The organism is Shewanella schlegeliana (assembly GCF_016765635.1).
GTDB lineage: Bacteria > Pseudomonadota > Gammaproteobacteria > Enterobacterales > Shewanellaceae > Shewanella > Shewanella schlegeliana.
The window spans coordinates 634,385-680,211 of the sequence record NZ_JAESVD010000001.1 but is presented as its reverse complement, the minus strand read 5'-3'; the positions used below and the strand labels follow the sequence as shown (position 1 = coordinate 680,211).

At 43.7% G+C, this 45,827-nt stretch carries 36 protein-coding genes, 5 tRNA genes and 1 riboswitch (1 of these 42 cut by a window edge); of the genes, 8 read left to right on the top strand and 33 right to left on the bottom strand.

The annotated features are described in order from the left end of the window. Positions 1-777: 777 nt before the first annotated feature. The 8 genes from tsgA to JMA39_RS03010 all read right to left on the bottom strand — a co-directional run bounded on the left by tsgA (position 778) and on the right by JMA39_RS03010 (position 11,089). Positions 778-1,959, bottom strand: a complete 1,182-nt coding sequence (gene tsgA, locus JMA39_RS03045) for an MFS transporter TsgA (protein ID WP_202720336.1) — start codon at positions 1,957-1,959, stop codon at positions 778-780. 447 nt (positions 1,960-2,406) lie between these two features. Continuing rightward, entirely contained in the window at positions 2,407-2,949 is a 543-nt protein-coding gene (locus tag JMA39_RS03040; protein ID WP_202720335.1) for a histidine phosphatase family protein, read from the bottom strand. Beyond that, entirely contained in the window at positions 2,949-4,112 is a 1,164-nt protein-coding gene (gene cobD / locus JMA39_RS03035) for a threonine-phosphate decarboxylase CobD (RefSeq protein WP_202720334.1), read from the bottom strand. Before cobD ends, JMA39_RS03040 begins: the two co-directional genes overlap by 1 nt. Positions 4,113-4,123: 11 nt before the next feature. Continuing rightward, positions 4,124-5,029, bottom strand: coding sequence for an adenosylcobinamide-phosphate synthase CbiB (gene cbiB, locus JMA39_RS03030; protein ID WP_202720333.1), 906 nt, complete (start codon positions 5,027-5,029; stop codon positions 4,124-4,126). Positions 5,030-5,226: 197 nt separating this feature from the next. Further along, positions 5,227-5,394: riboswitch (cobalamin riboswitch) on the bottom strand. Positions 5,395-6,001: 607 nt separating this feature from the next. Further along, positions 6,002-8,008, bottom strand: coding sequence for an MtrB/PioB family decaheme-associated outer membrane protein (locus tag JMA39_RS03025; RefSeq protein ID WP_202720332.1), 2,007 nt, complete (start codon positions 8,006-8,008; stop codon positions 6,002-6,004). Between the two features lie 11 nt (positions 8,009-8,019). After that, positions 8,020-8,934: a DmsE family decaheme c-type cytochrome gene (locus tag JMA39_RS03020; protein ID WP_202720331.1), complete on the bottom strand. Its 915-nt coding sequence runs from the start codon at positions 8,932-8,934 to the stop codon at positions 8,020-8,022. Between the two features lie 290 nt (positions 8,935-9,224). Then, a complete protein-coding gene (locus JMA39_RS03015) occupies positions 9,225-10,208 on the bottom strand; it encodes an ABC transporter permease (RefSeq protein WP_202720330.1) in 984 nt (327 codons plus the stop codon). Next, complete coding sequence (locus JMA39_RS03010; protein WP_202720329.1) at positions 10,205-11,089, bottom strand: ABC transporter ATP-binding protein; 885 nt, start codon at positions 11,087-11,089, stop codon at positions 10,205-10,207. Before JMA39_RS03010 ends, JMA39_RS03015 begins: the two co-directional genes overlap by 4 nt. A gap of 166 nt (positions 11,090-11,255) precedes the next feature. On the opposite strand from JMA39_RS03010, the gene JMA39_RS03005 reads away from it, so the two are divergent. After that, a complete protein-coding gene (locus JMA39_RS03005; protein ID WP_202720328.1) occupies positions 11,256-12,179 on the top strand; it encodes an ABC transporter substrate-binding protein in 924 nt (307 codons plus the stop codon). A 545-nt stretch (positions 12,180-12,724) separates the two neighbouring features. Here the strand turns inward: JMA39_RS03005 and JMA39_RS03000 are convergent. The 8 genes from JMA39_RS03000 to JMA39_RS02965 all read right to left on the bottom strand — a co-directional run bounded on the left by JMA39_RS03000 (position 12,725) and on the right by JMA39_RS02965 (position 15,719). Then, positions 12,725-12,801: transfer RNA gene (locus JMA39_RS03000), tRNA-Met, on the bottom strand. A gap of 45 nt (positions 12,802-12,846) precedes the next feature. Further along, a tRNA-Val gene (locus JMA39_RS02995) sits at positions 12,847-12,923 on the bottom strand. A 2-nt stretch (positions 12,924-12,925) separates the two neighbouring features. Continuing rightward, positions 12,926-13,002: transfer RNA gene (locus JMA39_RS02990), tRNA-Met, on the bottom strand. Positions 13,003-13,047: 45 nt separating this feature from the next. Next, a tRNA-Val gene (locus tag JMA39_RS02985) sits at positions 13,048-13,124 on the bottom strand. 13 nt (positions 13,125-13,137) lie between these two features. Then, positions 13,138-13,214, bottom strand: a tRNA-Met gene (locus tag JMA39_RS02980). Positions 13,215-13,588: 374 nt separating this feature from the next. Further along, positions 13,589-14,800, bottom strand: coding sequence for an MFS transporter (locus tag JMA39_RS02975; protein ID WP_202720327.1), 1,212 nt, complete (start codon positions 14,798-14,800; stop codon positions 13,589-13,591). Then, the gene (locus tag JMA39_RS02970; protein ID WP_202720326.1) at positions 14,797-14,985 is read right to left on the bottom strand and encodes a hypothetical protein; all 189 of its coding nucleotides are present in this window, start codon (positions 14,983-14,985) and stop codon (positions 14,797-14,799) included. The genes JMA39_RS02975 and JMA39_RS02970 overlap by 4 nt, the downstream gene beginning before the upstream one ends. A 236-nt stretch (positions 14,986-15,221) precedes the next feature. Continuing rightward, positions 15,222-15,719, bottom strand: a complete 498-nt coding sequence (locus JMA39_RS02965; protein WP_202720325.1) for a VF530 family DNA-binding protein — start codon at positions 15,717-15,719, stop codon at positions 15,222-15,224. Positions 15,720-16,110: 391 nt separating this feature from the next. Here JMA39_RS02965 and JMA39_RS02960 point away from each other — a divergent pair, with 391 nt between their 5' ends. Beyond that, positions 16,111-16,635 (top strand): D-lyxose/D-mannose family sugar isomerase, encoded by a 525-nt coding sequence (locus JMA39_RS02960; RefSeq protein WP_202720324.1) that lies wholly within the window; start codon positions 16,111-16,113, stop codon positions 16,633-16,635. A 38-nt stretch (positions 16,636-16,673) separates the two neighbouring features. Here JMA39_RS02960 and JMA39_RS02955 read toward each other — a convergent pair whose 3' ends face one another. The 5 genes from JMA39_RS02955 to JMA39_RS02935 all read right to left on the bottom strand — a co-directional run bounded on the left by JMA39_RS02955 (position 16,674) and on the right by JMA39_RS02935 (position 22,850). Further along, the gene (locus JMA39_RS02955) at positions 16,674-17,684 is read right to left on the bottom strand and encodes a substrate-binding domain-containing protein (RefSeq protein WP_237732546.1); all 1,011 of its coding nucleotides are present in this window, start codon (positions 17,682-17,684) and stop codon (positions 16,674-16,676) included. 86 nt (positions 17,685-17,770) lie between these two features. After that, positions 17,771-18,808, bottom strand: a complete 1,038-nt coding sequence (locus JMA39_RS02950; RefSeq protein WP_202720323.1) for an ABC transporter permease — start codon at positions 18,806-18,808, stop codon at positions 17,771-17,773. A 9-nt stretch (positions 18,809-18,817) separates the two neighbouring features. Next, a complete protein-coding gene (locus tag JMA39_RS02945; RefSeq protein ID WP_202720322.1) occupies positions 18,818-20,302 on the bottom strand; it encodes a sugar ABC transporter ATP-binding protein in 1,485 nt (494 codons plus the stop codon). Then, entirely contained in the window at positions 20,295-21,812 is a 1,518-nt protein-coding gene (gene xylB / locus JMA39_RS02940; protein ID WP_202720321.1) for a xylulokinase, read from the bottom strand. The genes JMA39_RS02945 and xylB overlap by 8 nt, the downstream gene beginning before the upstream one ends. 3 nt (positions 21,813-21,815) lie before the next feature. Further along, positions 21,816-22,850, bottom strand: a complete 1,035-nt coding sequence (locus tag JMA39_RS02935; protein ID WP_202720320.1) for an NAD(P)-dependent alcohol dehydrogenase — start codon at positions 22,848-22,850, stop codon at positions 21,816-21,818. Between the two features lie 335 nt (positions 22,851-23,185). Between JMA39_RS02935 and JMA39_RS02930 the strand changes: the two genes are divergently transcribed. Further along, positions 23,186-24,175 carry a LacI family DNA-binding transcriptional regulator gene (locus JMA39_RS02930; protein ID WP_202720319.1) on the top strand — a complete coding sequence of 330 codons (990 nt, stop codon included), beginning with the start codon at positions 23,186-23,188 and terminating at the stop codon, positions 24,173-24,175. A 261-nt stretch (positions 24,176-24,436) separates the two neighbouring features. Continuing rightward, the gene (locus tag JMA39_RS02925) at positions 24,437-26,047 is read left to right on the top strand and encodes an ABC-F family ATPase (RefSeq protein ID WP_202720318.1); all 1,611 of its coding nucleotides are present in this window, start codon (positions 24,437-24,439) and stop codon (positions 26,045-26,047) included. An 81-nt stretch (positions 26,048-26,128) separates the two neighbouring features. On the opposite strand, the gene JMA39_RS02920 is transcribed toward JMA39_RS02925, so the two are convergent. Further along, on the bottom strand, positions 26,129-26,779 hold the full coding sequence (locus JMA39_RS02920; RefSeq protein ID WP_202720317.1) for a CatB-related O-acetyltransferase: 651 nt from the start codon (positions 26,777-26,779) through the stop codon (positions 26,129-26,131). Positions 26,780-26,929: 150 nt separating this feature from the next. On the opposite strand from JMA39_RS02920, the gene JMA39_RS02915 reads away from it, so the two are divergent. Continuing rightward, a complete protein-coding gene (locus JMA39_RS02915) occupies positions 26,930-27,091 on the top strand; it encodes a hypothetical protein (protein ID WP_202720316.1) in 162 nt (53 codons plus the stop codon). A gap of 30 nt (positions 27,092-27,121) precedes the next feature. Here the strand turns inward: JMA39_RS02915 and JMA39_RS02910 are convergent, their stop codons facing one another. The 3 genes from JMA39_RS02910 to JMA39_RS02900 form a co-directional block, all read right to left on the bottom strand. Further along, positions 27,122-27,967: a phospholipase A gene (locus JMA39_RS02910; protein WP_202720315.1), complete on the bottom strand. Its 846-nt coding sequence runs from the start codon at positions 27,965-27,967 to the stop codon at positions 27,122-27,124. Between the two features lie 194 nt (positions 27,968-28,161). Beyond that, a complete protein-coding gene (gene uvrB, locus JMA39_RS02905; protein ID WP_202720314.1) occupies positions 28,162-30,156 on the bottom strand; it encodes an excinuclease ABC subunit UvrB in 1,995 nt (664 codons plus the stop codon). A gap of 316 nt (positions 30,157-30,472) precedes the next feature. After that, positions 30,473-33,529: a UvrD-helicase domain-containing protein gene (locus JMA39_RS02900; RefSeq protein ID WP_202720313.1), complete on the bottom strand. Its 3,057-nt coding sequence runs from the start codon at positions 33,527-33,529 to the stop codon at positions 30,473-30,475. A gap of 374 nt (positions 33,530-33,903) precedes the next feature. On the opposite strand from JMA39_RS02900, the gene JMA39_RS02895 reads away from it, so the two are divergent. After that, entirely contained in the window at positions 33,904-34,245 is a 342-nt protein-coding gene (locus JMA39_RS02895; RefSeq protein WP_202720312.1) for a hypothetical protein, read from the top strand. A 134-nt stretch (positions 34,246-34,379) separates the two neighbouring features. On the opposite strand, the gene ftsZ is transcribed toward JMA39_RS02895, so the two are convergent. Both ftsZ and JMA39_RS02885 read right to left on the bottom strand, forming a co-directional pair. Further along, a complete protein-coding gene (ftsZ, locus tag JMA39_RS02890) occupies positions 34,380-35,564 on the bottom strand; it encodes a cell division protein FtsZ (protein ID WP_202720311.1) in 1,185 nt (394 codons plus the stop codon). A 42-nt stretch (positions 35,565-35,606) separates the two neighbouring features. Next, positions 35,607-36,635 (bottom strand): helix-turn-helix transcriptional regulator, encoded by a 1,029-nt coding sequence (locus JMA39_RS02885; protein ID WP_202720310.1) that lies wholly within the window; start codon positions 36,633-36,635, stop codon positions 35,607-35,609. A 326-nt stretch (positions 36,636-36,961) separates the two neighbouring features. On the opposite strand from JMA39_RS02885, the gene JMA39_RS02880 reads away from it, so the two are divergent. Further along, positions 36,962-38,044 carry an AI-2E family transporter gene (locus JMA39_RS02880; protein WP_202720309.1) on the top strand — a complete coding sequence of 361 codons (1,083 nt, stop codon included), beginning with the start codon at positions 36,962-36,964 and terminating at the stop codon, positions 38,042-38,044. Between the two features lie 107 nt (positions 38,045-38,151). On the opposite strand, the gene JMA39_RS02875 is transcribed toward JMA39_RS02880, so the two are convergent. Beyond that, complete coding sequence (locus tag JMA39_RS02875; RefSeq protein ID WP_202720308.1) at positions 38,152-38,577, bottom strand: DUF1090 family protein; 426 nt, start codon at positions 38,575-38,577, stop codon at positions 38,152-38,154. A gap of 583 nt (positions 38,578-39,160) precedes the next feature. Between JMA39_RS02875 and JMA39_RS02870 the strand changes: the two genes are divergently transcribed. Continuing rightward, positions 39,161-40,648, top strand: coding sequence for a glutathione synthase (locus tag JMA39_RS02870; RefSeq protein WP_202720307.1), 1,488 nt, complete (start codon positions 39,161-39,163; stop codon positions 40,646-40,648). Between the two features lie 288 nt (positions 40,649-40,936). Here JMA39_RS02870 and JMA39_RS02865 read toward each other — a convergent pair whose 3' ends face one another. From JMA39_RS02865 to JMA39_RS02845, 5 genes are all read right to left on the bottom strand, one after another. Beyond that, positions 40,937-41,935, bottom strand: a complete 999-nt coding sequence (locus JMA39_RS02865; protein WP_202720306.1) for an FUSC family protein — start codon at positions 41,933-41,935, stop codon at positions 40,937-40,939. Positions 41,936-42,365: 430 nt separating this feature from the next. Continuing rightward, complete coding sequence (locus tag JMA39_RS02860) at positions 42,366-42,662, bottom strand: HdeA/HdeB family chaperone (protein WP_237732577.1); 297 nt, start codon at positions 42,660-42,662, stop codon at positions 42,366-42,368. Positions 42,663-43,653: 991 nt separating this feature from the next. Beyond that, a complete protein-coding gene (locus JMA39_RS02855; protein WP_202720305.1) occupies positions 43,654-43,815 on the bottom strand; it encodes a hypothetical protein in 162 nt (53 codons plus the stop codon). Between the two features lie 79 nt (positions 43,816-43,894). Beyond that, positions 43,895-44,128 carry a hypothetical protein gene (locus JMA39_RS02850; protein ID WP_202720304.1) on the bottom strand — a complete coding sequence of 78 codons (234 nt, stop codon included), beginning with the start codon at positions 44,126-44,128 and terminating at the stop codon, positions 43,895-43,897. Positions 44,129-44,340: 212 nt separating this feature from the next. Next, positions 44,341-45,827, bottom strand: partial view of a peptidase domain-containing ABC transporter gene (locus JMA39_RS02845; protein WP_202720303.1) — the 3' portion only. Its footprint extends 673 nt past the window's final position; only the last 1,487 of its 2,160 coding nucleotides appear in the window; the start codon falls outside the window, past its right edge — the gene reads right to left on this strand; the stop codon is at positions 44,341-44,343.

Below are 45,827 nucleotides of genomic sequence, written 5' to 3'. Positions count from 1 at the left end.
TTTCGCTAGATCGACTCCAACAACTGAAATGTTATTCATAATCTTCTCCACTTACGTAAAATCATTTAGACAACGTAAAAGGGAGGAGCGTCCATCTCATTATTTGTATAGTGCGCATGCGCGTTTATTTGGCAAAACGCGCATGCACATTTAATAAACCTATTATTTAATTTTTACTGAAGAAAAGCTATTGATTTATAAGCACTCTATCAAAGTCATGCTGGATAAACGCGCACAAAAATGAGCAAAGTGAGCATTGGTATTGATGTTGAATCGAAAGTAATTCGTGACTATTACTTATCGATTCGTAAAAGTAGGCCAACAGGCTCTTCACAGTTCTTTCCTGTTTATTGCCTGTAACTCATAAAGGGCATTTCCACGTTATACATCAAACAACACCAACCTAAATGTGTACACCAATTATTCGGTGTAGATACGGCTGAAGCCGTCGAAAACAGGGATGTACTTGCAACGATATCCCTATCTAATAGCCAGTTCAGCATCCATGCTTCTCGTTCGTAGCACAAAGCTCCGCTTTACTCACCGTGCTTCAGCAGTGTCTGCACATCCGCCTGCCGGAGGCGATTGATAGTCATGAAGCTAAAACATGGAACTCACTTCCCCGTAGCCACAGCTTAGAGATAAATGTAATCAAACCTTCATTCGAAAGTAACCAGATTTTGGGGTAAAAAATACTTGGATTTATGGAACAAAAAAGCCCCATCAAAAGAGGAGGCTTAATCACTTATCTACACTTCTCTACACTCGTCGAATTGCTTAATGGCTTGATGAATGGCCGTGAATACGATGTTTGGTTACGAAGCTAACTAATAAACACATAATAAAGACCACCGCATATAAACCATTACCGGTGAGCATTGCAGCATGTGCACCATAACTCTTCACAATTGGACTGGTAACAACGAAAGTCAACATGGTGCCTATACTGCCACAGAATAAAATGAAATTGACAATGCGAGGCGATGCTTCTTTTGTCTGCTGAGACGCCAATGTAATGATGGTCGTATAAATAGCACTACTGAAGAAACCTAATACTGTGATGATAATAAGTAAATGTTCTGTATTGGTATCCATATTGAACCAGAACATTAATCCTGTGGCTAAAGCAGAAAGCACTAATACAAAATATTGAATATCAAATCGTTTCATTATCATGCTAAAGCCCCACATACCAAGCATATATGCGCCCCAGAAGTAACTCAGTAACTGACTTGCACCACTTAAATCCATGCCCAACGACTTAGTTGCGTATTCAGGTATCCATGAAATAAAAGCCATTTGCCCCAAAATATAACAAAGTGCTGCAATCGCTAAAAATAGAATACCTAAACCCCACTTCTCTTTTACCGCTTGTTGTTGCTCCTCAGACTTAACCAGTACAGGGAACTCGCAAATAAGTGCCAGAATAAAGATAGCAAGGTAAATCATGCCAATGGCTGCATATACCCAATACCAAGCAATACTGTGTGCAAGTAATGCAGCCGAAATTAGCGGGAAAATCATACCTGCCATACTGAAAAATGAATCGGTAAACAGCAATCGTGATCCACGTTGTTTACCATGATAGAGGCGAGTAATTAAATAAGTACCAATTGACATGGTAATACCACTCACCACACCAAGAACAAACATGCTAGCAGAGAAGATTGCAAGGTTATGACCAAACATTAATCCTAGAACCGCCAGTACCATCAGAATAAAGCCAAAAATCAGCTGCTTTTTAAGTGAAATGATCTCCATTAACCATACATTTAAGAAAATAGAAATTAATACGCCTGTATTCAAGAATGTAAAAGTGTTACTCATGCTAGAGATAGGTAAATTGAAAAACTTAGCAATATCCCCCATCACAATTCCGGTGACAATAATCAGAGATCCTGTTAATGCATAGGATAAAAAGCTTATCCATGTGAGTAGGATGCGATTGCGGTCGGTCATAACAAGTCCTGTATCGGTAAAATTTGGATAAAAAAAATCGACCTGTAAAAAGTCGATTTAAAACCAAATCATTTTAACACGATACAATTTGATACATTAATAGAAATTATAAAAAGAACCCAAATAAATTAGCCAGCGCTAATTTAATTTACGTTCTAGATACTCACCAATAAACATCAAAAACAATACAGATAACGAGGCAAACATATAGCCAACACTAACAACATATTCGCAATGAGATTGAAGCTGTAAATATCGCAATTGCCATAGTCAATCACCCCAATCAATTGCATAAAAAAGGCGCAATCTATGCTCATAGTCATTAATGATATTGTTCGCAAGAACGATATTATTACACCCTATCCAGTATCCGATGAAGGTAATGAGTAACCTAGAGCTGTAACACACAAACACCTTCTGTTGCTTCAACAGCCACCGCTTAAACAACTAAAGCATGAACTCAAAATACTCACAATTTCCCGGTACAGGCCGTTGATTCGACCAAGGCGCGAGGCCATTAGCCACATTTTGCAGGACTCGTAGCCACTCACCATGACCAATCACCACCAAGGTATTCACATTTAAAGACTCAATGCAGGCAAAAAACTTCTCTATTCTGCCCAATACTGCCGTGGCTGACTCGGCATTATGAATATCGATATGATTAGTATCGAAGCGCTGATCATAAGCGTGCCACCTATCATCGCCCTCCTCTCTTAACAGACCTTGTAACTCCCCAAAGCAGCGTTCACGTAGTAACGAAGATGACAGAGTGGATAGTTTCAAGCCTTCATTGACTAACACTGCTGTAGACTGTGCACGACCAAGATCGCTAGAGATAATAAGTTCAGGCTGATAACGCAATAAATGCTGCCCGAGCAGTCTTGCTTGCTCTACACCTTCTTGGCTCAGCTCACTATCAAGATGGCCCTGTAACTTGCCTAGCTTGTTCCACTGTGTCTCACCGTGACGACAAAATAATATTCTCATTAGTCATGACTCCTATCATCCTGATCTCGCGATTCACCCGCCATATTTGAAAAGATTAGCGTCTGTAGCGCATGGGTTAATTTTTCCCACTGCAACTCATTAGCAGGAAGACCGAAGCGCAAGGCATCTTGCTCATCGGTTAACCGAGTTAAAATGTGGTGGCGGCACAGGCGCTCATACCATACTGGCGCGTTAGCTAAGTAAATGGTCTGAAATAGAGCGCTACCCACAATCGCGCCGGGTAATGTAGAGAGCAACCTCTTTAGACGCTGGCTAGCTGTATGAAGTCGCGTAAGCTGCGCCTGCTGCCAGTCCATATCAGCAAGAGCTAGCTTACAGATTTGTCGAGCAGGACCGTTAAGGCACCATGGGCCTAGCTGAGTTTGTAAGCTTTCTCGTATATCCTTTGGTGCATAAACAAACCCAGCCCGAATTCCAGCTAAGCCGAAAAACTTGCCGATGGAGCGCAGCACAATAAGGTTATTTTCGGTTATCGGCAACAGGCTCTGATCAGGAGTCATGTCCATAAAGGCTTCGTCAACCACTAACACAGACCCCTTTGCAGACAACTCAACTAACCAAGCATGTAGAGTGGCTCGCGGGATAAGATGCGCGGCTGGATTATTGGGGTTGATAACCAACAGCACATCACAACGTGCAAGCTGCTGCGTAGAAGGTTGCTGAAAATTATCTTTTTTATAAACACCTTTCTTATAAACATCTGCCTCATAAACATTCGCCATAGAAGCAGCTGAGTTATGCTCATCTCCAATACTGTCTGTACCGTAGTATTCTATCTGCCAGCCCTGCATGCACCATGCACGTTCATGCTCTTTGTAACCCACTCTAGGCAGAAGCACCACTCCCGCACTGCCACGCCTTTTGGCCAGCACGTTTGGCAAACATTGAATTGCGGCTTGAGAACCCGCTACAGGTAAGGCATTGTGTCCGCCGTAATAACCATCGGCTGCAGGGATTAAGCCATCGTCCTCTTCGGGTAACCGGTTCCAACATGATGTAGGTAATTCTGGTACCGGGAAATGCCATGGACTCACACCCGTTGATAAATCTAACCAATCATTTTCATTACCGCCAAACTGACTTATTGCAATTCGTAGTCGACCACCATGGTGTAATAACGCCATCTTCTCAATACCACTCATACCATAATCTCTCAAAAAATAGTCACCAATAATGACAGCATTAGTAATGTCACAACCCAGTAGATAGCGCTAAGCCTGACAAGGTTACAGGCTCTATTAATATCAGATGCCTGCGCGGCTCTGCCTTCGCCAAGCATGGGTTTATCGCAAATATAGCCATCGTATTCAGCGGCGCCGCCCATGGTGATATGTAAACTACCGGCACCCGCTGCCATCACAGGTCCACCATTTGGGCTAGCACATTTGGGTGCTTGAACGCGCCAGCACTTAAGTGCAATAGAAGTGTTGCCTCCTAGTGCATAAGCTAAGGCGCATAGGCGCGCGGGAATATAATTGAGTAGATCATCAAGTTTGGCGGCGCACCAACCAAATTGCAGGTAGGTTTGGTTTTTATAGCCCCACATGGCGTCTAAGGTGTTGCTTAATCGATAAAGAACTGCGCCAACAGGGCCCGCAACCGTAAACCAAAACAGCGCGCCAAATACTGCATCGTTGCCATTTTCAAGTACTGACTCAAGTGTGGCATTCACCACTTGTTGCTCGGTAAGCTTCGCGGTTTTACGACTAACTATCATGCCGACTCTTTGCCTAGCTAAAACTAAATCTCCCTGTTTAAGCGCCTCACCAACGGCATTACCGTGCTCACAAAGGCTGCGACCACCGATTACAAAGTAAAGGATCACCACATCGATCCACCAGATCGAAGGGAGAGATAACAGAGGTAAAACAGGTAGCAGGAGTATAAATACAGCTAACAATCCACGACGCTTTGTTGGTCGCCAAAGGCGCTGCTTCACCCAGCTTGCAAGCAGACCAAATCCAACTAGCGGGTGAAACCTAGGGAGTTCACCAAAGAGTCGGTCCAGCAGTAGTGCTAATGTGACTACACCTGCGCAGTAAAAGGGATCAAACCACATAGTGCAGCGTCTCCCGTCTCAATATTTTCTTGAGCGGCGCAATCGTCATTGCCACTAAAGTCTCGAGATAAGTGGAAAGATAAAAACGGCTTGAAATGTGATGCATCTTCAATAGTCCCAAAGGAGAAAAGATGCTGAAAACCAGGCAGGTAAACACACGAGTGAATTTACAAAACCGAGAGCGCCCGCCCAGTTTTACAGCGTTAACGATCAAGGTGGGTACTCTGACTTCTGAAGACGATTTGCAATCCTGCTTTGGCGATGGCCAGCAGAAGAGTTGCTCCAGTTACAGTTGCGGGTACAGTTCAGAATTTTCATCCGATTCCCCCATAAGCCTTAACGGCTCCTTGAACACTAATACCAATCAATATAAGAAGTTGATCTACTCAGAGCGTTTTTTGGCAAACTAATTCAAGGCGAAGAGCTGAAGGGATGGTTATTCCCTTGTGAAGCTTTCCAACGCTGAAGTAGGCAGCCAAAAACGCTCCAGAATGGCGAGTTTTAGCGGCTCTGATACTGCGTTAACAAGCTTAACCGTAGAATAACTATGCTCTTCACTCGTTGCCTTGTCTCAGTGCCGCTAAACTCTCGCTGAGCGACCAAATCTTTATACTGATTGGTATTAAGATTTTACAATAAAAACCATTAGTTAATCACTGTTACTTTCAACAGTAAAATTCATAGCAAACAACAAAATTAACGCTATAGCTCCTCTTTCGGTTAATGAATCGATAAAATTGAGGCATAAAAAAACCGAGAATAGATGCCTCTATTCTCGGTAAAAATGGGAGCAAGTTTTTTAAGAACTTACTTTTTGTTAAGGCTCTGCTCTCATTAAAACGCTGTTAATAAACAGCATTCACATGTTCACCTTACCTTTTTATGATCATATTTTTGCATCAAGCGACCACAAGCCTATTATGCCTTGCAGGGTCGACAACAGACCTGCGGCGCTTGATACTGATCACTGCATCAAAAACGATATTGCAAGGTCGCCATGACTAAATGGGCCTTATAATCATGATCTAACAAACCAAGAGTCGTTAAGCCTGTAGGTCCGGTGCCTGGATAATAATCAACGGGCAGTTGAGTATCATCACTGTCTTCATAACCTTCAAACTCGTAGCGTAAGCCCACTATAACTTGCTGACTAACTGCGTAATTTACATATAAATTGGCGTGATGACTGCTTGACTCATACATACCAAACACATCATTTCCATCCACATAGCTGTCGCTAAACGAGATAGCAAAACTATAGTCGCCGCCAATAGTGATCCCTGAGTCGCTTAAGCCGCTGTAGGTAAAGCCTGCCCCAACAAATCCAAACTCTTCGTTGGTGTCAGCTTCCCAATAACCAATATAGTTACTCCTAGCGCTTGTTTGCTCGTTATCTAGCCACTGGTAACCACCATCACTGCTGAGTAGTAAATCAGCGGTCACCTGCCAGCTTAGGCCTAAGTCAAAGCCGTAACTGTTAGACTCAATCAAGCCGATACTGGAATTGCTATAATCATCTAACGAGTAGTATCCGTGAGCACTGATAGCAATGCTGTCAGTTGGGGTATGCGTTACAAACACCTCAGCCTTGCTACTCTTCTTATCGGCTAGGTAATATTTGCGCATTAGCTGATCTTCAGCAGCATTCACCGCATCGTCATACAAGAACTGTGAACCTCCTTTATCGGCGTAGCTACCTTTAACACGTAGATCCCACATATCGAAGCCTGTTGCACGCCACTGTGCCCAGAAGATATTGTCATCAGTCTGCTCACGATCTTGATGGCTACGCTCAGTTTCGATGCGATCAAAACCCACTTCAATACGTTGCCCTGCCATTAGCTGGTAATTGGCGCTAACTTTATAAGCACTGCGAGTGGTATCGTAAGGTGTGTTTTGTACTAACTCCCCAGTCACACCATCTATACTGACTTGCTCGTAATCATGCACATCGGTAGTGTTATCACGGTCTGAGTAATCCACAGAGGCATTGATCCTAAGTCCCTTCATAACACGGGTAGAGAACTTAACGTTGGCATCTAATGTCTCAACCTCGGCGTTTGCGCCATGGTTGCCAGCAGCAACACCCGATAAAGTGATAAAGTCACCCTCTTGGCTCATGTTACCGCTAGCAATGCGACCGGAGATATAACTACGGTCAAAGATGTAATTCCCCATTAAACTGATAAAGTGCGCCTGATTATCTACCGCTTGGGCAGCATCGGCATAACCTGGTTGTTCGATTGATAGTTTGTCGATGTTGTTATCAAACCAGCTACCGTTATAGCCAAGCTCAGCAAACCAGTTATCCCCCTTAAGGTTAACCCCTGCGCGTAGGTTTTGTGTGGTGTAGTCTACCGGCGCTGCGATATTAATAGCATCGAGATTGCCATTTGACATGCTGCCGCGCAGCTTACCGCTTTTGTCTTCGCTGCTCATGGCGACATAAGTGCCAAAGCGATTGTGACTAAAGTCAGCCCCTAGAGTAAACTTTTGACGCTCTAAGGCTAGCTCTTGGGTCTTTAAGCCGTCTTGTTTAATGAGTACCCCATCTTTTGCCTGCCAGCGGCTTTGGGCATTGTCGGCATCGTACTGGTGACTCGTCTGATAGCCAGCCTCCATACTCCACTGACCTAAACGGCCAGTTTTGATCTTGGCTAAAGCCTGCTCACTACCTAAGCCATCAGAGTAGAGCTGAGTGCGATAACCTTTATCCATAATCACTGTGTCTGCATCAAGGCCTACGGCAAAGCCATCGGTATAACGTAAACTGTTAGCCGAATGAGCATCTTTACTATCTTGCATGCCTGCTTCTAGGGTTACACTGCCTAACACTTGCTGATTACTGATGCACTTAGTGCATTTCCAACTGGTATTTTGTGCCTTAGCCTGACTCGCAGTAACACCAAAATCGAAAGCTGCGGCACCAGTACTGACAGTCGCTAAAGCCAAGGCGACAATATTGAGTTTAAATTTCATGACTTATCTCCTTAGAATTGAAACGCTTTGCCAGATGGATTATTTGAACCATGGATTTGGCTATGACAATTTAGACAGCCTTGACCAGCGGTTTGGATGCTTTGATTATCTCCAGGTGCCGTCGATGCGTGGATATCACCAGCGTGACACTGCTTACACAACATAGGAACACGTGATTTAAGCAAGTCGCTATTAACACTACCGTGGGCATCGTGACAGTTAGCGCAATTTTCCATTACCGGTACGTGCTCCCATAGGAAGGGGCCGCGTTTTTCTGCATGACACTCATAGCAGGTTTGGTTGGTATCAAAGCCTTTAAGCTCATGATCGCTCATGCTGCCGTGCGGGTTGTGGCAATCTGAGCACACCATAGTGCCCCACTTAAGCGGATGTGAGCTGCGTTTGTTCATGTCAGCCTTAGCTTTGGTGTGGCAGCTCACGCAAGTTTCTACTTGTAGGCTCGGGTTCATTACAGGGTCTTGTACAACATGGATCTCGTGACAACTCACGCAGCTAACATCCTGCTCAGCATGTAAAGAAGTATGCCATGCCATCTGCGAGGCATCGTTATGGCAAGCGGTACAAACTGAGTCCTGCATCTGCGCCGTTAAAGGTGAATTCTCGCCAAAGCTCACCATAGGTTCGTTCTTACCTTTGTGCTTACCTTGTGGGCCATGGCAAGCTTCACATTGCAGACCTGCCATAGGACCATTGCTACCCGCTTGGCCATGGACACTATCAAAAATGTCCATCACCATATCGGAGCGTTTATGGCACATAATGCATGTATCAGCGCCCTTCTTTGAGTATTTTCCCTCTTCAAACTTTTTCATTAGTGTATCGAGGGGATCGGCGGTGGCCCCCATAGATACTCCTGATAAAAGCACCAGCGCAATACTCATCACATTAAATATTTTCATCGTCATCTGCCGTAATGTTTTTTAATTATTAAAATATAACTAACTGAAATTTGGTTATTTCAGCCTAAGGCTAGAGGATAAAAGTGAAAAATACTCTATGATTTATGACAGCATTCCCCAAAGTGTTAACTATACTGTTAAAATTTTTCACAGGTCTTAGTCTATAAACAACGTTGGATTTGACATACCGCAGCAAATAGCAAACATGGTGCGGTATAGCTTTATAAGTCAGAGGTTAATCACTTCCCCTATACATTCAGGATTCAGAAAGCCGTAAAACTCCTGAAACACTCGAATTAATCCCAGCGAAAACTGCGACTCGCTACTCCCAAACAGATCAGGATAATCGCAACGAGAAATAACAGGTGATCGCCAATATCCAACAAACCAGCGCCGTCGATAATCACCGCTCGATTAGCGTCATTCATATGGGTTAAAGGTAAACAGTCAGCAAAAAAGCGCACCCAAGGCTTGCTACCTTCAAGAGAAAACCAGATCCCCGATAGAAACATCATTGGCCAAGAAATAACGTTTAACAGGCCATTACACAGTTCATCAGAGCGCGTACGACTCGCCACCAACAGTCCGATACTTATCATGGCTGCACTGCCTAACAGTGTGTTAAGCACTAAAAGCAGCACATTACCTTGAGGACGAATATCAAACATCAGTGCAATCACCACAAATACAATGGCAGCAGATAAGACCGTTGCACCAAGGCGTGAGAACAACTGTGATGCCAAAAACAGCCACGGTGCCAACGGCGTGACTTGCAGTCGCTTTAATACGCCAGTTCGGCGATATCTAACCACTACATATCCCACACCATAAAGCGCGGAGAACATCATATTCATGCCGATAATGCCAGGTAGAAGCCACTCGACATGACGTACAGCCTTTCCGCTAATAGCCCTCTTTTTAAGCTCGGGTAACTTAGCTGAGATCACCTGTTCAAGAATGTAGCCTTGGGCACTGTCTGGATTGACCCAGTAGCTATCGCCACTGAGTAAGCCATCAATAAGATGGCGAGACACTTTATGTTTGGCCTGCTCTAGATCTTCGTAATAAATAATTTCTATGTGTTTTAGAGCCTTAACTTGCTCAAGTTGGTGCACTTCACCATAAACACCCACTTGATAAAGGCTTGGGTTATCGTCATCGAACACCAATACCAGAGCGACAATGATGATAATTGGAAATAGAAGCGACCAGCCTAATGCAGACTTATCTCGGACAAACTCCAGATTGCGCGCGCTGATCAGGGCAAACAGTGCATTCATATTCGAAGCTCATTACCGGTTAATTTTAAAAAGAGATCTTCAAGATTTGGCTTACGCACCGACATGCCATTTAGTGAGGGGGCAGCCTTTTTAAAGGCGGTCATCAGTTCATTGAAAGAGTGACACTCCACCCGAGTACGCCCTGCACACTTACTTAAGCGAATGGGCAAAGCGCCAAAGTCTTGTTGAGAATAAATTCCTTCGAGTTCGACGATTTGCGGTAAGAAATTATCGCTAAGTAGATCAGCAGGCGTGCCCTCTGCAATAAACTGCCCTCTGTCCATAATGGCAATCCGATCACAAAGCTGCTCTGCTTCCTCCATATAATGGGTCGTCAGAATAATGGTTTTACCCTGCTGCTTTATCTCTCTTACAAGCTGCCAGAAATGTAGCCTTGCTTGAGGATCCAGGCCTGTAGTCGGCTCATCTAGAAAGAGTAAACTGGGGTCATTAATCAGGCTCAGCGCCAATAATAAACGCTGCTTTTGTCCCCCTGACAGGTTGTAATGCAACTTGTCTGCTATTTCACTCAGCTGACACTGCTTGATCAAATGTGCGATTGGCGTGTGACTTTGGTAAAAACTGGCAAATAGCTTTAAACAATCATATACCGTCAGGTAATCTGGCAAGGTGGTCGACTGAAACTGTATGCCCACCTCTTGCTTGAAGGTTTTATCGATTGCTCGACCGCGATACAAAACTTCTCCCTGAGTCGGCTTAAGCAAGCCCTCAAGGATCTCCAGTGTTGTCGATTTACCAGCACCATTAGGGCCGAGTAAGCCATAACACTCACCAGGTTGAATATCTAAGCTTATGTTATTGACCGCTACAAACTCACCATAGCGATGAGTCAGATCACGCACACTCAGTAGTACAGACAATACAACCTCGAAATAGGTAAAAAGGAGTGTATTGTCTGCAGTGCAATAAAAAAAAACACTGGGGTTTTTAACAGACTTTCATTCTGCTATTCATATTTGTGTACTGGTACGCAATCCGCTTTTGACATGCTTGTCTTTGCTAAAGAACTGCCCATGATGCGCATAAATGAGTCATTTAGAGATTAACAATTATATGTATGCGCGCGTTCTCAAGATAATATTCTTACTATCACTGCTGCTCGGTCCTCAAGTTGCTTTCAGCCAAGACGGTCAATCACTTAGAATCGTTTCTCTCGCGCCGAACTGGAGCCATACCGTTGCAGAGATTGGCGCAATTGATGATCTTGTCGGCGTGACTCGCTACGCACGTTTTCCTGCAGAGGTACCAAACCGTGTTAAGCAAAAACGTTTAGCTGTAGTCGGCGGATTCACCGATATCACCGTTGACAATGTCATTAAGCTAAAACCTGATCTTGTACTGACGGCCACCAGCTTGCAGCTTGGATTAAAAGCTAAACTTGAGGCTCTTGGTTACTCTGTGATTCACATGGAGGAGTCGAGTCTTGATGAGGTATACAGCAAAATAAACTTATTAGGAGAAACCATCGGCCATCAAGCGCAAGCCGACAAACTGGTGACATCGATACGGAGCGAGTTAACCGAAATTGGCAAACAGTATCAAGCTCATCCATCGCCTAAGGTCTATTACGAGATCAACTACTTCTATAAATGCGTTCCGGGTAAACACTCTTACATGACTGAGCTTATGGAGCTTGTTGGTGCTACGCCAATCTTCGCCGAGCGTGATGGCATCGCTCCGATGGTGACCTGGACCGAGGTGGTCAGCGCTAACCCTGATGTTATTTTACTGCCAATGTGGCCTGATGCCACAGGCCCTGTATTTGAGGGGCCACAAGCTGGCAGCGGCACCACCACAATAAGTGAAGTTAACAGCCGTGAAGATGCCAACAAGGTTAATGCAGTTAATCATGATGCAGTAAGATTTATCGACTCAGCCGTCACCAAACAAGCGGGGCCAAGTATTCCTCAAGCGGCGAGACTGCTGGCTGAAGCGATTTATGGGAAGTAGAAGTGAAATGATAAGTTAGATACATTGCAATAAGATTGCTGTTAGCTATAGAAACTACAATAGATGACTCGTATGAGTCATCTATTAATCAAAACAGTCACTGGTTGCGGGAGCTGGATAGTTTTTTATACAAGAAGTGGCAACGACCTTCGCCTGCCTTTCATAAAGAGCTGAGGCCGACGAACTAGCAAACTGCTCATACTATCCCGACTTTAATCATCAATTGATTCTTAAAAAGATCCAATACGCCAAAATTTAGGCACAAAAAAACCAGCTTTCGCTGGCCTACATGTAACTTGATTCTTTTATAAAGAATTGGTTGCGGGAGCTAGATTACTTTAAATATATGAATGGCAACGACCTTCGCCAGCCTTTCATAAAGAGCTGAGGCCGACGAGCTACCAAACTGCTCCATCCCTATCTTTACATTATCACCGAGGTAACTGTTACAGCTGAGTTTTAAATATGGCAAAGACACTGAATTTCAGGTACAAAAAAACCAGCTTTCGCTGGCCTACATGTAACTTGATTCTTTTATAAAGAATTGGTTGCGGGAGCTGGATTTGAACCAACGACCTTCGGGTTATGAGCCCGACGAGCTACCAAACTGCTCCATCCCGCGTCCGATTTAACGCTAATAACTATTTTAATTCTGTTATAAAAGAATTGGTACAACCGAGTGGATTCGAACCACCGACCCCTACCATGTCAAGGTAGTGCTCTAACCAACTGAGCTACGGTTGTATTGGTTGCGGGAGCTGGATTTGAACCAACGACCTTCGGGTTATGAGCCCGACGAGCTACCAAACTGCTCCATCCCGCGTCCGCTTTGACGCTAATAACTGTTTTAATTCTGTTAAAAAAGAATTGGTACAACCGAGTGGATTCGAACCACCGACCCCTACCATGTCAAGGTAGTGCTCTAACCAACTGAGCTACGGTTGTATTGTTCAAGAATTGGTTGCGGGAGCTGGATTTGAACCAACGACCTTCGGGTTATGAGCCCGACGAGCTACCAAACTGCTCCATCCCGCGACTGTGTTCTTGCTGTTCGTTTGGCTGTTGCCTTGGAACGAGCGCTATAGTATGGCGATACCGCCTTCGTTGCAAGCAAAAAAACGCAATTAGTTGTTAAGCGGTGATTTGCCGACCAACTTGAATGGTGTTTAAGCGATTTTGGCAATTTTCAAGTAAAACAATTACAAAGCGGGATGTTTTTAGCCAGTTTTTCCTCCAGTTAAATTCCCTTTAAAGGCGCTTTAAGCCACTTTCATCGATAACACCCTATTGAGTTTCAGCTTATAACGCGTATTTAGAGGTAATTTAATAATCGTTAGCTCACCAGTACTCTGCAGAAAGTAAAAGAGCCACTTAATTAGAGGCTCTTTTTGATAAGTTGCAAATACTTATCAGCTCAATACTGGAACAATCTTTATCATCACAGGTCTGTCATCAATCGGGAGATGAAGCAAAGCCGCTATAAAGGCTAAGACAACGGTACTCCACCATATAGGTTCATAACTACCATAATAGTCATAAATACGGCCGCCAACCCATGCTCCGAGAAAACTGCCAATCTGGTGAGTAAAGAATACCAAGCCGTAAAGGGTAGATAGATAACGGGCACCAAATATCTGTCTCACTAAGCCCGAGGTCAAGGGTACAGTCCCAAGCCAACAAAAACCAATCGCTGCACCAAAAATAGCAGCGGTATTATCGGTAACAGGTAGCGTCACAAATGCTGCAATCACCACTGTTCTCACCAGATAAAGACTGCTCATGACATAACGTTTGTTAAATCTGTCACCCATTACGCCCCAAAAGTAAGAGCCAAAGATATTAAAGATCCCAACGTAAGCCAAAGCCAGTGCAGCAGTTGAGGCGCCTAAATGCTTGTCAGCTAGATAACTCGGCAGATGAGTGGCAATAAACATCACATGAAAGCCACATACAAAGAAGCCCATATGGATCAGCCAGTAGTTTCGATTTGTACAGGCCTGCTTTAATGCTTGTGATAAGGTTTGCTCATCGACCTGATCGCCAATATTGGTTTCGACTTTGGCTGTCTTCATAAATGAAGCAAATGCCAGCATGATGCAACATAGAAGTGCAAACACCTGCAGCGCTGTTTGCCAATCAAAATGAGTAAGCAAGCTTTGTGCACCAGGAATAACAGCAAACATGCCAAAAGATCCTGCTGCCGTCGTTAAACCAAAGGCTTTGGCCGTATGCTCTGCCGGTACCACTTTAGCGACTGCGCCGAGAACAACAACATAGCTAGTTGCACTTAAGCCCAAGCCCACCAGCATACTTATTGATATATAGAACGCCTCGGTCGTGCTAGATAAAGAGGTAAGCAACAAGCCCAAGCCATAGGCTATGGCGCCAAGCATAATGACCTTCTTTGAGCCAAATCGGTCTGCAGCCATGCCCACAAACGGCTGAAATACCCCAAACAAAAGATTTTGTAAGGCTATTGCGAAGCTGAAAAATTCGCGGCCCACATCAAAGCTCATTGAGATAGGCATCATAAAGATCCCAAATGACTGACGGACCCCAAGGCTGATGATGAGAATGCCGATCCCTAACCAGACCAGCATCGGAAAACGGAAAATACTCATAGTTGCTTTCCGTAATCAGCTTTAACGGGGTCTTGTACCGTCTTAGGCATTTGATGACAGCCACCATCTGTTGCATTTAAGGCAAATGCATTCAGTAAGGGTTTACAGTAGTGGACTAAAATGAGCATTAAAATAAGTAGAGATGTCATGCGCAGAAGCTGCGCCAATAGAGTTTGAGAACGCATTGGATTTCAGGCTAGAAAAAGAAGACGCGCATCCTACAGTGAGGTAAAACATGAAACAAATGAATAATCAGAAACAACACTATGCACGGCATGCATAGTAGTGAAGAGAAATGCCAATCAGTATAACTTCATCGGTTCGACAAAAAGTAAAGGGGGAGCCTTTTAAGGCTCCCCCTTTATTTAGTTAAGCCTTTTACGGGCTAAACTAATTCATGCTAAATCAAACCAACTTAAGCTTACTTACCCCAAGGGTTAGTAGGATCTTGCGATGCTGCAGGTCGCTTACCGCCGCTACGACGATTTTGCGCATAGCCGTCTTGGGCTCTTGGCTTGTCTTTACCATAGCGAGGACGCGGGCCATTTTTCTTCATCGCCTTGTAGTTAGCTTCAGCCTTAGCGCGCATCTCTTCAACAAGCTCAACCGTTAACTTTTCAGCTTTACGTGGTACGATGCCATCAGCATAAGCGCGCTCACGTGGCTTTAGCTCCATCTGCGCTTCGCTGCCTTTTGGCATGCGCTTAAAGCGATAAAGGTAAAAGGCTTCAACACGCTCCCTCGCCCACTCGGTTTTCTTCAAAAACTTAATGCAACCTTCCATGTTTGGATTTAGGTTAAAACATTCCAGTTTTAGGGCGGCGTAAAGCACTTTATAGTCATAAAACTTCACTAGCTCTGTCAGCATTGTTTCTAAATTTAAGCCGTGAAGTGGGTTATTCTGTTGGTGTTCAATCATGGGGCGTCCAAATATCGCAGAACATGTGAAAAACATGTTTCTATAGAAAATATTCTCTAAATGAATACTTAGCCTGCTCGTTGAGCAGGTCAAAACAATGAGCTAATAATAACAAGAAATTGCCGATTTCACCCATGTAAATCGTTCGAGAACGTCATTTATTTACAAAACACAGAATCAGGAACCTATAAAGCGCCATATTTAATGAGGGCTCATCTGTGCTCGGTAAGCCTATCCATATAGAAAATGCCTCTCATTTTTGAGTCAATTGCGAGCTGTTCACCACTTAGGTGTGACCCAGTCTTCATTGTTATAAACGCTTCATTTAAATTAGATTGCCACCATATTATCTTAGCGCAGAATTGGCTTCATCAAGTAAAGAGAGCTAACTATGGTTAACATCCATGACAAGATCACAGAGCTATTAACGTTATCTGGGATTTTTCTAACGAAAAACGAAATTGAGAGACTTGAGTTAACTGACTTTGGTCTGAATGACTTTGGCAATACGGGCCTGATTATTCATACCTATATCAACACCGAGCGCTGCTGTGCCAAAGAACTGATTATGTTACCTCATCAGGTTTGCCCGGAGCATACCCACCCGTCAACAGCTACACGCCAAGGTAAAGAGGAAACCTTTCGCTGCCGATTCGGCAAAGTGAGTGTATTTATCGAAGGTAATATAACGACACAGCCTGCAGTAGAGCTTCCTAAGGATCTTGCTAATTACACCGTATTTCACGAGGTTGTGCTAAATAAAGGCGAACAGTTGACCTTAAGCCCCAATGCAAAACATTGGTTTAAGGCACATGCTGAAGGGGCTATCGTTTCGGAGTTTTCAACGATGTCGAACGATGATACCGACGTTTTTACTAATCAAGAAATTAATCGGGCTAGTCGACTCAGTGTATAAGTGAGCGCAGGGTTTCTACGCTCACCTCATTCAACTCATTACTTGCGCATTTCTAGCAACTGGTCAACGTTTTGCTTATTAACAACGGTCCAAGGAATGTCATAACGCTTAGACAAGCCATTATTCCAGTTCAATTGATCCGCATATTGCTGCCACACCCCAGATGCTGGCTTATACTGCTCACCAATAATATGACGTAAAGCTACATCGATAGAGCCTTGCATTTGGCCATTGGCATCTTGCAAAATCGATGTCATTTTATCACCCTTAACGGCGTGCAAAGCATCTGTCACACCGTCGATACCGGCAATCACATAGTTATCAACGGTATCACCCGTACCTTCAATGGCCTCAATAGCGCCCAGTGCCATCTCATCGTTTTGACCAATCACACCGCTAATTTTACCTTGATGCTTCATTAGCCAGTTTTCCATCAGCGTCATACCCTCTGCGCGAGACCAGTTTGCAGTTTTACGCTCAAGTACCTTAACTGCACCTTCTGGACATTCTGCGATTGCCTTTTCATTACCTTGGCCACGTTGAATTTCACCAGAACCACCTTTCGGTCCTTCAAGAATAACCACATTACCCTTACAGCCAATTTGCTCCATGATGTACTTAGCTTCTAAGTAACCACCTTCAACGTCATCTGACACGACTTCAGCCGTCATTTGGTCAGTATTTAAGCGAGCATTAGTGACGATAACTGGAATACCAGCTTCATTAGCCATATCTACCACATCAATATTGGCATCGAAATCCATTGGGTTGATGATGATTGCGTCATGATTGGTACGGATCGCTGTCTCAGCCTGGTTGTTTTGCACAAGTGCATCATAACGGCCATCATACATGGTGATCTTAACCTCACCCGATTTAACCAACGGGTGGTTATATGCAGCTTGTTGCATAAGCTGAACAAACTCTGCCTTCATGCCATACATTAATACGGCAATTTTAATATCATCTTTAGCAAAAGCAGCGCCTGAAGATAAGGCTAAAGTTGTGCCTAATAATGTAGAGATAATGGTTTTTTTCATTTTAGTCATACCTTTTTTCTTTTATTTTTAACGCACTCTTTTTTAGTAAAGAGTTTCAAGTGACTCTTTAAACAAGACTCTATAGATGAGAATGTTTAACGTGATTGCTTTCTAGATGGATCCAGCATCACCGCCGCAACGATGAGTAGGCCCTTAATAATTTGTTGGTAATACGACTGCACACCGAGCAGATCTAAACCGTTATTCATGACCCCGATAATGAGTACACCAAACAAAGTTCCTGTTAGCGTACCTAGCCCACCAGCCATAGAGGTACCACCAATCACCACAGCAGCAATAGCGTCTAGCTCATAGCCAAAGCCTGCACTCGTTTGCGCCGAGCCTGTACGAGCAGTAAGGATTAAGCCTGCAATAGCAGCCATCACACCACACAAGGTATAAACCGCGACCTTGACCTTATGTACGTCGATACCAGAGGTTTGAGCCGATTTTTCATTTCCACCTACCGCAAATACATAACGGCCAAAAACGGTTTTATTTAGCAAAAACCAAGCTGCAATAAAGATAACCGCAAAGATAACCACTGGGGTTGGGATCCCAAACGTGTAGCTATTACCTAGTGCACGAAAACCGCGATCGAGGGAGGAAACAGGGTTACCGTCAGTGGTTAACATCGTCATACCACGAGCAACTGAGAGCATACCCATGGTCACGATAAACGCTTGCAGACGGAACTTTGAAATAATGTAGCCATTTAAAAAGCCACAGATGGCGCCGATACAGATAGCAACCATTAACGGAAGAAGAATTGGCGAGTCAAAGCCACCAATCAGCATATCTGTCGAGTTAGTGACAAAACGCGCCGCGACAATCCCTGCTAGCGCGAGTACCGACCCCACAGAAAGGTCAACCCCGGCGACAATAATAACGAAGGTCATACCCACAGCTAAGATGCCATTAATAGACACCTGACGTAGAACGGAAAGTAAATTTCCTTGAGTCAGGAAATAGTTACTGTCCCACATCCCTTTCTGGATACAGATCTCACCGAGCACCGCAATACTGGCGCACAAAAACAGAAAGGCAAACACAATACCGTATTTATGTAGCACTGGTTTTAGTCGAGTAATTGGTAATCTCAGACTCTTATCTGTAGCAACAGATGTATTCATATATTTTTCCTAAGAAGCAAGACTTAATAAAAGTTGTTGGCTGGCATCTGACTGGGTAACTTCGCTGATCAGCTCGCCATTTTTAAAGACGATAATCCGGTCACTCATGCCTATAATTTCTGGAAGCTCGGAGGAAACCATGATGATCCCCTTACCTTGCAATGCCTGTTCAGACATATATCTGTAGATCTCTTTCTTAGCACCTACATCGATACCTCTGGTTGGCTCGTCGAGCATGAGTAATTCAGGGTTAGTTAACGACCAGCGCCCAAGCACCACCTTCTGTTGATTACCACCAGAAAGGTTGCCAACGATCTGATCTTTATTGGGTGTTTTAACCCTAAATAGCTCAATCATGGCCTCAATACGTTCGTTCTCACGCTTTTCATTCACAACAAATGCATTGGAGCATTGTTCTAATGACGAGATTGAAATGTTGTCACCAACAGAGCTGCTAAGCACTAGACCAGAAGACTTTCTATCTTCCGTTACATAAGCCATACCAGCGTTAATCGCCTGTTTGGGTTTGATTTTTTTAAACTCTGAGTCATTAAGGCAGATAGAGCCAGTATCGAATTCATCAACACCAAAAATCGCATTTAGCACTTCAGAACGGCCTGAACCGACTAAGCCATAGATGCCGAGGATCTCGCCTTTATTGACTTTGAATGAGATATCATTGAATTTTTTTGAAGTTAAATTTTTGACTTCTAATAGCAACTGTTCCGTTGGCTGATTGAACTTAGAAAACTCTTCGTTTATTTGCCCACCAATAATCTGTTCAATCAGTTGATCCCGATTGATATCACTGATCAAGCCTTCGCTAATGTAGGTGCCATCGCGAAATACGGTGTAGTGACTGCAGATCTCAAATATTTCAGACAAGCGGTGAGAGACATAAACAATGCCTTTGCCTTTTGCCGCTAATGACTTGATGGCATTGAATAGCTTCTTAGAGTCTTCTTCACCAATTGCCGAGGTTGGCTCGTCTAAGAAAATAATATTGGCATTGGAATGAGACAGTGCCTTGGCAATTTCAACCAATTGCTGGTGCGCAACACTCAAGGTATGCAGCATGGCATTGACAGGAATATCAAACTCCAGCTCATCCATTAGGGTTTGCGCCCTTTGATTGAGTGTTTTGAAGTCCACCACCCCAAAGCGATTACGCGGCTCTTGGCCTAAATAGATGTTTTCAGCAACGGTTAAATTGGGGATCATGCTCAGCTCTTGCTGAACGATGGTGATCCCTGCTTGTAACGCTTCTTTGGCGTTGGCAAAGACTTTGCTCTCGCCATTAACCATGATGCTACCTTCATCCGGCTGCAAGAAGCCCATTACAATGCTTAAGAAAGTACTCTTTCCCGCACCATTGCCGCCACATAGCGCATGAATTTCGCCGGCATTAAGGGTGAAGTTAATGTGCTTAAGAGCCTTAACTTCACCAAAAGACTTTTTAATCGACTTAACAGAGAGTAAAGGAGTGTTAGTCATTATTGGCCTCAGTGAGTCGTCGAGTATTCAATTGCGGGTATTGGCAATAAAGCGTATCGATATAGCGCTGATACGCCACTTCATACAAGCCAACGTTGCCGGAAATAGGCAATGTGCGACTGTCTTCATTGAGAACAATTACCTGCTCGATAAGATCATTACTTAACTCACCGTCAAGCGCCCAAGCAGCTTGAATTGCAGCCCCAAGTGCAGCCGCCTCCTCTACCTCTGGACAGATCACTTCACAGTTCATCGTATCTGCAATCATTTGTCGCCATTGAAAAGACTTAGCTCCACCGCCGATCAAACGGATCTGATCGATCTGGATCCCGGCGTCACGCAGGAGCTCTAGGCCATATTTAAGGCCATAAGTCGCACCTTCAACCACCGAGCGAACTAAATTGTCGCGGGTAAAATTCGCTGCATCTAAGCCATGAATCGATGCTTTACCATCGGGAAGTGCAGGAACCCGCTCACCATTAAAGAATTGCAGGAATGAAATGTTACCGGCACCGATCTTTGTCGCTTCGATAGAATAATTAAATTCAGTCAGGTTCATGTTAAGCACCTCTTGCACTAGACTCGTTGCAGAGGTCACATTCATAGTGCAGATCAGCGGCATCCAACCATTTGAACTTGAGCAGAAGTTGGCAATACTAGGGTGCTTCAATTCGACTGGCTTATCTGAAAAGGTGTAGATAGTGCCCGAGGTGCCAAGAGACATAGTAATGATGCCATTGTTGACATTACCCGTACCGATAGCGCCCATCATGTTGTCGCCACCACCACAAGACACCACGACGTTATCACTCAAGCCTAAACGAGCCTTAGCCGTACCAGTCACTACCCCTGCTGCTTTTTCGGCGCTATTTAAAGGCGGTAACGCCCTGAATAAATTGCCTGTAGGATCGATAAGTTGGCAAACATGCTCATCCCAACAGCGATTACGCACATCAAACAGACCGGTTCCCGATGCATCGCCATATTCGGCGCTAAACTCACCCGTTAACCAGAAGTTCAGGTAATCATGAGGCAATAAAATATGGGCTATTTTGGCAAAGTTTTCAGGCTCATGACGCTTCATCCATAGGATCTTGGATGCGGTATAACCGGTTTCAATCCTAAGGCCTAGCCTGTCGATACACGCCTGCTCGCCTCCGAGCATTTCCAAAAGCTCTGCATTCTGTGGTGCTGTTTCTGTGTCGCACCAAAGCTTGGCTGGACGGATCACATCACCGTGTCTATCTAAGGCTACTAGGCCATGCTGTTGACCCGATACACCAATCGCACTTATGCCCTTAGGGTCTACATCGGCTTGTATCAGCGCCTTACTAAACGCGCTAACCATGGCTTCAATCCACCAGATAGGCTGTTGCTCACGGCGGCCATTAGACTCAGAAATCAATTCGTGGGGAGCTGAACACTCTGCCAACACAGCCGATGTGTTGATATCTACCAGAATGACCTTAGTTCCCTGCGTGCCACAATCGACACCCGCGACAATACTCATCGCTTACTCCATCTCAATCATGATCTTCACATCTGAAGGGTTAGCTTCAAGCGCTCTTGCATAAGCCTCGAGTGAATCTTCAAACTTATAAGTTTTGCTGATTAACGGCTTAACGTTTAACTTGCCAGATGAGATAAGATTGATGGTTTTTGGGTACATATTGGCGTAGCGGAAGATGGTCTTAAAAGTGATCTCTTTTACCTGTGCGGCAACGATATCAAACTTAACCGGCTCAACAGGCATCCCCACTAAAACGACTGTGCCGTTAGGTGCCGCATGTTGACAAATCGTTGTTATAACCGACTCTACTCCACAACATTCAAAGACGACATTCACGCCACGACCGGCAGTTTTAGCCGCAATCACCTCTGCCACATCTTGCTTTAAGCTATTAATAACAGTAATGCCCTGATATTCATTCACCGTTGCCAGCTTTTCATCAACCACATCAACCACGATAACTTCAGCACAGCCACTGGCTAAAGCCGATAGTGCACACATAACACCAATGGTGCCTGCACCGTAAACTAAGCCGATATCACCTGGCTTGATGTTCGCTTTAGTCGCAGCCTGCATACCGATGGCTAAAGGTTCAACCATTGCGCCTTCTGCGTAGCTCATGTGCTCAGGAATTTTAAAGGTGAATGCAGCAGGGTGAACGACATACTCAGAGCAGCAGCCGTCATAAGGAGGCGTGGCCCAAAACTGCACATCAGGATCTAGGTTATAGATCCCTTCCATGGTTTCAGGAGACTGCGGCTGAGGCACACCCGGCTCCATACACACACGATCCCCCTCTTTAAGATGTTTTACATTAGCACCCACAGCCGTAATGACCCCCGCTGCTTCATGACCTAAGATCATTGGCTTTTCGACAATGAAATGTCCTATACGACCATGAGATAGGTAATGAACGTCCGAGCCACAAATTCCGACGGCCTGGATTTTTATCTTCACATCATTAGCGCCTACCTCTTCTGGAGCGGCGACCTCTTTTAAGACAAGTTCATTTACTTTTTCTAGTACTAAAGCCTTCATGTGATGGTTCCCTTTTGCAAAACTATGTTATCGATGTCATTAACACTTTTTTTAAAGATAATATTTTGACGAAATTTGTTTTGCGCGAATCTTCACAAAAATCAGCACTTCAATAACACCAATAACAAATAACTGTTTTCCAAAAATAAAACACTGAGGTGAGGTTAAATGCTATCAGAATACATAAAATGTTATCGATAACATTTTAATGCTGTTACATTGACAATTATTCACATACTATTGGTTTAATTAAATCTGCAGACAAAGGAAGTATCGAGTTCATTCTGCTGCTGTTTATTTATTAACAAGCAAGAAATGGTGCCGGGGATATATACATGAGAAAGATAAAACTTGCAGACATTGCCAAGGTAGCAAATGTGTCTTCGATTACCGTCAGTAGAGCGCTATCCACGCCTGAAAAGGTTAAGCCTGAGACCTGTGAGAAGATCCAGAAAATCGCTCAGGATATGGGCTATATCCCAAACTTTATGGCAAAAGGTTTAAAATCAAAATCTAAAACCATAGGCGTTATCGTTCCTACGATTATCAACCCTTTTTTTGCTAGCGCTGTTAAGTCCATTATTCGTAGCGCCAATAAAACGGGCTACAACTGCCTGTTATTCAGCTCTGATGAATCACAGAGCATCGAGCAAAATGCGGTAAATACCCTTATTAGCTACAATATCGATGGTGTCATCATTGCAGTCATTTCTGAAGATGAACACTATACCCCCGCCTATTTCTCCACCTTGAAAAAGTTAGAGATCCCAGTAGTCTTGCTTGATAGACATATCGATGCGCCCCATGTTTGCGGGGTGTACTTAGATAATATCGATTCAGGCTACAAGCTAGGCAAAGAGGTAATATCGAATAACTTTCAACGGATCTTAATCGTATCGGGTTCACCCAACTCTAAAGTCGCTAACGCAAGATTAGCCGGGCTTAAGATGGCGGCAGAGGAAGCAGGTTCTTCGGTCATTATTGATGTGATTAAAGCTGACTTTAATACCGAACTGGCAAAAAGGTTAGTCCAAGATTACCTAGGGCAACACAAACCCGATGCCATTATTGGTTTAAACAACCAAATAACCCTAGGAGCCTTAGAGGCAAGTGTTGTACATAATTACCAACTGGGTTCTGATATTCACTTCTACAGCATCGATGAGATCAAAACCGCAAAGAATTTTGGTATATCGATCCCCTGTATCAGACATGATGTTGAAGATTTTGGCTATCATGCTGTGACCCAATTAATTAGAGCAATTGAGTCTGACAATTGTGACAAGTTATCAGACATTATCATTAGAGGAACGGTTGTAAAATAACCCCCTTTAAATGACTCAACTCGCTGTAGCCCAAGTGTTATCGGCGAATCACTTTTATTAGAAACAGCAGTAGGGAGCTATCGCTCTCTACAAAAACCAATCAAATAGATGAATAAAGCGCTTTACAACGTTTGATTGCTCGACATCTAAGCGTCGACCTCTGTATAATCCGCGGCTGTTTTGCCTCCATAACAGGATTACTTGCCGTAACCTGTTAACGTCTTTGGCTTTCACGTTTTATTAATCACTCAGGATACTCTTTTGATCTCTACCGCAAACATCACGATGCAGTTTGGCCCAGAGCCATTATTCGAAAACATTTCCGCTAAGTTCGGTAACGGCAATCGCTACGGCTTAATCGGCGCAAATGGTTGTGGTAAATCCACCTTCATGAAGATCCTAAGTGGTGAGCTTGCACCGACTTCAGGTAATGTTTCAATTACGCCAGGTCAAAAAGTGGGTACCTTGAGCCAGAACCAGTTTGCATTTGAAGAATACAGCGTAATTGACGCGGTAATTCAAGGTGATGCAAGACTGTGGGAAGTTAAGCAAGAGCGTGAGCGCATCTATTCACTACCAGAGATGAGTGAAGAAGACGGCATGTACGTAGGCGAGCTAGAAAGCGAGTTTGCAGAAATGGACGGCTACAGCGCCGAAAGCCGTGCCGGTGAAATCCTACTTGAAGCCGGTATTGAAGAAGAGTTGCATTTTGGCCTGATGAGCCAAGTCGCCCCAGGTAAGAAACTGCGTGTACTTTTAGCACAGGCTTTATTCTCAAACCCTGACATTCTGTTACTTGACGAACCAACCAACAACTTGGACATTCATACCATTAACTGGTTGGCAGAAGAGCTTAACAAGCGCAAGTGCACAATGATCATCATTTCGCACGACAGACACTTCTTGAACACTGTTTGTACCCATATGGCAGACATCGATTACGGTGAGCTACGTATTTACCCAGGTAACTACGAATACTTTATGGAAGCCTCTGCGCTGATCCAAGAGCAGCTATTAGCCGGTAACGCTAAGAAAAGTGCTGAAATGACCGAACTCCAAGACTTCGTTAACCGCTTTGGTGCAAACGCATCTAAAGCAAAACAAGCAAGTTCTCGTGCTAAAAAGCTCGAAAAAATCAGCTTAGATGAAGTTAAAACTTCAAGCCGCATGACACCATCATTGCGTTTCGAAGATGGTAAAAAGATGCACCGCCAGGCATTGATCCTTGAAAATGTCGGTCATGGCTTTGACGGTGAAATGCTATTTGAAGGCGGCGAGCTCATTTTAGAAGCTGGCGCCAAGCTTGCGGTTATTGGTGAGAACGGTGTAGGTAAATCAACCTTCTTACGTTGTTTAGTGAATGAATTACAAAACAACCAAGGCGAGATCAAATGGTCTGAAAATGCCTCTATCGGTTACTGCCCGCAAGATAGCAGCAAAGACTTTGATAACGATTTAACGCTATTTGACTGGATGTCACAGTGGCGTCAGCCAAAGCATAACGACCTCATGGTGCGTGGCATGCTAGGTCGCTTATTATTCACCGAAGACGATATCAACAAAAAAGCACGTAACTGTTCGGGTGGTGAGAAAAACCGCCTGTTATTCGGTAAGTTGATGATGATGGATATCAACGTACTCGTTATGGATGAACCAACTAACCACATGGATATGGAAGCAATTGAGGCGCTTAATAACGCACTTAAAGTGTATCAAGGTACACTCGTTTTCGTCAGCCATGACCGTGAGTTTGTATCATCTTTGGCAACGCGCATCATCGATGTAAAAGATAAGAAACTGGTAAACTTCCAAGGTACTTTCGATGAGTACATGGCAAGCCAAGCTGAGAATGAAGCGAAGAAAATCGCCTAGTTAGCTGGCTTCTAGCGACAAATAAATACAAAAAATGGCGCTAACCCTATGACGGTTAGCGCCATTTTTTATTAACTTATTTTACGGATGTTTAAGATGGTATTGATGTAAGGCGTCAATATCACCGCTACATAAAATCGCCATAGCCCCTTTAAGCTTATCGAGTGGCCAGTCCCACCATTTCATCGCCAATAGCTGGTCTATCGATGCATCATCGAAGCGTTGTTTCACTAGCTTATTACTGCCAACGACCACATTGTAAGGCGCGACATCTTTAGAAATAACCGCCCTCGCCCCAATTACTGCGCCGTCACCTATGGTCACCCCAGGCATGATCATCGCCTCACTACCGATCCATACATCATTGCCAATCACAGTATCACCTGCGCGCTCGAAACCACTTTTTACCCCATCACCGAACTCTTCTGCGGAAAATGGATACGTAGAGATCCAGTCGAGACGATGACCCTGATTACCCGCTAGCATAAAGCACGCGCCCGAGGCGATTGAACAAAACTTACCGATAATCAGTTTATCAACTTCGCCAAACACTCCTGCTTCCCATACATCGATAGTTGAGCCATCGCCGAGCAAGTAGCGCACCGCTTGGTCTTCAAAGGATTTGCCATGGTAAAAGCCTGAGTAATAGGAATATTCACCCACTTGGATATTAGGGTTAACCACTTGCTGTTTAAGCTTTTTAGACTCTAACCAGCTGGTAAAATTGTTCATTGAAATTGTCTCAGTGGGATAAGTTAACAAGACTAAGAATAGGGTTATGTGTAAATTGTGTAAGCCGTTTAAGTTACGAAATTATAGAGCATGGTCATTGCACATAAAACAATAGATCAAGTGAATGGGCTGTAGTTGGAGTCGTATTCTTTGTATTTAGATACATTGCTTGTATCAGTACTGGGCAAAGCGAAAGCGGGCTTTAAGCATGCCGCTGGCTTGGCCTTAGCCTTAGCCTTAGCCTTAGCCTTAGCCTTAGCCTTAGCCTTAGCCTTAGCCCAACATTTTGCTCAGAACACAACCCGCCAATGAATCACTTTTACTGCTTAACTCACTCTTTTGCTAAAGCGCGATACCAATACCTACAGCATTATCAAAATGATTATAATCAGAGATAGTGAGTCCATAACCGCTTTGCAGCTTCAAGTAGCCTTTTATCCCCTTGTAAATGGGGAATCGCCAGCTTAACTCCTCATAGCCTTTAGAAAAACCACTTTCTAACAAGTTACGGACCGTTAAACTAATCTGATGCTCACCCACGTACCAGTCGCCTCTAACCGAACCATAACCCATATAATCTTCAATATCGGGGTTATAATCTATATTTGAAAAATCAGTCCTTATCCATGGTTTAATGCTGACTTCAAGCTCATCAAAAGCTAAAGAGAACTCCATATAGGCCCGGTTCCAACTGCGTTCGTAAACTCCGCCTTTTCCGTTTGATTGGTGTTCAAAGCCTATGCTAGTGCTTTGCCAAACTTCACTTTCATCTGAGTGCTGCCAAAACCAAAACACTTGTGGTTGATACTGTGAATCACGAAAATATGCTGACTTATCATAAGCCTGCCAATTTGATATTTGACTGTAAGCGATATAAAAACCGTCATTATCGGTAAATAAATTATTGGCGATGCCATATTTTAGACTGAACTGAAATTGAACGTTTGTTTCACTGATCTCGCCAGTGTTGGGGTTCTGTGGAGCGTAGTAAACCTGATTTGCTGATTGAGTTTGATAGACAGGTAAGATGAAGTTATTGTCGAATACGCTTAAGTTGTAGAGATCTTCCTTAGGAGTTAACCCTGCAATACCGGTAACCTCTTTACTTATGTTAACCCTCTCATTTGCCTGTATTGAACCTGCAGCCAATAAGCTAGTTAACAACATTATCATGGTCTTGTGCTTCAAGTTATTTCTCTCCCTATTAAATAAACGTCCTCAGCATAAAAAGACACTGTGGCGCTTCATTCAAACTCACCTTAATGTTCTAATATATTAGATTAAGCATTGTTTTTATAGTGTTAATCACGCATTCCACCCTTAATTATTCTGAAAGCCAGCCAAATTGGCATCAGTATAACAACCTGAGTGAACTATAAACGTTACATATAGATAAACTGTCGATAAAGTACAATCAGTTGCTCTCGAATATGCTTAGCTTGCTCAGCGCCCTCCTCATCCACCAGCTGCAGTAACTCCTTCTCTTTTGCGGTGATCTGTTGGCACAGGTCAGATAGGCTTTCACAAAATTTAGCTCTGTCCATCGCGCCGACAGCAACATGAGCTTGATCGTCAGAATCGAGTTTTCGCTTAGACGAGCTCGGCACTATGCCATTAGCCATGTTATACAGCATCTGATGGCCTCGGCGCTCGGAAGACTCATCTATCGCTTTTTGCATAGCAAAGGTCATTTTGTCGGCATAAAGGATAGCCTTACCATTTTCATTCCGAGCTGCTCGTCCGATAATTTGGATAAGCGCCTGCTCAGAGCGTAAAAAGCCTGCATGATCGGCATCGAGCACCGCTACCAGTGATGCTTCAGGAATATCTAAACCTTCTCGCAATAGGTTAATGCCAATTAGCACATCATAGTCTCCGGCGCGAAGGGCATTGATGATCTCGACTCTGTCGTTGGTTTTCACATCTGAATGCAAGTAACTGACCTTTAACCCTTTTGCGGCGATAACGTCATTGAGTGTCTCGGCGCTTTTCTTGGTTAAGGTGGTCACGAGTGTCCGCTCGTTACGGGCCACTCTTAGCTCTATCTCCTTGATTAAGTCTTCAATATTATTCTCTGAGGGACGTATTTCAATTTCAGGATCCAGTAGCCCAGTTGGACGGATGATCTGCTTAAACACATGTTGTTTGGATTTCTCTAACTCATAACTGCCCGGTGTTGCGGAGACGAAAATCGTCTGTGGCTTTATCTTCTCAAACTCGGTAAAGCTTAATGGTCGGTTATTTCGCGCCGAGGGAAGACGGAAACCAAAATCGATTAAGGTATTTTTACGACTCTGATCGCTCTTATACATCGCCGATATTTGTGGCACCATCACATGGGATTCGTCGATAAACAGTAAGCCATCTTTAGGCAGGTAATCGAACAATGTCGTTGGTGGCAGTTTTGGATCGCGCTGATTTAGATAAGATGCATAATTTTCTATACCGGGACAATAACCTTGCTGACGAAGTAGATCGAGATCAGATATGGTTCGCTCATACAATCTAGCCGCCTCGGTCAGCCTATTTTCAACGGTCAATGAAGCAACCTGCAGCTCCATATCTTTCATGATCTGCTCACAGGCTAAATCGACTTGCTCTACAGACACTGAATACAAGGTTTTAGGCGACACATAATATTCGTCGACATCCTCAAGTTTTTCACCGCTGATGGCATCGATCCAATAGAGCTTGTTTACATGGTTATCAGCTATCTCAAGGGTCAGCGCCTTATGTTCTGAATCTGCAGGGAAAATATCGACCGCTCCATCGCGAACTAAGAATGTCGCCCGCTTGATGGTACGGTTACAGCGGCTATACTGCAGCCTTTCTAAACGCTCAATTAACGCTTCTGTCTCAATGGCCTGCCCTAAACTGAGCTTAACCTGCAAAGAACGATAAGCATCGGGGTCACCCAAGCCATACACGGATGATACTGAGGCAACAACAATCACGTCTCTACGCTCTATCAAAGCCTTAGTGGTAGACAGACGCAAACGCTCTAAATGTTCATTAATCGCAGAGTCTTTACGGATGAAGCGATCGCTACCGGGGAGGTACACCTCAGGCTGGTAATAATCGTAATAGGATACAAAGAATTCGACAGCATTTTCAGGAAAAAAATGCCGCATCTCACTATATAGCTGGGCGGCCAATGTCTTGTTATGGGCCAAGATAATAGTTGGCCGTTTAAGCCTATGGATAACATTGGCTACGGTAAAGGTTTTACCCGATCCAGTAACCCCTTTTAATGTTTGGTGGGTTGCCCCTTTTTCAATGCCATCAATTAAACGAGCAATGGCTTCAGGTTGGTCGCCAGATGGTGGATAGCTTGAATGTAAAATAAACTTGTTTTTAGGCTGATGAGAGTTAGACATAAAACTGACCCTTAGCTCGCTTTTTATACACGCTTTAATAGATGAGTTAGACAATCGCCTCAACGCACAGAAACGGTTGCAACGGCTTGTATTAACTATAGAACATCAAGCTTAGTAGAGATTCAAGCCAAACGGTCTGTCTAAACAAATACTAAAACAGCGTAAAAACCCTAACATGCTGCGCTTACATCAAAAATGTTCACACACCTAACAAGCTATAAAGCTGACCCAAAGCCCTCCTTTACGACCAAATAAATCGTAAGCATCAAAAGCACTGAAGGCAGAAATTCGCAATGTTCCCACCAGAAAATGTAAATCACGCTGCTCTGCCGGATTTTTTATCCGCAATATTTGCAGAGTCATTCGTTGTGCTAGTAGTTGTGTTATTCGTTGTAAAGTGGCAGCTATTAGCATCGCCTCTTCGATGTTGGCTACAGGCTAAAAATTGCTTATTGGTTTTGCTATTGGTACGCAGAACCAGCTTACCCGACAGACATTCGGGGCAGACTTGCTGACGATGTCCACATTTCTCGCTAGTGCAATAGTGAAAAGATTCATTTCTAAGCATAGCTGCGCTGTGACAAACGGAGCAGGAATCAAGCTTAGTATCACAATACTCTTGCCCCAAAGAGCAACTGTAAAACAGGCCATAGCGTCCCTCTTTGGGGATAAGCTTGCCCTCATTACAATTGGGGCAACACAAAGCCTCGTTATAAAAGGGAGCAAGATCGCTCAAGTAAACCCGAATATCCTCCTTAAAGCGGCGTAGCTCTTTAATAAACACAGACTCTTTGCCTAGTTCCGCCTGAACAAACACGGTCTTTTTAGCCCGAGATAGCGCCACATAAAACAGGCGGCGCTCCTCAGTGTCGGCAAAGCTGTCGAGCTTGGGTAGCAAGGCCTCTAGGATCGGGTCGCTATCAATTTTGCAGGGGAAGCCATACTTATCATCATTAACATCGAGTACGATAACAAAATCTGCCTGTTTACCCTTAGAGGCATGAGCCGAAAAACCGGAGATAGCAAACTGCGGATAAGATTTTTGCCAATGACTCAGATCCTGGAGTGATGCATTAAAGCGGCCAATCAACATCACCGTCGTTCGCTTCGCTGTCTCAAACTTGGATACCTCAGGCTTAGATGCTTTAAGCTTAGGAGCCTCTAGCGGCCTTGTGACTTCATCGATACTATCAAATGCCTGTGCCAGTGCCGTCTGTTTGTTATTAATCAACAAGCAAACTTCAGGGCCGTCACTCACACTATGGGTAGTAAGGCGCTTCTTTAACTGCGCAGGGTTTGCCTGAATAAACCGCGATGCCACCTTTTCTATTTGATTGTTAAATCTAAAGGTTTTATCCAGCATCACCGTTTTGGTAGCCCCAAAGCTTTGACTAAATTGAGTGGTTAAACCCAGATCGCTACCGGTAAATCGATAGATAGCCTGCCAGTCATCGCCCACACAAAATAGCGCGCAGCCCGGCGTTGAATCCCTTAACTGAGTGATTAGCTTAGCGCGCTCGGGAGAAATATCCTGAAATTCATCGACCATGATGTACTTGAAACGGAAGCGATCGGCTGTTCGTTGATGAAAGTCCTTTGCACGAGTCACCTTTAGCGCCTCGCCTATCATGTCGGAGAAATCTAATGTGTTAAGGGACTTAAGATGGGCCTCATAACGATCATGCACCCATCTAAACAGATGCAAGAACGCCTTCCACCTAAGTTGGTTATAACTTGCGACCTTCTTGTTCGAACCTGCTGTCAGCTTTAAAGACTCAAGCTTGGCTAAGGTATAGCTTGATGATTTAAATAATCCCAAAAAACTCGACATCAAGCGGCTGACATTACGATACACACCTAAGTGCTTAACCTGAGCGAACACCTCTTCTGGCGAAATAGGTTTGAACAGTTCATGTTGGGCAAGCCCTAACTCTGCAGCGCGATCACACAATAAGGTCTCGAGACTCCTCTCTAAACCACCCTCATTCTGATAGTCAGCCTGCCAACTGAAGGTTTGCAGCAAACAGGTTCCATACTCTTGATGCAGCGCGATTTTCCACTGCCGACTTTGGTTATAAGACTCTTTATCTATGTCGGGACGCGTGTTGCCCTGCCTATCGATGCCAAAATGTTCTAAATAGGCATCAAGGAGAGGAATATAAAAGTCCGGTTGATACACACTCTTGCCCGGCTCAGTGATCTCCACGCCGCTACCAGTGCAATATTTAGGTTCGTACTTAAATTCGATACCGTGACTATAGAGATAATTACAGATGGTCAGTTCTTGAAAGCTTTTAACGCGATCCCCTGATAATGCACGGATCTCATTATTTTTAAGATAAGCGCGATATTGTCCCTCGGTTTTAAAGTCCAGCTCATTGACTTGAGGGTACAGGTATCGTCCAAAATAATCGGCAACAGGATCAGCCATCTGTGGATCGGCAACGATCTCATCGATCTGTTGATCGACAAATTGGGTCAACCGCTTATCGTCACTTGCCAGCACAGAGACTTGTGTCGAACGATTTAAATAATACTGAAGCATCTCCTTACCCAGAGCATGAAAGGTACTCACTTTCAATGAGGTAAGGCCGGGAATAGTTGCAACACGCTGCTCAAGCTCAACTCTGGCATCTTTTCCGTATGCCAGCATCAAGATCTCATCGGGTGTGGCTAACCCTTGTTGCACCAAATACGCCGCTTTTGCCGCCATGGTGCTGGTTTTACCCGTACCGGCTCCAGCAATCACTAGCGTATTGTTTTCATCAACGACACAAGCTTCACGCTGTAGAGACGTCAAGGGGTGCGTCTCTAACGAATCAAACAACTCTTGATAGCCATCGAGCTGCTTTTGCTGCCACCACTGATTATATTTGGCCGTAAAAGCCTCTGGCTGCTTAATAAACTTTGCCAGTCTGCAGTTAAAGCTATTGGTGTCAAATCCCAGCTTTTTGAAATGTTCGACCTGATTAAAAGTGGCTAATGAGTCTTGAAACTGACTCTGTAGTTGCTGCTTATCGGAGTCTCGTAAATATCGCTTGTGCAGAGCGAAGCTGTTATCGAAGCGGCTAATATCGGCGAGCAGATCATCATAACTCAACTGTAACTGAGTTTTGTTATGTAATAAGTGGTTGCGTAAGGCATGCTTAAACAGAGGTTTACTGTCGATAAAGCGAAAAAAGCTAAAGCGCTTGTCTCCCCAAACTAAGGTTTGGGTGAACCAGCCTTCTCGCACTTCTACGGTTTTATCAAACTCAGGATAAGGGTAAAGTTTGCCATTTATGGTCAAGCCCTGCTCACAAAGTCTTGCCCCATTACAGAAAAAAATCCCTTGCAGAAAACCGAACTCAACAGCGTGTCGCCTAAGCTCCATTTACAACCTCTGATTGATAAATTACTGCGGCATAGTAGCAACTAATTTCTGTTGCAAATAGATGTAACTAAGTCGACATAAGCTGTCTGCTTAAAAAATTATCACTAGAGAACGGCGCAAATTTGTCCATAAAATCAGCAGACTAAATAACTTAGGATTTTTTAGCTTTTTTTACATCTAAAATCTGCGTTTCTAGCGTGACTAACCACACAAAAACAAACCGAACCCCACTAATTAAGCTTAGAATCACATACCTAATAATTAGTAAATGCTAGCCTTTATATCAGTTCATAGCACCCCATAAATAATAGAATGCTATGCCATATCATCTAGATAACAGATCCATTGATGGAATGAGAAAAGGGTTCACCATAATGAAAAAAGTACTAATTGCAGGTCTTGTAAGCTGTTTATTCGCAGGTCACGCTGCGGCAGAAAACCTAGATAAAGAAACAGCCCTTGGCATGGCAAGCCTCATGATTTGTACAACCTTCTATGCCGAGCATGATATGCAAATTGAGGGCAGCATTGTAGGCCAATCTATGATGGCTCATAAGACTGCTGGCATCGAAGAGATGATCATGTCAAAAGAGACCAGCGAAGCGCTAGATGCTTACATGAACCAGTTCAAAGCGGCAAATAAAGAGCAGCAAATCAAACTGTGTGACGAAGCGATTAAATTCGCTCGTGAAAGTGATTTCGTTAAGGCTGAATAACCACTTGCTGTAGTTATAGCAGGAAGTTATAGCTGGAAGCTTTAGTCGTAAGACTCAATTTTATGCTTGAATAAAATGATAACCCCGCAAGGGGTTATCTTGTTTATGGCTGTTACCAAACTACATCTCAATGACTAATTTACCGCCCTTTGGTTACGGGTATAAGTTGGGATCTCAAGCTCATCATCACCATGATCTTCATTTGCGCTAGATGTCGATTTCTGTTTCAAAAAATCATGCAGATTGACTAATTCATTTGCGTCAAAGCGTTCATTGTGCGACTTCGTTTGAATCTGATCTTGAGACTTTGTAACTTTTGGCTGTTGCAGCTCGGTAAATATTTCAAATTCGCTTTCGGCCCCCTCTTGAATGCCCGTCGCAATCACCATCAGCTCAAGCTCACAATCAAGTTCAGGGACGATAGTGAGGCCAATAATCACCAATGCACTTGGGTCCAATTGCTGCTGCAAGGTTTCACCAATACTGTTGTATTGGCTCAGCTCTATACTCTCCGTTGCCATCACACTCACTATTGCGCCTTTAGCCTTGGAAAGTTTAACTTCCTCTAATAGCGGGTTTTTAAGGGCCTTATTGATAGTCAGTTGCAGATCTTCGCCCGCCACCTGCCTAGCAACGCCCATTGCCGCCCGGCCTTGGTGACTCACCACTGCAATAAAATCATTAAGATCGATATTGATGAGTCCAGACTGACTAATGGTGGTCGTTAAGCCTTGGAGTACATCCTGTAAAATACGGTTACTCTCATAAAAGGCATTCACTATGCTCACTTTCTTATCAAGCGCTTTAACTAACTGATCGTTAGGTAACACAATTACAGCGCTTGCATGTTGCATCAAGTCATCGACACCATTTTGAGCAAGTAGGCCTCTTTGATGACCCTCAAAGCTAAATGGCGTCGTCACTACCGCAACTAAGGGCTTATTTAAATCTTTCGCAATAGCAGCCATAAAGGGAATTGCGCCAGTGCCAGTGCCGCCGCCCATACCTCCAGTAACAAAGATGATATCCGCCAGCTCTATATGCTCTCGAAGTGCAGCTTGCGACTCCTCTGCCGCCTCAAACCCTTTTTGTGGTCTCGCCCCAGCCCCAAGGCCTTTGGTCGTCTCGGGGCCTATCTGCAATCGGGTACTTGAGTTGGATATCAGTAAAGACTGTGCATCGGTATTAACTGCGATCAACTCGACATTGTCACCGAGTGGAGACAGACTGAGTTGCTTGATAGTGTTACAGCCACAGCCGCCAACACCAAAGACAGCGATCCTCGGTGTTTGGCAGTTTTGCGGGACTAGATCGAACATAGCGATCTCCTTGGTATTCTCCTATTGAACGTACCGAGGAGGTTAACCTAGGGCTGCGACAGACTCGGTCGTAGCGGTTTGATATTTGTTATGAAGCTTACTCGTGAGTCGACTGAAATGATTACGAAGCTTCAGTGGTGCAATCACCTCAACGCTGTCGGCCATGCCCCACAAAAACTCCCGTAATTTTGGCGTGTCATACACACTGGCATTCAGACGGTAATAGCCGCTCTGCAAACGTTCAACAGATTGGTCTTTACTCAAGTTAGCATTACGCTGAATAAAACTTGCCGATGGTGCAAGCAGGAGTTCTAAATCAATCATGGTGCTTTTGTTCACTTCTCCGCTAAGCTCGATATCAAAATCATCACGGGTTACGGAGACGGTATCGAGTAGCCGAATATTACGCATTAAGTTAATGGGTTTAGCATAACGTTTTGTATGAAAGGTCCCCACAGTAAAGGCCAGCATAATGACGCCGCCAGAGATCTTTATGCCTTCGGGGTTGATAGGACGGTAGTCAACCCAATAGCTTTTACCTTTAATAAAGCGCTGGATCTCGCAGGCGATCTGCCGCTTGCCAAGGAGTGCATCTTGTACAATCTCAAGCGCTTTAGGGTCGTGTTCTTCATAGGTAATTGGCAAAGGCTCAGGTAACTGAGCAACCCGGCAGGCCCAGTAAAGCCAAGGATTATCGGGATCACTGCCAAGTACTTGATCGGCACGCTCAAAATAGGGGGTAAGCTGCTTGACGCTTTGTGGTGGCAGTAGCTGACTAGCACTGTATTTTAACGTATGAAATGCCAGCGCCATATGCTGATCCATCAAGGTTAGATTCAGACCACGCCAACAAGCGGCGATGGACCAGCCAAACGGCTTGCACCTGTCGTCCATGACTAAACCGAACAAACCCATATCGTACATCGCTTTTAACTCTCGCTGCACCGTTCGTAAGCCGATGTTGTAATCGCGATCTTTAAGCTTCTCTGTAATGGCATTAGCCGTGACTCGCCTTGGGTGGCGCGGGATCTGCTCAAGCATCGCGATCTGACGAGGGATATTGGTTTGCATCAAAACTTCTCTTGTTAACTTGAGCTGGTAGCATAATACCACTCTGCGACAGTATTTGACGCAGCAAGCTGTTTTTCATTTCAATAAATAAAAGCCATTCATGTCGTCCAACTAAATCAAAAAACACAACTGCTGAAATTATTGACCTCGTAAGATACTTTCATAGATTAGTCACAGAAGTTATTGTTACCGTTGACTATAGTTAACCTTGCTCATAACCTTTAATTATGTGATCTCGATTATTCCTGCTTTCAACAACTTTATGGCTCACTTTTAAAAGCCAAACTAACTAGGTAAACACTCAATGTACTTTGGAGTTCTGTTTAATGGACAGCTTTAAGCTCAAGCCCCGCCACACCATATTGCTACTCGCGTTGGCGATTGCTTTCTACGCATGCTATTTACTGGTTTCGCCTTATTTAGGTTCTATCGTACTTGCATTTATCGTCGCCCTATTAGTACTGCCGTTTCACACTCGAATTCAGCAACATTTGCCTAGTAACCCCAATATGGCCTCTGTCGTTACATGTACATTAGTCACAGTCATGGTTTTGATCCCACTGCTGTTTGTGGCAATGGCAATTATGAATGAAGGCATTAACTTTATGACTAACGCCTATGAGTGGCTGACTGGCGGCGGAGCAAAAGCCTTCCTTGCTCATCCGTATATTCAGAGTGGCGTTGCCCTATTAAATAAATGGCTACCATTTGACACGATTAAGATTGATGAGCTAGTCCAACAAGCTGCTGGTAAAGTAACCCAGCTAAGTACAAGCTTTTTAAGTGCCAGTACAGGCATTGCTGGCGATGTAGCCGATACGGTTTTAGATTTTGGATTGATGCTATTTGTGTTGTTTTTCTTTTTGCGAGACCAAGAGAAAATCATCAAAAACACGCGTCACATCATCCCATTATCTCGCTCACAGCAAGGGCTTATCTTCAATGAAGTCGGCGTTGTAGCTCAGTCTGCCGTATTAGGGGCATTTCTCACCGCATTGGCCCAAGGCTTACTCGGCGGAATAGCGATGTCATTAGCTGGTTTTTCAGGGTTATTTTGGGGCAGCATGATGGCATTTGCATCGTTTATCCCGTTTGTGGGCACCGCCATGATCTGGCTGCCTGCCTCGATTTACCTATTTATAACCGGTGACTGGCAATGGGCGATATTTTTGATTATTTGGGGAGTTGTCGTCGTCGGCTCGATTGATAACTTTCTTAGGCCTTGGCTGATGCAAGGTAATACAGGCATGAGCACCCTTCTGCTGTTCTTCTCACTCCTCGGTGGATTACAGCTATTTGGTCTCATCGGTTTGATCTACGGCCCAATCATCTTTGCAGTCACCCTTGTATTGGCACGCTTATATGAGATTGAGTTTAAGGACTTTATAGAACAGCAAGATACTGAATAGACCTCCCAATCATTATCTGAACAAATATGGCCACTCGCCATTAAAAGACTTCAGCGTAAAACATTGCCCTTACCACAAGGGCGATGTTTTACGCTTTCAGGCTTTAGCTACTTCATTTTCGCTAATTCTTGCTTTAACTGCTCTAGCTTGTAACTTTCAGCGAGCACTTTTTGTGCATAGGTATACGACCTATTTAGCTCATTAGCAGCCTTCGCCGCCTTTAATTCAGCCTGGTAGCTTTCGAGTTGCAGTTGAACTCCCGCAATTTCAGTCTGTAAATCATTCTTAATGCCTTCGTCGGTACAATTAGCCTTAACATGTTTTAATGAGGACTGTAACTGAGCGACCATCTTGTCATGACCTTTAGCTTTTGCATCCGCAATCAAAGCTTCAATCTTACAGCTCTTCTCTGCGCAACCTGCAAGCTTTGAGCAATCTGCCGTAGACGCAGCTTGAGCAGAGGCTAGACCGAAGGTTAATACACTACAACCCATTGTAACACCGAGAAATAAACGTGACATTTTGCTTTTCATAAAAAATTCCCTATTAGGATATCGACAACGTTGTTTGTAATAAAATAAATTACTCATACTGTTATATAGACACTGCATTAGCAAACGTCCATTTAGAAGAGAAAACTTCTTGTTAAACAGTATGAAAAACTTGAGCTAAGAATTAAAAATAACAGCAAATTCGCTAACATTTACACAGATGAATCTGCTAACATTTATGGATATTGCCGAATAAAAACAACTTACTCTCTTTATCAAAAGTATCAACCTAAAATATCCTTAAAAATTCATTTATTTTCCACTACTTCCGCATTTTATCTTGTATCGATTGACAACATACAGCTACAACCACCATATTTCGATATTGACAGAAATAAAAAATCGGTATAAAAATCTTCCTATATAACTTCTATAAATTGCTTTTACGCTGCCTACATAGCCTATGTATTTATGCCTCACCCATGTGGATTTAGCACTTGTGTATGCGCATTTGAGGCCGTTTACAGTCAATGAAAATACTCAACACAGCTTAAGGTACCAAAGTTAGTGCACTCATCTACATTCGCGTTCTAACAGCTAGAGTCTTACTTTTACGGTGGTAACCATGATTAACAACTCGACAAAACAAGCTTCACAAGACGCTATTGAATGGGCGATAACCCGTGGAATGGTCATCAAGTCAAATGCTTATTCGGCTTCTCACACCGCATTTAGCTTTACGCCAACGCCCATTAGCAAGGCGAGATATAAGCAATTGGTCGCCTCTGTAGGTTTATTGGGAAAACTCGTACACCACGTGTCTGAAGACCATCGCTTTATAAACCAAGCCATTAGCCCCATCATCTCTGGCGATCCTTTTTTTAACGCCCTGCTAGAGATGCATCGAGCGATCCACAAAGATGCTGATAGTGCTAAGCGTTTACCGCTGCTTATTATGCGTAGTGACTTTATGGACGATGCAGTTTTAGGCCCAAAGCTTATCGAGTTCAACGGTATCGCCGCAGGTATGGGCCCATTCGGTCAACGAGTTCATGAACTACATAAATACCTGCAACAGCAAACTCCTGAAGCTTTTAACCAATGGTCAAGTAGCCAGAATGGTAAACTTGTTGAAAACCAAGCACTAGAGCGATTAGCCCAAGGCATTGCTAACGCCACATTTAAGATACACAACGAATTTTCGGTTACAGCTACAACTTCAGTTCTAGCTACAGAGTCACATGAAAATCCACCAGTGTTCCTTATGGTGGTGCAAGCTAACGAGGACAACGTCTACGATCAACACCTGTTAGAACATGCCCTGCAAGCAAAAGGCATTAGAACGGTAAGACGTACCTTTCGTGAGTTACACGACACACTTTCAACCGGGAACAATCATCGATTATTACTAGACGGTGTTGGGCCAATCGACACAGTGTATCTGCGTGCGGGTTATCAATTCAGCGACTATCACGCCTGTGACATCATCAGCCGCGTTTGCTGCGAAGCATTAATGCAAACCCGCATATTCATAGAGAAACACCGAGTCGCGGTTAATGCTACCGTCAGCCAACAGCTGGCCACCAGCAAGCGCGTGCAGATGCTACTTTCCTCAATGGATGCAGGCTCCCTCACCCAATTTGGTCTACCGCTAACTGAAGCCAATACCGTAAATGGGCTACTTGGGGAAATGCGCCCGGTGTCGAAAGACAGCGTGGCATTATTTGCACAAAGCTCTCCTGACGATTGGGTACTTAAAAACCAAGGCGAAGGTGGCGGCCACTGCATATTTGATGAAGATATTTTGCCAAAGCTCATGCAGCTCAAACCAACTGACTACCAAGCTTGGTCACTGATGCGTAGACTTCAGCCAATCGCTCGCCCAACAACCGCACTAACCGTGCGCAAAGGCGAGCTGCAGCAAGTGGATGATTTGATCAGCGAGATCGGCATGTTCACCGTCCATATTGACGGCGAAGCTGCGATTGAGAGCAAAGACCTAGGCAAGCAAGCCTACGCCGGATATTTAATCAGAAGTAAATCAGCGCGCACCACCGAAGGCGGCGTCCACAGCGGCATGGGGGTGTTGGATTCGTTGGTTTTTGATGCTTAGCGCTTATGGCTGATGTTTATGACTAGTGTTTAAAGTTAATGCATATGTTAAGTGATTAAGTCGTCATCCTAAACAGTATGAGCCCAGACTAGCTTTAACATATCTACAGGACTTGTTGAGCGTTAGCCGTTGTAAGATGCATGACTTAATATGTCGAAATATCTCAAACTCATTAATGAGCCTCAACATTGGCCATTAATGAGTTTTAAACGGGATCATCGCGTATCTATCTTGTAAAACATTGACTCAGTAAAACATCGAGTCAGTCTAAATGCTCCGCAACCGGACTTACGGTAGATCTGGCTGATTAGGCCACCATTTTCTTCCTAGACGTAATAGCGTCAAACTCACAGCAACCCAAGCACAACCAATAAGAGTATCAATAAAACGCCATTGGATAAGAAACTCATCTCCACCTTGTTGCAGCATTGCCAGATCGACCACCAACAATATCACCATGGTAATTAACCAGCTAAACAGCAGGTAACTTTGTCGTAAGCATGTCGGCATAAAAACAGCCGCCAGCATAATAAGATAAGGAAAGCTCCAACTGGGTAAATAACTCACCGCGATATAAGCACAGATAACCCCCAACAAGGTACCCGCAATCCGCATCCCAATTTTTTTCCAAGCATTTGCCGCATCCACATGCATAACAAAAAGCACGGTTAGCCCGACCCAAGACGCATGTTGCGCATTTAGCCAGTTGGCAGTTAACATCGCCGCTAAGATAGTCAGCGGTAGAGTGAAACCATAGAGCGGACCATTGAAATGCCCCGATAACAGTTCACGCCATTCATTAGAAGGAGACCAACCCGTGGCTTTAGTAGGAAATAAACGTGGTTGCATTAAGGTCAGAAGCAGTGCCAATAACGCCCCACTCAGATAGGCGAGTACTGTCGTCAGTGTTGCAGGGAACCCCACTTCTACCAGCACAAAGGCTGCGGCCACAAATTTTCCCAGTAAGCTAAAGTAACTTAGTTCTGGCTTAGGTTGTCCTGCAATAAAACTAAAGAAAAGAAGCGCTGCGATCGCCAGCTCTCTATGACCAACGAGTAAGTTTCCGAGTATACCCGCAGATACCATCAATAACATTCCTCCCATCATCGCCATAATTTGATGCTTAGGTTGGCAGCGGGGATCGAGCCGCAGAGTAAACATGGCACCCAGTGCGATAAAGGCCGATATATCTCTAGTTATCCATTGATCTAAGAGTAGCGGTATTCCCATGGCAATAGCGTATAAGCAGCCACGGATCCAATCATCTTTGGTTGGTGTAGTGAGCACATTTGTCTCCGAAGACGGTCGTGAAAATGTATTGAAAAAAACTATTAATAAAACCTATTAATAGATAGAGGTGATAGATAGAGATTTTAGCAGACATCTCACTAAGCTAGTGAAAAGCAGTTGTGAATGATTAACGGTCATCGCATCTTTTACTCAGTTCGATTTACTGGCCATATCGTACACATGAGCGCGATATGACGAAGTGTTGCAGCTGAAGTAAGCCAATTAAAAGCGAGAATCTACAGCACAATGTTCAATCTGCCTAATCAGTAGTAGCAATGAATTAAGATTTTGGCTGAGTAATTGATAGAACAAGCAGAGCTAAAGTGGTGGTGCTATCAGCTAGGGCTAAGGGCTAAGTGCTAAGAACTATGATGCAAATGTGTGGTTTAAATATAAAAAGCCTGAATCAGTATAAATGGCGTTAAACTCATTCAGGCTCATTGGGCCTACTTGAATTTTTTAACCGCCGCGCTGGCCTTCGCACTAGGTTTTTTTGAAGATAATCAATTAACTCATCAATATCAACGTCATCTAATACATCAACCTGCACGACGTCAATGTCACCAGTCCATTCGTTATAACGGTATAGGTAGCCAACCACAACAGGTATCGTCTCAAAATCAACGTCTAAAAACTGGGCACAAGTCATGTCTTTAGCCTTAGTTTCTTTCGTTACATCAGCCTGTGCAGCAGGGAAAATTGATAAAGCTGCAGCAAGAAACAGAATCTGTTTTAACCTCGTACGTTCACCTCTGAATTAACGGCCGATGTAACAACACACTAGCCTCAGTGCACGCAAATGCGGGCTTACTCACTATATTGGTGAGAACAATGTTCCGCCTAAACTCTTATTAATCAACAACAGCACCACTCCTATTTTTTATTGTTATTTCATTATTTAGAGTCTAAAAATAACCTGCGTTGCTCACAAAGAGTCCACGCCCTCAAAATCACATTTATCTCGCAGTAACTAAATTTTACGTAAAACCTGTTTCCAATCACTAAGACTTCAAGCTATTTGACAGATAAGCAAGCAACAAAGATGGCAAGCGATAGCTTTAGGAGGCTTTTAATTATAAATTCAATCACTCAGTAGATTTGTTAAGCGCAATCTAATCACCGTCGACAATTAGCTGCGCTTACAATCTAAGTATTGACAATAAGCATCGAGCTCTTCCCATGTAGCTGCAGGGCCTTTGAATTACCGACTAAAATCACTTGTTAGCTTAATCTGCTTGTGGAGTATTAAGCCTTTGTAATACTTTCGAAGTGATTACGTTTACAGAATTACGCTTATCATTTATGGCTGATTTAATTCTAAGCGGTACACTCTTGCAGTCTAATTATTCTTGGTTGTCAGCCATTTGTGCGCACTCAGAGTATAGGTCAACATAAGCATGCAAGCCAAAACAGTAGCATCATCGAGCAAGGCTTGAGATTAAAACCGTCTTCCCTAGAATATAGCAAAAAGACTCGCTAACTCAAGGAATCTTGATTCAACCCAATAGCGATGATACTCATAAGACTTTTATCTAAACCAATCAGTCTTGGGTTGCACACGCGTCTAGTTGTACTGTCGTAAAAAGGGGGGCTTCCACACTAATTAGTGTAACTGTTACTCAGACCATAACAACCTCTGCCTGATTGTCATTATTAAAGCTGAGTCAAAGGTTGAAAATCCAACTAACTATTATTGGTGTTATAGTTAATCATGATTATTTTTGAAAGATGATAATTAACATGCCTATAAAAGCTACGGCTAATCCAGTGTAAAGCCCCCGCTTTCTTTTATTCATCTTAACTACATTCAGTTTTGAGGATAATGCAATCGTCAGAAGCACAATTGCAACACCGATAAAAATTAACAATACTTTCATTACTTATTTCCATTTTATAAGGAGGCATAGCCCCCTTTATGATTAGCTCAACTTTTATTCGTACCTCCAAAAATTAATTTCACCTGAGAGACCAAACGTTATTTCCAGATATCCCACTTCCAACCAAAGTGCCTCCGAAGTATGAAAATCCCGTAGCAGCTCCAAGTCCAATCCATCCAATCGGACCTGACACCATTGCTAAGGATAAGCCGATAAAGCCAATACCAGCACCAACCTCACCCCAATCAGCTCCGCCGCCATTAACTACCTTCATCTCATCCATAGTTAGCTCTTCCATTATTGTTACTTGCATAATATCTTCCTTAATTTAAACTCTTTAACGTTATGTTTGCCTAGGTGCTTAGCTTCTCTATTAGAGTAGCCATCCCTTAAGCGACTAACCAAGGGCGCGGTTTCTGGCTAAAGTTACGCGCCCTTGCTTTTAATCGATACAGTATTTCACTACTTTGAGCCAAATAGCCTATCGCTTAAAATCCTGTTCTTCTGCAATTATTTTTAGTGAGTCTATTCAACAGTTCCGTTTAGCTTTTGCGCCTCTTCAGGCGTATAGACCTTACCTTGATGCATCACCACAACTCGTTTTGCTTGCTTTATAGTTTCAGGTCTGTGAGAAATGATGATCCGCGTCATATTAAGCAGATTTATCTGCTCACTAATTTTCGCTTCGTTGTCGACATCTAAATGACTGGTTGCTTCGTCCAAAAAAAGTAAGTTTGGCTGTTGATACAATGCCCTCGCTAACAATAAGCGCTGCACTTGACCGCCTGAAAACTGACTTCCCATATCACTAACTAGCGTGTTATACCCCATGGTCATATTATTAATATCAGCATCAATTGCAGCTAATTGGGCGCACTGCTGCATGCGCAAATAATTTGGCTCAGGATCAAAGAAGGTTAAGTTGTCAACAATAGAGCCTGAAAGCAAAGTATCGTCTTGCATCACTGCGGCTATTTGTTCGCGGTATCTAGTTAAGCCTATTTGAGTAATATCCTGACCATCAAGCAAAACCCGGCCTTTTGTGGGAGTTAATAACCCTAGCATTAATTTTACTAATGTTGTTTTACCACAACCAGACTCGCCAACAATGGCCACGGATTCATTTGCATGAATAGTTAAAGACACATCATTAATCACATCTTTTTCGTTATCACCATACTGGTAGCTAACATGCTCTAACGTTAATTCACCCATGACTTTATTAAGAACCTCAAATCCATCACAATTAGCTTCTTGCTCATGCAATGCAATATCTGAGATTCGGTCTAAGTGAAGACGCAGCATTCTAAATAAAATAAGCTGCTCGATTAAACTCGTTACGCGATCTGTTAATTGATTTTTATAAGCAATAAATGCGAGTACCATACCAACTGTTAAGCCACCACTCATTACAATCATTGCAGCAAGATAAATAACAATGATGTTCTCTAAACTAAATAAGAGTTTATTTAATGCCTCAAAGCTAATATTTAATTTACCTAAACGAATATCAGCATTAATCACTTCACTATACCTATTTTGCCACACGCTCTGCCTTTGGGGTTCACAAGTAAATAGCTTAATTGTTTGAATACCTCTGATATTTTCAAGAAAGTTAGTCTGTTCCTTCGCATTTGCCTGAATAGACTCCTCTGTTGCACGATGAAGGGGGCGATAAAGAGCGAGCCTTAACAAGGCATAGCTCGCCATCGCTGCAGCAACTACTAAAGTCAGTTTTACGCTATAAATAAGCATCATAATCAATACCGCTATCGACATAACGCCATCTACAAGCGTTTCAACAAGGCCTGTCGACAGCCTTTCCCGTACCTGAGTTAACGAGCCAAAGCGAGAGGCTAAGTCGCCAATATGGCGTTTCTCAAAATAGTTCATAGGTAGCCTTAATAGATGCCTTAATAAGTTCACTCCCATCTGTATATTAAGTAAACTCGACACTCTCAGGACCAACCAACTTCTTACAACTGTCGTGACCACATTAATCACCGCCAATA

Excerpts from the sequence above, each read along its gene's own strand:
- JMA39_RS02945 (WP_202720322.1), bottom strand. The coding sequence starts at position 20,302 with ATGACTAACACTCCTTTACTCTCTGTTAAGTCGATTAAAAAGTCTTTT.
- JMA39_RS02930 (WP_202720319.1), top strand. The coding sequence starts at position 23,186 with ATGAGAAAGATAAAACTTGCAGACATTGCCAAGGTAGCAAATGTGTCT.
- JMA39_RS02870 (WP_202720307.1), top strand. The coding sequence starts at position 39,161 with ATGATTAACAACTCGACAAAACAAGCTTCACAAGACGCTATTGAATGG.
- tsgA (WP_202720336.1), bottom strand. The coding sequence starts at position 1,959 with ATGACCGACCGCAATCGCATCCTACTCACATGGATAAGCTTTTTATCC.
- JMA39_RS03015 (WP_202720330.1), bottom strand. The coding sequence starts at position 10,208 with ATGAATGCACTGTTTGCCCTGATCAGCGCGCGCAATCTGGAGTTTGTC.
- JMA39_RS03020 (WP_202720331.1), bottom strand. The coding sequence starts at position 8,934 with ATGACGATGAAAATATTTAATGTGATGAGTATTGCGCTGGTGCTTTTA.
- JMA39_RS02970 (WP_202720326.1), bottom strand. The coding sequence starts at position 14,985 with ATGCGTTCTCAAACTCTATTGGCGCAGCTTCTGCGCATGACATCTCTA.
- JMA39_RS02920 (WP_202720317.1), bottom strand. The coding sequence starts at position 26,779 with ATGAACAATTTTACCAGCTGGTTAGAGTCTAAAAAGCTTAAACAGCAA.
- JMA39_RS02850 (WP_202720304.1), bottom strand. The coding sequence starts at position 44,128 with ATGCAAGTAACAATAATGGAAGAGCTAACTATGGATGAGATGAAGGTA.
- JMA39_RS02960 (WP_202720324.1), top strand. The coding sequence starts at position 16,111 with ATGGTTAACATCCATGACAAGATCACAGAGCTATTAACGTTATCTGGG.
- JMA39_RS02955 (WP_237732546.1), bottom strand. The coding sequence starts at position 17,684 with ATGACTAAAATGAAAAAAACCATTATCTCTACATTATTAGGCACAACT.
- JMA39_RS03005 (WP_202720328.1), top strand. The coding sequence starts at position 11,256 with ATGAGTCATTTAGAGATTAACAATTATATGTATGCGCGCGTTCTCAAG.
- JMA39_RS02880 (WP_202720309.1), top strand. The coding sequence starts at position 36,962 with ATGGACAGCTTTAAGCTCAAGCCCCGCCACACCATATTGCTACTCGCG.
- JMA39_RS02875 (WP_202720308.1), bottom strand. The coding sequence starts at position 38,577 with ATGAAAAGCAAAATGTCACGTTTATTTCTCGGTGTTACAATGGGTTGT.
- cobD (WP_202720334.1), bottom strand. The coding sequence starts at position 4,112 with ATGAGTGGTATTGAGAAGATGGCGTTATTACACCATGGTGGTCGACTA.
- JMA39_RS03025 (WP_202720332.1), bottom strand. The coding sequence starts at position 8,008 with ATGAAATTTAAACTCAATATTGTCGCCTTGGCTTTAGCGACTGTCAGT.
- JMA39_RS02935 (WP_202720320.1), bottom strand. The coding sequence starts at position 22,850 with ATGAAGGCTTTAGTACTAGAAAAAGTAAATGAACTTGTCTTAAAAGAG.
- uvrB (WP_202720314.1), bottom strand. The coding sequence starts at position 30,156 with ATGTCTAACTCTCATCAGCCTAAAAACAAGTTTATTTTACATTCAAGC.
- JMA39_RS02900 (WP_202720313.1), bottom strand. The coding sequence starts at position 33,529 with ATGGAGCTTAGGCGACACGCTGTTGAGTTCGGTTTTCTGCAAGGGATT.
- JMA39_RS02975 (WP_202720327.1), bottom strand. The coding sequence starts at position 14,800 with ATGAGTATTTTCCGTTTTCCGATGCTGGTCTGGTTAGGGATCGGCATT.
- JMA39_RS02950 (WP_202720323.1), bottom strand. The coding sequence starts at position 18,808 with ATGAATACATCTGTTGCTACAGATAAGAGTCTGAGATTACCAATTACT.
- cbiB (WP_202720333.1), bottom strand. The coding sequence starts at position 5,029 with ATGTGGTTTGATCCCTTTTACTGCGCAGGTGTAGTCACATTAGCACTA.
- JMA39_RS02855 (WP_202720305.1), bottom strand. The coding sequence starts at position 43,815 with ATGAAAGTATTGTTAATTTTTATCGGTGTTGCAATTGTGCTTCTGACG.
- JMA39_RS02965 (WP_202720325.1), bottom strand. The coding sequence starts at position 15,719 with ATGATTGAACACCAACAGAATAACCCACTTCACGGCTTAAATTTAGAA.
- ftsZ (WP_202720311.1), bottom strand. The coding sequence starts at position 35,564 with ATGTTCGATCTAGTCCCGCAAAACTGCCAAACACCGAGGATCGCTGTC.
- xylB (WP_202720321.1), bottom strand. The coding sequence starts at position 21,812 with ATGAGTATTGTCGCGGGTGTCGATTGTGGCACGCAGGGAACTAAGGTC.
- JMA39_RS02885 (WP_202720310.1), bottom strand. The coding sequence starts at position 36,635 with ATGCAAACCAATATCCCTCGTCAGATCGCGATGCTTGAGCAGATCCCG.
- JMA39_RS02895 (WP_202720312.1), top strand. The coding sequence starts at position 33,904 with ATGAAAAAAGTACTAATTGCAGGTCTTGTAAGCTGTTTATTCGCAGGT.
- JMA39_RS03040 (WP_202720335.1), bottom strand. The coding sequence starts at position 2,949 with ATGAGAATATTATTTTGTCGTCACGGTGAGACACAGTGGAACAAGCTA.